This is a genomic window from Streptomyces sp. B93 (genome assembly GCF_018070565.1).
GTDB lineage: Bacteria > Actinomycetota > Actinomycetes > Streptomycetales > Streptomycetaceae > Streptomyces.
The window spans coordinates 56,149-112,930 of the sequence record NZ_JAGPXL010000003.1 but is presented as its reverse complement, the minus strand read 5'-3'; the positions used below and the strand labels follow the sequence as shown (position 1 = coordinate 112,930).

Annotated in this window: 51 protein-coding genes (2 of these 51 running past the window's edge); 34 read left to right on the top strand and 17 right to left on the bottom strand. The window is 73.5% G+C overall.

The window, feature by feature from the left end; genetic code table 11:
• The 6 genes from KBY47_RS04255 to KBY47_RS04230 all read left to right on the top strand — a co-directional run.
• Positions 1-106, top strand: partial view of a metal-sensitive transcriptional regulator gene (locus KBY47_RS04255; protein ID WP_210919521.1) — the 3' portion only. It extends 182 nt beyond the left edge of the window; only the last 106 of its 288 coding nucleotides appear in the window; its start codon lies off the left edge, out of view; it ends in the stop codon at positions 104-106.
• A gap of 112 nt (positions 107-218) precedes the next feature.
• Complete coding sequence (locus tag KBY47_RS04250; protein WP_210919520.1) at positions 219-1,307, top strand: S-(hydroxymethyl)mycothiol dehydrogenase; 1,089 nt, start codon at positions 219-221, stop codon at positions 1,305-1,307.
• Positions 1,307-1,936 (top strand): MBL fold metallo-hydrolase, encoded by a 630-nt coding sequence (locus KBY47_RS04245; protein ID WP_210919519.1) that lies wholly within the window; start codon positions 1,307-1,309, stop codon positions 1,934-1,936. The genes KBY47_RS04250 and KBY47_RS04245 overlap by 1 nt, the downstream gene beginning before the upstream one ends.
• Before the next feature lie 112 nt (positions 1,937-2,048).
• Positions 2,049-2,981, top strand: coding sequence for an SDR family oxidoreductase (locus tag KBY47_RS04240; protein ID WP_210919518.1), 933 nt, complete (start codon positions 2,049-2,051; stop codon positions 2,979-2,981).
• Between the two features lie 129 nt (positions 2,982-3,110).
• On the top strand, positions 3,111-3,806 hold the full coding sequence (locus tag KBY47_RS04235; protein ID WP_210919517.1) for a L,D-transpeptidase: 696 nt from the start codon (positions 3,111-3,113) through the stop codon (positions 3,804-3,806).
• Between the two features lie 68 nt (positions 3,807-3,874).
• Positions 3,875-4,060 carry a hypothetical protein gene (locus KBY47_RS04230; RefSeq protein WP_210919516.1) on the top strand — a complete coding sequence of 62 codons (186 nt, stop codon included), beginning with the start codon at positions 3,875-3,877 and terminating at the stop codon, positions 4,058-4,060.
• Positions 4,061-4,160: 100 nt separating this feature from the next.
• On the opposite strand, the gene KBY47_RS04225 is transcribed toward KBY47_RS04230, so the two are convergent.
• Both KBY47_RS04225 and KBY47_RS04220 read right to left on the bottom strand, forming a co-directional pair.
• Positions 4,161-5,537, bottom strand: coding sequence for a S1 family peptidase (locus tag KBY47_RS04225; protein ID WP_210919515.1), 1,377 nt, complete (start codon positions 5,535-5,537; stop codon positions 4,161-4,163).
• Between the two features lie 117 nt (positions 5,538-5,654).
• Positions 5,655-6,485 carry an SAM-dependent methyltransferase gene (locus KBY47_RS04220; protein WP_210919514.1) on the bottom strand — a complete coding sequence of 277 codons (831 nt, stop codon included), beginning with the start codon at positions 6,483-6,485 and terminating at the stop codon, positions 5,655-5,657.
• A gap of 108 nt (positions 6,486-6,593) precedes the next feature.
• Between KBY47_RS04220 and KBY47_RS04215 the strand changes: the two genes are divergently transcribed.
• Complete coding sequence (locus KBY47_RS04215; protein WP_210919513.1) at positions 6,594-6,983, top strand: PPOX class F420-dependent oxidoreductase; 390 nt, start codon at positions 6,594-6,596, stop codon at positions 6,981-6,983.
• Between the two features lie 7 nt (positions 6,984-6,990).
• Here KBY47_RS04215 and KBY47_RS04210 read toward each other — a convergent pair whose 3' ends face one another.
• Positions 6,991-7,386 (bottom strand): Zn-ribbon domain-containing OB-fold protein, encoded by a 396-nt coding sequence (locus tag KBY47_RS04210; RefSeq protein WP_210919512.1) that lies wholly within the window; start codon positions 7,384-7,386, stop codon positions 6,991-6,993.
• A gap of 311 nt (positions 7,387-7,697) precedes the next feature.
• Between KBY47_RS04210 and KBY47_RS04205 the strand changes: the two genes are divergently transcribed.
• The gene (locus KBY47_RS04205) at positions 7,698-8,525 is read left to right on the top strand and encodes a hypothetical protein (RefSeq protein WP_210919511.1); all 828 of its coding nucleotides are present in this window, start codon (positions 7,698-7,700) and stop codon (positions 8,523-8,525) included.
• A gap of 21 nt (positions 8,526-8,546) precedes the next feature.
• Here the strand turns inward: KBY47_RS04205 and KBY47_RS04200 are convergent, their stop codons facing one another.
• Positions 8,547-9,182: an ANTAR domain-containing protein gene (locus KBY47_RS04200; RefSeq protein ID WP_210919510.1), complete on the bottom strand. Its 636-nt coding sequence runs from the start codon at positions 9,180-9,182 to the stop codon at positions 8,547-8,549.
• 129 nt (positions 9,183-9,311) lie between these two features.
• Between KBY47_RS04200 and KBY47_RS04195 the strand changes: the two genes are divergently transcribed.
• Positions 9,312-9,662, top strand: a complete 351-nt coding sequence (locus KBY47_RS04195) for a MarR family transcriptional regulator (RefSeq protein ID WP_210919509.1) — start codon at positions 9,312-9,314, stop codon at positions 9,660-9,662.
• On the opposite strand, the gene KBY47_RS04190 is transcribed toward KBY47_RS04195, so the two are convergent.
• The 5 genes from KBY47_RS04190 to KBY47_RS04170 all read right to left on the bottom strand — a co-directional run bounded on the left by KBY47_RS04190 (position 9,637) and on the right by KBY47_RS04170 (position 15,867).
• Entirely contained in the window at positions 9,637-11,964 is a 2,328-nt protein-coding gene (locus KBY47_RS04190) for a SpoIIE family protein phosphatase (RefSeq protein WP_210919508.1), read from the bottom strand. The genes KBY47_RS04195 and KBY47_RS04190 overlap by 26 nt on opposite strands.
• Positions 11,965-12,033: 69 nt before the next feature.
• Entirely contained in the window at positions 12,034-12,597 is a 564-nt protein-coding gene (locus KBY47_RS04185) for an antibiotic biosynthesis monooxygenase (protein WP_210919507.1), read from the bottom strand.
• Between the two features lie 30 nt (positions 12,598-12,627).
• Entirely contained in the window at positions 12,628-13,002 is a 375-nt protein-coding gene (locus KBY47_RS04180; protein ID WP_210919506.1) for a hypothetical protein, read from the bottom strand.
• Between the two features lie 243 nt (positions 13,003-13,245).
• Positions 13,246-14,169 carry a MurR/RpiR family transcriptional regulator gene (locus tag KBY47_RS04175; protein ID WP_210919505.1) on the bottom strand — a complete coding sequence of 308 codons (924 nt, stop codon included), beginning with the start codon at positions 14,167-14,169 and terminating at the stop codon, positions 13,246-13,248.
• Between the two features lie 90 nt (positions 14,170-14,259).
• Positions 14,260-15,867, bottom strand: a complete 1,608-nt coding sequence (locus KBY47_RS04170; RefSeq protein WP_210919504.1) for a phospholipid carrier-dependent glycosyltransferase — start codon at positions 15,865-15,867, stop codon at positions 14,260-14,262.
• A 162-nt stretch (positions 15,868-16,029) separates the two neighbouring features.
• On the opposite strand from KBY47_RS04170, the gene pflB reads away from it, so the two are divergent.
• The 3 genes from pflB to KBY47_RS04155 all read left to right on the top strand — a co-directional run bounded on the left by pflB (position 16,030) and on the right by KBY47_RS04155 (position 19,838).
• Positions 16,030-18,282, top strand: coding sequence for a formate C-acetyltransferase (gene pflB, locus KBY47_RS04165; RefSeq protein ID WP_210919503.1), 2,253 nt, complete (start codon positions 16,030-16,032; stop codon positions 18,280-18,282).
• Between the two features lie 5 nt (positions 18,283-18,287).
• Positions 18,288-19,067, top strand: coding sequence for a pyruvate formate-lyase-activating protein (gene pflA, locus KBY47_RS04160; protein WP_210919502.1), 780 nt, complete (start codon positions 18,288-18,290; stop codon positions 19,065-19,067).
• Between the two features lie 96 nt (positions 19,068-19,163).
• Positions 19,164-19,838 (top strand): pyridoxamine 5'-phosphate oxidase family protein, encoded by a 675-nt coding sequence (locus tag KBY47_RS04155; protein WP_210919501.1) that lies wholly within the window; start codon positions 19,164-19,166, stop codon positions 19,836-19,838.
• Between the two features lie 89 nt (positions 19,839-19,927).
• Here the strand turns inward: KBY47_RS04155 and adhE are convergent, their stop codons facing one another.
• From adhE to KBY47_RS04140, 3 genes are all read right to left on the bottom strand, one after another.
• The gene (gene adhE, locus KBY47_RS04150) at positions 19,928-22,576 is read right to left on the bottom strand and encodes a bifunctional acetaldehyde-CoA/alcohol dehydrogenase (RefSeq protein ID WP_210919500.1); all 2,649 of its coding nucleotides are present in this window, start codon (positions 22,574-22,576) and stop codon (positions 19,928-19,930) included.
• Between the two features lie 812 nt (positions 22,577-23,388).
• Positions 23,389-23,769 carry a hypothetical protein gene (locus KBY47_RS04145; protein WP_210919499.1) on the bottom strand — a complete coding sequence of 127 codons (381 nt, stop codon included), beginning with the start codon at positions 23,767-23,769 and terminating at the stop codon, positions 23,389-23,391.
• Between the two features lie 43 nt (positions 23,770-23,812).
• Positions 23,813-24,667 carry a universal stress protein gene (locus KBY47_RS04140; RefSeq protein ID WP_210919498.1) on the bottom strand — a complete coding sequence of 285 codons (855 nt, stop codon included), beginning with the start codon at positions 24,665-24,667 and terminating at the stop codon, positions 23,813-23,815.
• A gap of 219 nt (positions 24,668-24,886) precedes the next feature.
• Here KBY47_RS04140 and KBY47_RS04135 point away from each other — a divergent pair, with 219 nt between their 5' ends.
• From KBY47_RS04135 to ppdK, 3 genes are all read left to right on the top strand, one after another.
• Positions 24,887-27,619, top strand: a complete 2,733-nt coding sequence (locus KBY47_RS04135; protein WP_210919497.1) for an HAD-IC family P-type ATPase — start codon at positions 24,887-24,889, stop codon at positions 27,617-27,619.
• A gap of 293 nt (positions 27,620-27,912) precedes the next feature.
• On the top strand, positions 27,913-28,815 hold the full coding sequence (locus KBY47_RS04130) for a universal stress protein (protein WP_210919496.1): 903 nt from the start codon (positions 27,913-27,915) through the stop codon (positions 28,813-28,815).
• A 14-nt stretch (positions 28,816-28,829) separates the two neighbouring features.
• Positions 28,830-31,514, top strand: coding sequence for a pyruvate, phosphate dikinase (gene ppdK / locus KBY47_RS04125; RefSeq protein WP_210919495.1), 2,685 nt, complete (start codon positions 28,830-28,832; stop codon positions 31,512-31,514).
• Here ppdK and KBY47_RS04120 read toward each other — a convergent pair.
• Positions 31,483-32,190 (bottom strand): nucleoside/nucleotide kinase family protein, encoded by a 708-nt coding sequence (locus tag KBY47_RS04120; RefSeq protein WP_308405034.1) that lies wholly within the window; start codon positions 32,188-32,190, stop codon positions 31,483-31,485. The genes ppdK and KBY47_RS04120 overlap by 32 nt on opposite strands.
• Positions 32,191-32,310: 120 nt before the next feature.
• Between KBY47_RS04120 and KBY47_RS04115 the strand changes: the two genes are divergently transcribed.
• From KBY47_RS04115 to KBY47_RS04100, 4 genes are all read left to right on the top strand, one after another.
• Positions 32,311-33,048 (top strand): beta-phosphoglucomutase family hydrolase, encoded by a 738-nt coding sequence (locus tag KBY47_RS04115; protein ID WP_210919493.1) that lies wholly within the window; start codon positions 32,311-32,313, stop codon positions 33,046-33,048.
• Complete coding sequence (locus KBY47_RS04110) at positions 33,045-35,387, top strand: glycoside hydrolase family 65 protein (RefSeq protein ID WP_210919492.1); 2,343 nt, start codon at positions 33,045-33,047, stop codon at positions 35,385-35,387. The genes KBY47_RS04115 and KBY47_RS04110 overlap by 4 nt, the downstream gene beginning before the upstream one ends.
• A gap of 142 nt (positions 35,388-35,529) precedes the next feature.
• Complete coding sequence (prcB, locus tag KBY47_RS04105) at positions 35,530-36,387, top strand: proteasome subunit beta (protein ID WP_210919491.1); 858 nt, start codon at positions 35,530-35,532, stop codon at positions 36,385-36,387.
• Positions 36,388-36,458: 71 nt separating this feature from the next.
• Positions 36,459-36,950 (top strand): DUF5709 domain-containing protein, encoded by a 492-nt coding sequence (locus tag KBY47_RS04100; RefSeq protein ID WP_210919490.1) that lies wholly within the window; start codon positions 36,459-36,461, stop codon positions 36,948-36,950.
• Between the two features lie 71 nt (positions 36,951-37,021).
• Here the strand turns inward: KBY47_RS04100 and KBY47_RS04095 are convergent, their stop codons facing one another.
• A complete protein-coding gene (locus KBY47_RS04095; RefSeq protein ID WP_210919489.1) occupies positions 37,022-37,228 on the bottom strand; it encodes a hypothetical protein in 207 nt (68 codons plus the stop codon).
• Between the two features lie 335 nt (positions 37,229-37,563).
• Between KBY47_RS04095 and KBY47_RS04090 the strand changes: the two genes are divergently transcribed.
• Complete coding sequence (locus KBY47_RS04090; protein WP_210919488.1) at positions 37,564-38,448, top strand: GNAT family N-acetyltransferase; 885 nt, start codon at positions 37,564-37,566, stop codon at positions 38,446-38,448.
• On the opposite strand, the gene KBY47_RS04085 is transcribed toward KBY47_RS04090, so the two are convergent.
• Complete coding sequence (locus KBY47_RS04085; protein WP_210919487.1) at positions 38,438-39,322, bottom strand: Gfo/Idh/MocA family protein; 885 nt, start codon at positions 39,320-39,322, stop codon at positions 38,438-38,440. The genes KBY47_RS04090 and KBY47_RS04085 overlap by 11 nt on opposite strands.
• 251 nt (positions 39,323-39,573) lie before the next feature.
• Here KBY47_RS04085 and KBY47_RS04080 point away from each other — a divergent pair, with 251 nt between their 5' ends.
• From KBY47_RS04080 to KBY47_RS04025, 12 genes are all read left to right on the top strand, one after another.
• Entirely contained in the window at positions 39,574-40,518 is a 945-nt protein-coding gene (locus KBY47_RS04080; protein ID WP_210919486.1) for a dienelactone hydrolase family protein, read from the top strand.
• A gap of 213 nt (positions 40,519-40,731) precedes the next feature.
• Positions 40,732-43,497 (top strand): LuxR family transcriptional regulator, encoded by a 2,766-nt coding sequence (locus KBY47_RS04075; RefSeq protein WP_210919485.1) that lies wholly within the window; start codon positions 40,732-40,734, stop codon positions 43,495-43,497.
• A gap of 143 nt (positions 43,498-43,640) precedes the next feature.
• Positions 43,641-44,915 carry a CdaR family transcriptional regulator gene (locus KBY47_RS04070; protein WP_210919484.1) on the top strand — a complete coding sequence of 425 codons (1,275 nt, stop codon included), beginning with the start codon at positions 43,641-43,643 and terminating at the stop codon, positions 44,913-44,915.
• Positions 44,916-45,192: 277 nt separating this feature from the next.
• Complete coding sequence (locus tag KBY47_RS04065; RefSeq protein ID WP_210919483.1) at positions 45,193-45,978, top strand: ABC transporter ATP-binding protein; 786 nt, start codon at positions 45,193-45,195, stop codon at positions 45,976-45,978.
• Positions 45,975-46,784 (top strand): ABC transporter ATP-binding protein, encoded by an 810-nt coding sequence (locus KBY47_RS04060; RefSeq protein ID WP_210919482.1) that lies wholly within the window; start codon positions 45,975-45,977, stop codon positions 46,782-46,784. The genes KBY47_RS04065 and KBY47_RS04060 overlap by 4 nt, the downstream gene beginning before the upstream one ends.
• Positions 46,781-47,680 (top strand): branched-chain amino acid ABC transporter permease, encoded by a 900-nt coding sequence (locus KBY47_RS04055; RefSeq protein WP_210919481.1) that lies wholly within the window; start codon positions 46,781-46,783, stop codon positions 47,678-47,680. The genes KBY47_RS04060 and KBY47_RS04055 overlap by 4 nt, the downstream gene beginning before the upstream one ends.
• A 40-nt stretch (positions 47,681-47,720) precedes the next feature.
• Positions 47,721-48,800: a branched-chain amino acid ABC transporter permease gene (locus KBY47_RS04050; protein WP_210919694.1), complete on the top strand. Its 1,080-nt coding sequence runs from the start codon at positions 47,721-47,723 to the stop codon at positions 48,798-48,800.
• Positions 48,797-50,080 (top strand): ABC transporter substrate-binding protein, encoded by a 1,284-nt coding sequence (locus KBY47_RS04045; protein WP_210919480.1) that lies wholly within the window; start codon positions 48,797-48,799, stop codon positions 50,078-50,080. Before KBY47_RS04050 ends, KBY47_RS04045 begins: the two co-directional genes overlap by 4 nt.
• 145 nt (positions 50,081-50,225) lie before the next feature.
• Positions 50,226-50,654, top strand: a complete 429-nt coding sequence (locus KBY47_RS04040) for a hypothetical protein (protein ID WP_210919479.1) — start codon at positions 50,226-50,228, stop codon at positions 50,652-50,654.
• 243 nt (positions 50,655-50,897) lie between these two features.
• Positions 50,898-52,295: a condensation domain-containing protein gene (locus KBY47_RS04035; RefSeq protein ID WP_210919693.1), complete on the top strand. Its 1,398-nt coding sequence runs from the start codon at positions 50,898-50,900 to the stop codon at positions 52,293-52,295.
• A gap of 137 nt (positions 52,296-52,432) precedes the next feature.
• Positions 52,433-53,290, top strand: coding sequence for an aldo/keto reductase (locus KBY47_RS04030; RefSeq protein WP_210919478.1), 858 nt, complete (start codon positions 52,433-52,435; stop codon positions 53,288-53,290).
• 106 nt (positions 53,291-53,396) lie between these two features.
• Positions 53,397-54,215 carry an SAM-dependent methyltransferase gene (locus KBY47_RS04025; protein WP_210919477.1) on the top strand — a complete coding sequence of 273 codons (819 nt, stop codon included), beginning with the start codon at positions 53,397-53,399 and terminating at the stop codon, positions 54,213-54,215.
• 27 nt (positions 54,216-54,242) lie between these two features.
• Here KBY47_RS04025 and KBY47_RS04020 read toward each other — a convergent pair whose 3' ends face one another.
• Positions 54,243-55,163 (bottom strand): helix-turn-helix transcriptional regulator, encoded by a 921-nt coding sequence (locus tag KBY47_RS04020; protein ID WP_210919476.1) that lies wholly within the window; start codon positions 55,161-55,163, stop codon positions 54,243-54,245.
• Between the two features lie 143 nt (positions 55,164-55,306).
• Positions 55,307-55,537 carry a DUF397 domain-containing protein gene (locus tag KBY47_RS04015; RefSeq protein ID WP_308405033.1) on the bottom strand — a complete coding sequence of 77 codons (231 nt, stop codon included), beginning with the start codon at positions 55,535-55,537 and terminating at the stop codon, positions 55,307-55,309.
• A gap of 288 nt (positions 55,538-55,825) precedes the next feature.
• Here KBY47_RS04015 and KBY47_RS04010 point away from each other — a divergent pair, with 288 nt between their 5' ends.
• Together KBY47_RS04010 and KBY47_RS04005 are read left to right on the top strand one after the other, a co-directional pair.
• Positions 55,826-56,368, top strand: a complete 543-nt coding sequence (locus KBY47_RS04010) for a hypothetical protein (protein ID WP_210919475.1) — start codon at positions 55,826-55,828, stop codon at positions 56,366-56,368.
• A gap of 138 nt (positions 56,369-56,506) precedes the next feature.
• On the top strand, positions 56,507-56,782 hold the start of the coding sequence (locus KBY47_RS04005) for an ABC transporter ATP-binding protein (protein WP_210919474.1). Its footprint extends 1,491 nt past the window's final position; the window shows 276 of its 1,767 coding nt (coding positions 1-276); the start codon lies at positions 56,507-56,509; its stop codon lies beyond the right edge, outside the window.

Genomic DNA, 56,782 nt, shown 5'->3' with positions numbered 1-56,782 from the left:
GGGGCTCCAGCAGTGCCTCACCGACACCGAGCGCGCGGCGCGTGACGGGGAGACGGCCGAGCAGATGAAGGCCCGCCTGGAGAAGCTGTTCCTCTCGCTGGCCTGACCCGGGACGTCCCTGGCCCGGCCCGCGGCGTGTCCGCGGGGCGGCTGACGTTACTGATCAGTCACGCGTACGGTCGGAGATGACGGATGCCGCCGAGGGAAGGGCCAGCGCCATGGCGCAGGAAGTACGTGGTGTGATCGCACCGGGGAAGGACGAGCCGGTCCGCGTCGAGACGATCGTCGTACCGGATCCGGGGCCCGGGGAGGCCGTCGTCCAGGTGCAGGCCTGCGGCGTCTGCCACACGGACCTGCACTACAAGCAGGGCGGGATCAACGACGAGTTCCCCTTCCTGCTCGGCCATGAGGCGGCCGGCGTGGTGGAGTCCGTAGGCGAGGGCGTCACCGACGTGGCGCCCGGCGACTTCGTGATCCTCAACTGGCGTGCGGTGTGCGGGCGTTGCCGGGCCTGTCTGCGCGGCCGCCCCTGGTACTGCTTCGACACCCACAACGCGAGCCAGAAGATGACCCTCGCCGCCACCGGCGAGGAACTGTCCCCGGCCCTCGGCATCGGCGCGTTCGCCGACAAGACGCTGGTCGCGGCGGGCCAGTGCACCAAGGTCGACCCCGGCGTCTCCCCGGCCGTCGCCGGACTGCTGGGCTGCGGTGTGATGGCCGGGATCGGCGCCGCGATCAACACCGGGAACGTCGGCCGAGGCGACACGGTCGCCGTGATCGGCTGTGGCGGCGTCGGGGACGCGGCGATCGCGGGCGCGAACCTCGCCGGAGCGGCGAGGATCATCGCCGTGGACATCGACGACCGCAAGCTGGAGCTGGCCCGCCGGATGGGTGCCACCCACACCGTCAACTCGGCACAGACCGACCCGGTCGAGGCGATCCGCGACCTCACCGGCGGCTTCGGCGCCGACGTCGTCATCGAGGCCGTCGGCCGCCCCGAGACGTACCAGCAGGCGTTCTACGCCCGCGACCTCGCGGGCACGGTCGTGCTGGTCGGCGTGCCCACCCCCGAGATGAAGCTCGAACTGCCGCTCCTGGACGTCTTCGGCCGCGGCGGCGCCCTCAAGTCCAGCTGGTACGGCGACTGTCTGCCCTCCCGCGACTTCCCCATGCTCATCGACCTGCACCAGCAGGGCCGCCTCGACCTCGGCGCGTTCGTCACCGAGACCATCCAGCTCGACGAGGTGGAGAAGGCGTTCGAGCGGATGCACGCCGGTGACGTGCTGCGCTCGGTGGTGGTGCTGTGATGGCCGCCCGCATCGAACGCCTCGTCACCCACGGGCAGTTCAGCCTCGACGGCGGCACCTGGGACGTCGACAACAACGTCTGGATCGTCGGCGACGACACCGAGTGCGTGGTCATCGACGCCGCCCATGACGTCGACGCCATCGCCGCCGCCGTGGGCGACCGGCGCCTCACCGCGATCGTGTGCACCCACGCCCACAACGACCACATCGACGCCGCGCCCGCGCTGGCCGACCGCACCGGCGCGACGATCTGGCTGCACCCGGACGACCTGCCGCTGTGGAAGCAGACCCATCCGGACCGCGACCCCGACGCCCACCTCCAGGACGGCCAGATCATCGAGGCGGCGGGCGCCGACCTGACGGTCCTGCACACCCCCGGCCACGCGCCCGGCGCGATCTGCCTGTACGACCCCGGCCTCGGCGCGGTCTTCACCGGCGACACCCTCTTCCAGGGCGGGCCCGGCGCGACCGGCCGGTCCTGGTCCCACTTCCCGACGATCATCGACTCCATCCGCGACCGGCTGCTCACCCTGCCGCCCGGCACCAAGGTCCTCACCGGCCACGGCGACGCCACCACCATCGGCGCCGAGGCCCCGCACCTTCAGGAGTGGATCGACCGGGGCCACTGACGCCAGGCACGCCCCTTCGGGCGACCGCCACGGAAAAGGCGACAGAAGATGTCCGGCTTCCCGGCCACCCTGGTCCACGCAGGGATCACCACGACACCGGGAGGCCGGACACATGGCAACCGCACGGACGGGCAGGGCCGAACTGACGGGCAAGGTCGCACTGGTCGCGGGAGCGACCCGGGGAGCGGGACGGGGCATCGCCGTGGAACTCGGCGAGGCGGGCGCCACCGTCTACGTCACCGGCCGCACCACCCGCGACCGCCGCTCCGAGTACGACCGCCCGGAGACCGTCGAGGACACCGCCGACCTGGTCACCGCGGCAGGGGGACGCGGCATCGCCGTACCCACCGACCACCTCGACCCGGCGGCCGTGCGCGCCCTGGTGGCGCGCATCGATGACGAGCAGGGCCGCCTCGACGTCCTCGTCAACGACATCTGGGGCGGCGAGAAGCTCTTCGAGTGGGACAGCCCCGTCTGGGAGCACGACCTCGACAACGGACTGCGGCTGCTGCGCCTCGCCGTGGAGACCCACGCCGTCACCAGCCACCACGCCCTGCCGCTGCTGCTGCGCCACCGGGGCGGACTCGTCGTCGAGATGACCGACGGCACCGCGGAGTACAACCGCGACAACTACCGCAACTCCTTCTTCTACGACCTCGCCAAGTCGGCCGTGCTGCGCATGGCCTTCGCGCTCGGCCATGAACTCGGCCCGCGCGGCGCCACCGCCGTCGCGCTGACCCCCGGCTGGATGCGCTCGGAGATGATGCTGGAGGCGTTCGGCGTCCGCGAGGACAACTGGCGCGACGCCCTGGCGAAGGTCCCGCACTTCGCCATCTCCGAGACCCCGCGCTATGTCGGCCGGGCCGTCGCCGCCCTCGCCGCCGACCCCGGCGTGGCCCGCTGGAACGGCGGCTCCCTGTCGAGCGGGCAGCTCGCCCGGGAGTACGGCTTCACCGACCTCGACGGCAGCCGCCCCGACGCCTGGCGCTACCTCGTCGAGGTCCAGGACCCGGGCCGCCCGGCGGACACCACCGGCTACCGCTGACGGTTGTCGCTGACGGGGTCGCACGCGCGTGTGATGAGTCCCACCAAAGTGGACGGACCGGCCGTACAACCTCATGCCCCCACAATCGGTCTAGCTCACCGACACCCGTATCGAGAGGCAAGGATCGCCATGGGGGACACACGCAGACGGGCAGCCGTCGTACTCGGCGTCACCGCACTGGTGGCGCCGGTCGCCGTCGTCGCGAACGCCGGCACCGCACAGGCCGCGAGCTGTACGACGCAGGCGGGGCCGTATCAGAAGCAGGTCGAGAAGTTCCTCGGACGGCCGGTCGACGGCAAGCAGTCGACGGCCGACTGCAAGGCGATCCAGGCCTTCCAGACCAAGCACGGCATCAAGCCGAACATCGGCTACGCCGGTCCGGTCACCTGGGGTGTGATGGACCTCATGCTCAAGCAGAAGGCGGTCGGGAGCAACCCCAACAAGGCGGGGAAGTGCCCGGTGAACAAGGGCCGGATCGCCTGTGTGAACCTCACCCTCCAGCTCAGCTGGATCCAGGACGGCAAGAAGCTCGTCTACGGCCCCGTGCCGGTGCGCACCGGCCGCGACGGGTACGAGACCCGCACCGGCCTGAAGAAGATCTACTGGCGCAACATCGACCACGTCTCCACCATCTACGACGTGCCCATGCCCTACAGCCAGTTCTTCGACGGCGGCCAGGCCTTCCACTCCGCGAACCTCAGCATGTGGAACCCGCCGGGCTCGCACGGCTGCGTCAACATGACGACCGCCACGGCCAAGAAGTACTGGTCGCTGCTGAAGAAGGGCGACGACGTGTACGTGTACGGCCGCAAGCCCGGCACGTGACCAGCAACACGGTCCGAAATGCCCGGTTCGCTGCTGAATACTCACAGCGCCTTCACGTCGGGACTCGTATGCTTCACGGCATGTCCACCACTGTTGAACCCCTCTCCGAGCGATCGGCCGCGGAGGTCAACGAGGAGATCCGGGCCCTGTGGCGCCGATCGGGCGGGACACTCAACACGGAGCAGCGCGCCGAGTACCAGCGCCTGGTGATGGAGTGGGCCGCCGCGGCCCCGCAGTCGGCGCGCGCCGCCTGACACTCCGTGCGGGCGGCCCCGCGCCGCCCCCCTGATGCCCCTCCGGTCACCCCGCGGGCGAGACCACCGTCACCCGGCGCCACCCATGGCGCCGGGGCAGTCATCCCCAGGTCGCCGAGTAGTGCCGCTGATAGGCCTTGCGGTCCTGCTCCGCCCGGATCCACCGGGTCGCCACCAACGCGATCAGACTGCCCCCGACGACCAGCAGACCGGGCCCGACGTTGCGCGGGTCCGACAGCCGCGACAGCAGCGCCGTCGCCTGTACGCCCCCGTCCACCGGGGCCGACGAGCCCGGCGACGCGGCACCGGGCGCCACCGCGTTCTGCGTGGGCGTGGCGGACGGCTCCGCCGACGACCCCTGGGCGCCCGCCTGTTGCGGTGCCGCCACGATCAGCTTCAGGTTGAGCGCGGACAGCGCCGTGGTGACCGGCTGGAAGAACGTCGTACCACCCGTCGTGCAGTCGCCGCTGCCGCCCGAGGTCACCCCGAGCGCGATCCCCTCCGCGAACAACGGGCCCCCGCTGTCGCCGGGTTCGGCGCACACGTCCGTCTCGATCAGGCCGCTGACCGTGCCCTCCGGGTAGTTGACCGTGGCGTCCAGCGCGGTCACCCGGCCGTCCCGCAGCCCCGTCGTGCTGCCGCTGCGGAACACCCGCTGCCCGACCGCCGGATCACCGAGGCCGGTGATCCGCACCCCGCGTCCGGCGCCCACGGCGACCACGTCGGCGCCGTCGCCCGCCCGGCCGTCGGCGTACCGGATCAGGGAGTAGTCGTCGCCGGGGAAGCTCTGCTCGACCGTACGGCCCACCTGCTCGCGGCCCCGGTTGTCGGCGAACCACACCGAACCGCCGGGCCCGCAGTGCCCGGCGGTCAGGATGAAGTCGCGGCTGCCGTCGGTGACGTTGAACCCGGCCGAGCAGCGCCCGGCCGTCGACAGGATCTGCTGCGCCCCGTTCAGCCGGGTGGTGAAGGTGCCCTCGGTGCGTTCCATGCGCACGGAGCCGCCCAGGGACTCGGCGAGGTCGGTGAGCCGCGACCAGTCGGTGGCGGAGACGGTGCTGTCCCCGCGTACCACCACCTCGTTGGAGCGGTAGTCCACCGCCCACGCCGTGCCCGCCACCCGGGGGGCCGAGCGCAGCGCGGCCGTGGCCGACTCCAGGTCGCTCATGCTGTTCCGGACGACCTTCGCCGCCGCGCCCGCCGAGCGGACCTCGGTGGCCGCCTCCCGGTCGGTGACGGCGACGACCGGCCGTCCGTCGTCGCCGATCCAGCTGCCCGCCGTACGGGAGGTCCCGAGCCGGTCCAGGAGGTCCGCGCCGGGCGCGGCCTCGGTACCGGCCGCAGCGCGCGGCAGGGCGGACACGGGAGGGGTCTCGTCGGCGACGGCCCGGGTGACCATCACGGTGCCCAGGAGAAGTCCCCCGACGGCCGTGAGCCGTGTCACCCGCCGGACGATCCGTCGTCGTGCGTGCCTCATGCATGGCTCCCGAACCCCGGACACACGGCGTGAGCGCCGCGGGGCGCTCCGGTCGTCGAGCGCCCCCTGTCCATACGTGCCGGGGCCCGGGGGTGTTCACCGCGCCGGGCGGTCGGCTCAGTTCTTCCGCGCCACCCCGCCGAACATGGCGACCTCCTCCGGCTCCGGACCGTCCGCGGGCTCGGGGCGCCAGCGCGAGCAGGACACCACCCCGGGTTCCAGGAGTTCGAGGCCGTCGAAGAACCGGGTCACCGCTTCGGGGGTGCGCTGGGTCAGCTTCGGGGTGCCGTGCTCGTTCCAGAACCGCACGGCCTCGTCCACGTCCGGCATGGCCGGGCTGGTGATGGTGTGTGACAGCACCAGGTGGCTGCCCGCGGGCAGCGCGTCCATCAGCCGCCGCACCAGGCCGTACGGGTCCTCGTCGTCGCCGATGAAGATGACCACGCCGAGCAGCACCAGCGCCACGGGCCTGCTGAGGTCCAGGGTCTTCGCGGCGTGCTCGAGGATCGTGTCGACGTTGCGCAGATCCTCGTCGAGGTAGTCGGTACGGCCCTCGGGCGTGCTGGTCAGCAGGGCGCGGGCGTGCGCCAGCACCAGCGGGTCGTTGTCGACGTAGACGATCCGTGACTCCGGGGCGAGGCGCTGGGCGACCTCGTGGGTGTTGTCGGCGGTCGGCAGCCCGGTGCCGATGTCCAGGAACTGGCGGATTCCGGTCTCGCCGACCAGATGGCGCACGGCCCGGCCCAGGAACAGCCGGTCCGCGCGGGCGTACTCACCGATGCCGGGGTGCAGTGCGCGGATCTGGTCGCCCGCCGCCCGGTCGACGTCGTAGTTGTCCTTGCCGCCGAGCCAGTAGTTCCAGATCCGCGCCGTGTGCGGCTGGTTGGTGTTGATGCGCTCGCGCAGCGTCTCGGCGACGCCGTCCGTCGCGGCCGGGTTCTCGGTCACGGGTCAGCTCCTGGAGTGCCTGGTGCCGTGTGCAGGGGTCAAGGAGCAATCTAGACGCCGGGGTTCACCTGGGACTGCCGGATCGGACTCCCGGATTAGACTCCCGGGATGGACGAGACGCTGCTGAAGCAGCTCGGCGACGGCAAGTACCTCCTGCTGATCAGCCACCGCAAGGACGGCACGGGCGTGCCCACCCCGGTGTGGGTGGTCCGCGACGGGGACGAGGCGCTGGGCGTGTGGACGGTCGCCGACTCCTGGAAGGTCAAGCGGATCCGGCGCCGCGCCGACGTCCGGGTCGCCGCCTGCGACCTGCGGGGCAACCCCCTCGGCCCGGAGTACCCGGCCACCGCCGAGATCTGCGACGCGGCCACCGCGGCCCGCTACCGCAAGCTCATCGCCCGCAAGTACGGCATCGTCGGCCGCCTCACCCTGCTCGGCAGCAGACTGCGCCGGGGCGCGTCCGGGACCGTCGGGGTCCGGGTGACCCCGGAGTCCTGAGACCGGGTCAGGTCCAGGGCCGGTAGGGCTCGTCGACCAGCTGGAACACCGGCTCGCCGCGGACCGGGTCCTTGGCGGTGGACAGCCGTACCCGGTCGCCGCTGTGGATGCCGACGGGCGGGCCCATGACCCGGCCGCGCACCACGAAGCCCTCGGCCATCTCGATCAGGGAGACGTTGCGCGCGGCGGGCGTGTTGCGGTGCAGCACGGTGGAGTGGCGGACCGTGCCGATGCCCTCGCTGCGCTCCGTCCGCAGATCGCTGCCCTGGCAGACCGGGCACAGCAGCCGGTGGTACATGGCGGTGCCGCACCAGGCGCAGCGCTGGTAGACCAGGGTCTCCGCGTCGGGTGCGGCGTGGTCGAGGACGCCTGCGGCGGTCTTGTGTCCTGTGTGGTGGTACACGCTGGTCAACTCCCTGCGCTCGGCCGGAAATCCCACGTGCGCGGCTCACCCGTGCACGGACGTGCCCGGTCGCCGTGCCACCGTGCACGCCCACAATGTATGGCACTGAGTGTCAGTCGTAAAGGGACTCGGTACCACTCATTCGGGCCTCAGTCGCAAACGGTGGGTCGTCGACGCGCCACCCCTTGGGACGGCCCTGTCCAGCCGAGATGAAGGTCGTGGCACTGAGTGCCGTACGGCGAGGGTGGTGAGGGTCGTCATCCGGCACGGCCTAGCCTTTCGGGACCGTTCCGCGCCCCTGGGAGAGCCGTATGCCGTCCGCCCGCCCCCGCCTGCTCTATGTGACCGACCTGGCGTATCCGGCGCGCGGGCGCCGCTACTGCGACGAGGACATCCACCTCACCGCCCGGCTCCGCGAGGACTTCGACCTCGCGCTGTGCCATCCCCGGGACGCCCGGGCCCTGATGGACGCCTTCGACGCCGTGGTCGTCCGCAACAGTGGGCCGGTGCTCGGGTACCAGGAGGCCTACGAAGCGTTCCGCGCCCACGCTCTCCGCACCGGGGCCCGGGTCTACAACCCCCTCACCGGCCGCGCCGACATGGCCGGCAAGCAGTACCTGCTCGACCTGACCGTCGCGGGCTTCCCCGTCATCCCCACCGTGGACAGCGCGGCGGACCTGCACCGGCTGCCGCCCGCCGAGCGGTACGTGGCCAAGCCGCGGCTCGGCGCCGACTCCATCGGCCTGCGCGTCGTGTCCGCCGGGGAGCTGCCCGCGCTGACCGACGGCACCGTACTCGTCCAGCCCCGCGTGGACTTCGCCTACGAGGTCTCCTTCTACTTCGTCGACCACGACTTCCAGTACGCGCTGTACGCCCCCGACCGCGACCGGCGCTGGCGGCTCCAGCCGTACGAACCCACCCCCGGCGACCTGGAGTTCGCCCGGCGGTTCATCGCCTGGAACGGTATCGGGCACGGGATCCAGCGAGTCGACGCCTGCCGCGCGCCGGGCGGTGAACTCCTGCTGGTCGAGCTGGAGGACCTCAATCCGTACCTGTCCCTCGATGCCCTCCCGGACGCGGGGCGGGACGCCTTCGTCGAGGCGTTCAGGGCGTCGCTGCGGCGCTTCCTCGCCGTCTGAGCCGGGCCCACGGCGCCCGGCTCAGACGGCCTCCGGGTCCGGCTCCCTGACCCGGGCCACCGCCGCGGCGACCTGGCGCTGCACGGCGTCCGGCAGCGGATCGCCCTGGACGGCGGTCACCAGGTCGTCGGCGAGGCGGTGCAGCTTGGTGTTGGTGTTCTGGGACGCCGTCACGAGCACGTCCCACGCCTGGTCCGGGCTCAGTCCGAAGGACGCCATGAGCACACCCCTGGCCAGATCGATGACCGGCCGGGTCTGCATGGCCCGGCGCAGCTGGACCACCTCGACCCCGAGGCTCCGGCCGCTCTCGCCGCCCGGCGGCGCCGGGGTGAACAGGCCGAGCGTGCCGGTCAGCGCCAGCAGCCGTCCGGCGGCGGGACCGGCGGCCCGGACCGCGACGGTCTTCCCGTCGGCCATGGCCTCCTCGCGCACCGTGAGGAAGGTGTTGAGGGTCGAGCAGTCGCAGAACTCGACGGCCGTGAGGTCGAGGTCCACGCCCTCCTCCGCGTCGGCCACCGCCACGCGCAGCGCCTTGGCCAGCTCCTCGTCCACCGAAAGGCCCAGTTCCCCGCGGACCGTGACGAGCGCGCGCGTGCCCTCGTCACGGATGTCGACCAGCTCTGACGGGGGCGACGCGCAACGCGCAGACTCCGGCATGGCTGCCTCTCCCTCGTGATGTCCGCCGTACGGCTCCAGGCTCACCCGAGAGGGAAGAACACGTCAAGAGATACAGGAAATCGAATTCAGGTTTTTGTATGCGGGAATGTCAGGTCGTATGCTGGCCACATGGGTGGAGCGCCTGAGTCGCATACTGGATGGACCTTTCTCACCAATCACGCGCGCGTGCTGGCCGCCATCGCCGACGATCAGAACGTCCGCATCCGTGACATCGCGGCACACTGCCGCCTCACCGAGCGGGCCGTGCAGAAGATCATCGGCGACCTGGAGCGGGACGGCTACCTCTCCCACACCAGGGAGGGCCGCGGGAACATCTACCGCATCGATCCGGCGAAAGTGCTGCGCCATCCGGCCGAGTCGGGGCTGACCGTGGCCGCCCTGCTCTCGCTGCTGGCCCAGGACGAGGCCCACCGCTTCCAGGAGGGCGGCGCGGCTAGCACGGACCGTCCGGCACCCTGATGTCGAGCACGCACACGTCGTCACGCCGCTCCGCCTCGCCCTCCAGCATCGTCGCCAGCAACGGGCTCAGCGAGCCGGGTACCTCCCGCTGAGGGGCCCCGGCGGCCTCCGCGAGCCGCCGCAGACCGACGTCGATCAGTTCGCCGGGCCGCTCCACGAGACCGTCGGTGTACAGCAGCAGCCGGTCGCCCGGTTCCAGTCGGCACTCCGCCTCCTCGAACCACGGCGTGGCCGCCGCCCCGAGCAGCATGCCCGCCGGGCGGTCCAGATAGCGCACCTCGCCGCCCCGCTTCAGCAGCGGCGGCGGATGCCCCGCCTGCGCCCACACCAGCCGCCGCTCGTCGGGGTGGTAGCGGGCCAGCACCATCGTCGCCGTGCCGTGGGCGTCGTGGGCGTGCAGCAGCAGGGTGTTGAGACGGGTGAGCGCACCGGTCGGTGACGAGCCCGTGCTCACCATGCCCTTGGTGGTGAACCGCAGCTGGGCCATGGTGGCGACCGCGTCGACGCCGTGCCCGGCGACGTCGCCGACCACGAACAGGGCGGTGCCGTCGGGCAGTTCGACGGCGCTGAACCAGTCACCGCCGACGTGCAGCCCCGACTGGGCGGGCAGATAGGCCACTTCGACCCGGAGCCCGGCCAGGTGCAGCGGCTGCCTGCGCGGCAGCGGCAGCAGCGCGTGCTGGAGCCGCCCCGCCAGCGCCCGTTCGGCCTGGAGGACGCCGTGCTGCACCAGGATGGCCCGCTCGCTCTCCACCAGGGCCAGCTCCGCGCTGCGCTGCGCCGTCAGGTCCTGCACGAAGCCGTGCACCTCGACGGGTGTCCCGTCGGCGTCCGTCACTGCCTCGGCGACGGCCCGCAGATGCCGTACCGCTCCCGCCGAGCGGACCCGGAACGGCACGTCCAGCGGTCGCCCCTCGCTCAGCAGGGCCGAGACGGCGCGGCTGAACAGCGGCCGGTCCTCGGGCACGGCCAGGTCCGGCAGGGCGACGAGCGGCAGCGGCCCGTCGGCGGGATCGAGACCGAGGACGGCGTGGACCTGGTCCGACCAGAGCGCCTCCTGGGTGACCAGGTTCCAGTTCGCCCAGCCGAGGTTGCCCAGCCGCTGCACGTCCGCCAGCCGCTGCTCCTGCCGTTCCGGCGCGTCGACCCGGGTCCAGCTGACGACCAGTCCGTCGCCCAGCCGCTCGGCGCGCACCACGTACCCGGCCGCGCCCTCCTGCCCGGCGAACGGCCCGCCCGTGTACGGCTCCGCGGTGTCGAGGGTGTGCCGCAGACCCGGCCACAGCGCGTCGGGCGGCACCGGCGGACGGCACTCCCTCAGCCGAAGCCCGGTCTGCGGGTTCCCGGTCGCGCCCAGGAGGTCGGCCGCCTCCGGGGTGACGGCGACGACGCGGTAGTCCTCGATCCGGCCGGTCGCGGTGCGCAGCGGGCGCAGCAGCGTCACGGCGCCCGGCAGCGCCTCGAACACCGCCGCCACCGCGTCCAGCGCCGCCCCGGCCCCGTCCACCGGTCCGGCGCCGAGGGTACGCAGCCGTCCGGCGCACAACTGGGCCGCCGCCCGCAGCAGTTCCCGGGCGTCCGGGCCGAACGGCCCGCCGCTCTCCCGCAGCACCCCGACGGAGGCCTCCGCGGCCTCTCCGGACGGCACCGGCAGCCAGGCGCTGGACCGCCAGTTCCCGGGCGGGTCCCCGATGAGCAGCCGTCGCTCCTCGTCCCCGGCGAGGTCCTCCAGCCAGCGCGGTTCACCGGTGCGCAGGGTGTCCAGCGGGGCGAGGCCACCGAGCGGCGGTGTCTGCCGCCAGCGCGCGGTCACCGCGTCGTCGAGCCCGGCGTGCCCGGCGAGTTCGACGCCCCCGGCGGGCAGCCGCGCCCAGACGATGACGGCGTCGGCGCCCAGCCGGCTCCGGAGGTGCTCGAGGAGGCACCCGGCCAGCTCCCGCCGGGTGCGGACCCGCAGGAGGTCCTCGCCGAGGCGGGCCAGCACGCCGGACGGGTCACGGGTGACGGGCGGATCGGGACGGTGGGCGCCGCCCCCGGGGCCGGCCGCGGGGTCGCCGAGCGCGCGGGGCGTACGCGGGACCAGGCCGCCGAGGGTGATCCAGCACTGTTCGATCAGGGTGCGGTGCCCGGCCTTCGCGCGCTGCGACAGCTCCTCGACGGCGGCGTCCGCGGAACAGCCGGTGAGCGCCATGATCGCGCCCTTGGCACGCTCCAGGACGGCCGACGTCGCGGCGGTCTCCACCGCGCCGCCGTGCTCCGGGGGGAGAACCGGCTCGCTGCTCACGGATCGAGCATGGCACATGGAGCGGGCACCGGTCGCGGCCTTGTCCGCACCCGCTCGGGACCGGCCCGGGCAGCGCGTTCCGGCCGGTCAGCGTTCCGGTGACCGGTACAGCCACTGCCGCAGCGCCCGGCTGAGCCCCGGCATGACCAGATAGGTGAGCAGGGGCAGCAGCAGGATGGGGAAGACGGCGGCGCGCAGGGGCAGCGGCCAGTCCTGGGTGTGCGGTGTGATCAGCCACTGGATCAGGAACGTGAAGGGGTAGGCGCCCAGGAACGTGGTGAGCACCATCTTCCAGCGGGGCGGCGGCCGGACCGTCGTACCGGGCAGGCCGAACCAGGTCTCCAGGCCGGTCGTCGACTGCCGTTCGCTGCTGATCTCCGTGGCGATGCCCTCGATCCTGGCGTGCCACTCGGCCCGCTGCTCGGAGTCCAGCCAGGTGGTGAGGCGGTGGGTGTCGCTGAAGCGCAGGACCACGTGGTACCGGTGGCCGTTCTCCGGCCGCAGCCAGGCGACGCCCTCGTTGCCCGGGAACTCCTGGGCGCACTCGGTGATCCCGTGCGCCCACTCCTCGAACGCCCGCTCCCGGCCCGGGCGCACCCGCCAGGTGAGGACCGTGGTCACGGGCTCGTGGTGCGGCTGGGTGGCGCTCATGCCCCCCAACGGTGCCACAGCGGGCCCCGGTCAGCGCCCCGAGTTGTGGTCCGCCAGGGCCTGGGTGACGGCGCGGATGCTGCGGGCGATGTGCTGGAGCTGGAGCACCTCGGCGGCGTAGAGCTTGATGGTGTGCTCGATGGCCTGTTCGTGCAGGCCCAGCCGGGGGAGGTCGGCGCGGGCGGTCTGGAGGGCGGTGCGGGCGATCCGGATCTCCTGCTGGACCTGGATCTGGGCATGCCGGGCGAGCAGCACGGGGTGGCGGAGGAACGCCGGGTAGCCGGCGTAGCGCGCGGGCACCAGTTCGCGCAGCCACTTGGCCGCCGAGCGTTCCCAGTCGTAGCTGCCGGGGGTCTTGACCTGGCAGGGCCAGTCCGGGCTGGTGCGCGTGGACGTCAGGGGCATGGATCACTTCCGGTGTGGGTCTGGGGGCGACCCCGGCCTAGGGGATGACCGGGGTCGCGCCACGGGCGCTTGAGCACCCTGGTGCCGACGTGGGTAGGGGACGCCGACATCCGCGAGCAGTATTTATATATGCCATCGTCTTGGCAAGACGCATGAAAACATTCATGCGAGAAATGTGCGGAACGGTCCCCGTGTGTCCCCGTATCACCCCGGGGGGGTGCTCACTCCGTGGTCAGTCCCCGCTCACTCCCGCAGGAAGAACTGGTTCTGCTCCGCGATGTGCTCGTACGCCTCCAGCCGCGCCTGCGTGCGCTCCGGATCGGCGTCGGTCATGGCCTGGAGCAGCGCGGCGGCCATCACTCCCGGCGCCGCGTAGGAGTCGAAGACCAGCCGTGACCCGGTCCCGGTGGCGAAGGTGACATCGGCCTCGTCGACCACCGGACCCAGCGCCAGGTCGGTGATCAGCACCACCCGCAGCCCCGCCTCCCGCGCCACCCGCACCGCGGTCAGCGTCTCCTGGGCGTGCCGGGGCAGCGAGAACGCCAGCACCCAGGAGCCGCCCGCCTCCCGGGACTGGAGCAGCGCGTCGTAGGCGACGGTTCCGCCGCGCGTGACCAGCCGGACGTCGGGGTGGATACGGCGGGCCGCGTACGCGAAGTACTCGGCGAGCGACGCGGAGATCCGCAGCCCCAGCACGGTCAGCGGCGTCGACGCCGACAGCTCCCGGCCGATGCCGATCACCCGGTCCGGGTCGGCGAGGTCCCGGCGCAGGTTCTCCAGGTTCTCGATCTCGGCGTCCACCGCCGCCTGGAGTTCGTTGCCGCCGTAGTCCTCGGCCGCCGCCGGGCCCTGCGCGAGGGTGCCCAGCGCGATCGACTGGAGCTTCTCCCGCAGCGCCGGGTAGCCGCTGAAGCCGACCGCCGCCGCGAACCGGGTCACCGACGGCTGGCTGACCCCCGCCCGGTCCGCGAGATCCGTGATCGACAGGAACGCCGCCTCGGTGAGGTTCTCGATCAGGTACTGGGCGATGCGCCGCTGCCCGGGCGAGAGCCGGGGCCGGTCGAAGAGCGCCCGGAGCCGGGAGGCCGGGGCGGCCTCCGCCTCCGGAACGGACTTCCCCGAGGTGATCGCGGATGCCTGTGCGCGTGCCTGTTGCGGCGATGGCACCGGTGCCTCCCTTTGTCTCCAAGGAGTTTTCAACATAGCTCACCGGCCACGCTGACCAGGCTCGTATCCGAGGCGGAGGGCGGCCCGGACTCAACGGCGGTACAGCGTGATCGAGTAGCCCACCCGGTCCACCTCACGGCTGTCCGCCAGCAGTTCGGCCAGCCGCCCGCGCGCCTTGGCGGCCGCCGAGTCCGACACCACCAGCAGCCCGCGCACCGCGGCCACCGGCACCCGGCGCGGGTCCTCGGCGTCGATGCCGTACGCCGACGGCACCCCGCTGCCCTTGTAGACCAGCCAGACCCGCTCGCCCGGGTACCGCTCCCGCAGGCGGTCGGCGAGGCGGCCCAGGTCCTGGCCCCAGTCCACGTTGGAGTCGTGCAGATGGCGCCGGGTCGCCGCCGGACCCCCGAACGCCTCGTTGGAGTACGGCAGATAGAAGGGGTACGCCCGCAGCGAACCCACCGCCACCCACACCACCAGCGCCCCCGTCACCACCGGCGTCCACCGCCACCGCACGGCCGCCGTGCAGCCCGCCGCCACCGCCAGGAACATCGGCAGGAACACCGCGTACCGGGTGCCGAAGTCCCGCGACCCCGCCATCGCCGCCGCCAGCAGCACGCCGGCGGGCACCAGCAGGTACGGCGCCGCGGGCCGCAGCCGCCGTACCGCCACCACCGTCACCGCACCGGCCGCCCACAGCGCGAGCATCCCCAGCGGGGTCTTCACCAGCAGCGCGGCGGGCAGGTAGTACCACAGCGAGCCGTCGTAGACCCGGCCGAACAGGAACCCCTGCCAGGGGTGGTTCTCCAGCGCGAACTGGATGCGCATGCCGTCCCGGTACGCCTCCGGGAACGGCAGCAGCGCCACCAGAAGACCGCGCCGCCCGGCCACCACAGGCACCCGCTGCCGCGGCTCCCAGCCCAGCCGGGGATCGGCCAGCAGGTACGCCGCCCACACCACGGCGACCGCGGCCACCGCCACCACCACCGCGCCCAGCACCGCCCGGCGCCACCGCCGCGGCCCCACCGACAGCACCGCGAGACCCAGCACCACCGGTACCGCCGCGAGCGCGCTCATCTTGGTGGCCACCGCCGCCCCCAGCGCCAGCCCGGCGAGCGGCAGCCACCGCCGGGGCCGCTCCCGGGCCCGCCACACCAGCCACACCGACGTCAGCAGGAACCCGGCCGCGGGCACGTCCAGGGTGGCCAGCGAACCGTGCGCGATCACGTCGGGGGAGAAGGCGTACAGGGCCAGCGCCGTCAGACCGCCCAGGGTGCCCGCGAGTTCCCGGGCGAAGGCGAGGACCACCAGACCGAACAGCAGCGTCAGCACGATCACCGGCAGCCGCGCCGCCAGCATCAGCCGCCCGGGATCGTTCCCCGACTCGTACAGCAGATGCCGCCCCCACGCCCCCTGCCCGCCGGTGAAGTCCGCCCCGTCCACCCGCGCGCCCGAGAACGCCACCCCCGCCGCGACGACCAGCTTGCCCAGCGGCGGGTGTTCGGCGTTGTGCCGCAGCCCCTGGCCGTGCACGTAGTCCGCGGCGGCGCCCACGTACACCGGCTCGTCGATGGTCGGCGTCTGCCGCACCGCGGCCGTCACCATCGCCACCGTCATCTGGGCCAGCAGCAGGGCCACCACGAGGGGCACCAGCCACCTGCGGGCGCGCCCCGAGCGGAGTAGTTCCGGACGCCACATGGACCCCACCCTCCCATCCCGCCCCCGGCGGGCCGAACGTCCCGGCGGAGAGGACCGATGGCGGGCCGTCCTGCCCCGGTCGGCCCTCCTCGCCCGGGCGCCCCGGGAAGGAGCATCGACGGTGTGGGGAGACACCCACGTCAGGAGAGAGGAAGACCTGCGATGACGGCGGCAGCGAAGGACCCGGCGGCAGGGGCATGGCGCGGCTTCTCCGGAGCGCGGTGGCGTGACCAGATCGACGTACGCGACTTCATCCACGCCAACTACACGCCCTACGAGGGCGACGCGGCGTTCCTGGCCGGGCCCACCGAGCGCACCCGCACGGTGTGGGAGAAGGTGAGTTCGCTCTTCCCCGAGGAGCGGCTGCGCGGCGTCTACGACGTCGACACGGCGACCCCGTCCACGATCACCTCGCACGCGCCCGGCTACATCGACCAGGACCGTGAGCTGGTCGTCGGACTCCAGACGGACGCCCCGCTCAAGCGCGCGATCATGCCCAACGGCGGACTGCGCATGGTGGAGAACGGACTGCGGGCCTACAGCTACGAGCCCGACCCCTTCGTCCAGAAGGTCTTCGGCACCTACCGCAAGACCCACAACGACGGCGTCTTCGACGCCTACACCCCCGACATGCGGGCCGCCCGCAAGGCCGGGATCATCACCGGGCTGCCCGACGCGTACGGCCGCGGCCGGATCATCGGCGACTACCGGCGCGTCGCCCTCTACGGCACCGACCGGCTGATCGCCGCCAAGCGCGCCGAGCGCGCCCTGCTGGACGCCCGCCCGTCCACCGAGCACGTCATCCGCGACCGCGAGGAACTCGCCGAGCAGATCCGCGCCCTGGACGAGCTGCGGCGGATGGCCGCCACCTACGGCCACGACGTCACCCGTCCCGCCGCGACCGCGCACGAGGCCGTGCAGTGGCTCTACCTCGGCTATCTGGCCGCCGTGAAGGAACAGAACGGCGCCGCGATGTCGCTGGGCCGCACCTCCACGTTCCTCGACGTCTACCTCCAGCGGGACCTCGACGCCGGCACCATCGACGAGGAGCGCGCCCAGGAGCTGATCGACGACTTCGTGATCAAGCTGCGGATCGTGCGCTTCCTGCGCACCCCCGAGTACGACGCCCTGTTCTCCGGTGACCCCACCTGGGTCACCGAGTCCATCGGGGGCATCGGCGCCGACGGCCGCCCGCTGGTCACCCGCACGTCCTTCCGCTTCCTCCAGACCCTCTACAACCTCGGCCCGGCCCCCGAGCCCAACCTGACCGTGCTGTGGTCGCCGCGGCTGCCGGACGGCTTCAAGGAGTTCTGCGCCCAGGTGTCCATCGACACCAGCGCCGTCCAGTACGAGTCCGACGAACTGCTGCGCCCGCACACCGGCGACGACACCGCGATCGCCTGCTGTGTCTCGGCGATGGCGGTCGGCAAGCAGATGCAGTTCTTCGGCGCCCGCGTCAACCTCGCCAAGGCCCTGCTCTACGCCGTCAACGGCGGCCGCGACGAGATGTCCGGTGAGCAGGTCGCCCCCGAAACGCCCGCGCTGACCGGGGAGTACCTCGACTACGACGAGCTGTCGGCGGCGTACGACAAGGTGCTGGACTGGCTCGCCGAGACCTACGTCGACGCGCTCAACGTCATCCACTACATGCACGACAAGTACGCCTACGAGCGCCTCGAGATGGCCCTGCACGACCACCCCGTGCACCGCTTCATGGCCTGCGGCATCGCCGGGCTCTCGGTCGCCGTGGACAGCCTCTCCGCGGTCAGGCACGCGCGCGTGAAGGTCGTCCGCGACGACACCGGTCTCGCCGTCGACTACGTCACCGAGGGCGAGTACCCGGCCTACGGCAACAACGACGACCGTGCCGACGCGCTCGCCGTCGACCTGGTGGAGACCTTCATGGCCAAGGTGCGCAAGCACCCGACCTACCGGGACGCCGAGCACACCCAGTCCGTGCTCACCATCACCTCCAACGTCGTCTACGGCAAGCACACCGGCAACACCCCCGACGGCCGCCGTGCCGGAGCACCCTTCGCCCCCGGCGCCAACCCGATGAACGGCCGCGACAAGCACGGCGTCGCCGCCTCCGCGCTGTCGGTGGCGAAGCTGCCGTTCGAGCAGGCCAAGGACGGCATCTCGCTGACCACGACCATCACCCCGCAGGGGCTCGGCAACCACCCCGGCGACCGCGCCCACCACCTCACCGGCATCCTCGACGCCTACATGTCCGCGGGCGGGTTCCACATGAACGTCAACGTCCTGGACCGGGCCACCCTGGAGGACGCCATGGAGCACCCGGAGAAGTACCCCGAGCTGACGATCCGGGTCTCCGGATACGCCGTCAACTTCGTCCGGCTCACCCGTGAGCAGCAGCTCGACGTGATCAGCCGCACCTTCCACGGATCGCTGTGAACGCCATGGACACCGGTACCGATGTGAACGTCCCGCCCGGGTCGGTCCCCGGGCGGGCCGTGCACGGCCGGATCCACTCCTGGGACCTGTCCACCGGCGTGGACGGTCCCGGGACCCGGTTCGTGCTCTTCGTCAGCGGCTGCCCGCTGCGCTGCCTGTACTGCGCCAACCCCGACACCTGGCACATGCGCGACGGCAAGGACACATCCGTCGACGAGGTGATGGCCGAGATCGACAAGTACCGCGCCTTCCTCACCACCGCCGGCGGCGGGGTCACCGTCACCGGCGGCGAGGCCCTGCTCCAGCCCGCCTTCACCGGCGCCCTGCTGCGCCGCTGCAAGGAGGCCGGACTGCACACCGCCCTGGACACCTCCGGCTTCCTCGGCGCCCGCGCCTCCGACGCGCTGCTCGCCGACACCGACCTGGTCCTGCTCGACATCAAGTCGTTCGACGTCGACACCTACCGCAAGCTCACCGGCGGCGAACTCGCCCCCACCCTGTCCTTCGCCACCCGCCTGGACCGCCTGGGCAAGCGGATGTGGATCCGCTACGTCCTGGTCCCCGGCTGGACCGACGACCCGGAGGCCATCGACGGCCTCGCGCGGTTCGTCGCCGGGCTCGGCTCGGTGGAGCGCGTGGACGTCCTGCCCTTCCACAAGCTGGGCGCGGGCAAGTACGAGGCGCTCGGCTTGCCCTTCCCGCTGCGGGACACCCGGTCCCCGGACCCCGCGCTGGTCGAGCGCGTCCGCGAGCAGTTCCGGGCGCACGGTCTGACCGCCTGCTGAACCGACCGGATGAAAAACTGAAGAAACGGGCATTTTCGCACCGGCGTCCCCGAGGACGGCCGGTGCGCACCCATTGTCGAACGGAGGTGACGGGCCATGACCGCACAGGCACCGACGCAGGGGGCGCAGTCCCACCCGCTGGGGGATCTCGGACGCCGCCTCGCCCAGCGGCGCGCGGAGGTCGGGCTGACCCGGACGCAGGCCGCCCTGCGGGCCGGGATGGCGCCGAGCTACCTGCGGTACCTGGAGGAGCGGCCCGGGGCCGCCCCGGACGCGGGTGTGCTGCTCAGGCTGGCGGGCGCGCTGGACACCACCCTGAGCGAGCTGACCGGCGGCGCGAGCGACCTGCCGCCCGGCATCGGCCAGGCCTCACCCCACGCCGAGTTCACCGAGCTGACCGAGCGGGAGTGCCGGGAGCTGCTGTCCACCCACGGAGTGGGCAGGATCGCCGTGAACACCTGGGAGGGCCCGGCCGTCGTGCCGGTCAACTACGCGGTCTTCGACGGCGCGATCGTCTACCGGACCGCGCCGGGCAGCACGCCCGCGCTGGCCGTCGGCCGCCGGGTCGCCTTCCAGACCGACCACATCGACGAGGCGTTCAGCCGGGGCTGGAGCGTCCTGGTGCGCGGTGACGCGGCGGCCGTCGCCGACCCGGCCGTTGCGCGACTGCTCGACGAGCGGGCGTACAGCCTGCCCTGGGCGGGCCGCGGGCGGGACCTGTGGGTGCGCGTGGAGCCCCGGCTCGTCACCGGCCGCCGCATCATGACCTGACCCGCCGGCCGTACGAGCCGACCGTACGACGGGGAACGCCCCGGTGGCGAGGCCACCGGGGCGTTCCCGTTGCGGGACGCGGCGGGGTGTCAGTACGCCGCCCGCATGATCTCCTGCATGTCGTCCAGCATCGGCATCCGCGGGTTGGCGGGCGCGCACTGGTCCTCGTAGGCGTTCAGGGCCTGCTGCGGCAGGGCCGCCATGAACGCCTTCTTGTCGACGCCCATGGCGCCGAACGACGGCTCGATGCCCACCGCGTCCCGCAGCCGCTCCACCGCCGCCGCCAGCGACTCCACGGCCTCCTGCGGGGTGGCCGCGGGCAGGCCCAGCGCGACGGCGATCTCCTGGAAGCGCTCCGGTGCCCGGTAGTTCTCGTACTTGGGCCAGCCCGTCAGCTTCGTCGGGACGGTGCCGTTGTAGCGGATGACGTGCGGCAGCAGCACCGCGTTGGTGCGGCCGTGCGCCACGTGGAAAGTCGCGCCCAGGGTGTGCGACATGGCGTGCACGATGCCGAGGAAGGCGTTGCCGAAGGCCATGCCCGCGATCGTCCCCGCGTTGTGCATCTTCTCCCGGGCCTCCGCGCTGCCCGCCCGGTCGTTCACCGCCGCCTCGATGTTGCCGAAGATCAGCCGGATCGCGTGCAGCGCCAGGCCGTCGGTGAAGTCGTTGGCGTACACCGAGACATAGGCCTCGATGGCGTGGGTCAGCGCGTCGAAACCGCTGTCGGCGGCGAGCGCCGCAGGCAGTTCCGTGGTCAGCAGCGGGTCCACTATGGCCACGCTGGGCGTGAGCGCGTAGTCCGCCAGCGGGTACTTCTTGCCCGTCGCCGGGTCGGAGATGACCGCGAACGGCGTCACCTCGGCGCCGGTGCCGGAGGTGGTCGGCACGCACACCAGCCGGGCCAGCTTGCCCAGCTCGGGGAAGCGGAAGGCACGCTTGCGGATGTCGGAGAACTTCTGCCGCATGTCGGCGAAGTCGACGTCGTTGCCCGCCGCCTGCTGCTCGTACAGCAGCCACATCACCTTCGCCGCGTCCATCGGCGAACCGCCGCCGAGCGCGATGATCGTGTCCGGCCGGAAGTCGCCCATCAGCCGGGCGCCGCGGCGCACCGAGTCGATGCTCGGCTCCGGCTCGACATTGTCGATGACCTGCACGGTGACCGGCTCACGGCGGCGCTGGAGCACCCGGTTGACCCGGTCGACGTAGCCGAGGCGGGTCATGGTCGCGTCGGTGACCACCGTGACCCGGTGCACGTCCGGCATGGAGGTCAGATAGCGGATCGCCTGCGGCTCGAAGTAGATCTTCGGCGGCACCTTGAACCACTGGAGGTTGTTCCGGCGCGTCGACACCCGCTTGACGTTCAGCAGCTGCGCGGCCGAGACGTTGTTGGACACCGAGGTTCCTCCCCAGGAGCCGCAGCCCAGCGTCAGCGAGGGCAGCAGGCCGTTGTAGATCCCGCCGATGGCACCCTGCGAGGAGGGGGCGTTGACGATGACGCGGACGGTCTTCATCCGGCCGCCGTACGCCTCGGCGAGGGCGCGGTCCTCGGTGTGGATCACCGCGGTGTGGCCCTGGCCGTGGAAGGCGATCATGTCGGCGGCCAGGTCGAAGCCGTGCTTGTCGTCCTCGGCGCGCAGCACCGCCAGCACCGGGCAGAGCTTCTCGCGGGTCAGCGGCTCGTCCGGGCCGACGCGAGCGGCCTCGACGAGGATGATCGAGGTGTCCTTCGGCACGCTGAACCCGGCCCGCTCGGCGATCCACGCCGGGCTCTGCCCCACGGCCGCCGCGTTGACCTTGGGTTCGCAGCCGCCGCCCTTCTTCTTGTCGACCGGGAACAGGAAGGCCTCCAGCTTCGCCTTCTCCTCCGGGGTCGCCAGGTGGGCGTGCAGGCGCCGGAACTCGTCGAGCGCGGCGTCGTAGATCTCGGTGTCGAGGATCGCCGCCTGCTCGGAGGCGCAGATCATGCCGTTGTCGAACGACTTCGACAGCACCAGGTCGTTGACGGCCCGGCGCAGCTTGGCGCCGCGGTGCACATAGGCGGGCACATTGCCCGCACCGACCCCGAGGGCGGGCTTGCCGGCCGAGTAGGCGGCCTGGACCATGGCGTTGCCGCCGGTGGCGAGGATCAGGGAGACGCCCGGGTGGTGCATCAGGGCGTTCGTCGCCTCCAGCGACGGCGTCTCGATCCACTGCACACAGGCCTCGGGAGCGCCCGCCGCGACGGCCGCGTCCCGTACGACGCGGGCGGCCTCGGCGCTGCTGCGCTGCGCGGAGGGGTGGAAGGCGAACACGATGGGGTTGCGGGTCTTCAGCGCCATCAGCGCCTTGAAGATCGTGGTGGAGGTCGGGTTGGTGACGGGCGTGATCGCGCAGACCACTCCCACCGGCTCCGCGATCTCGACCATGTCGTCGATGTCGTCGCGGGCGATGACGCCGACCGTCTTCATCGGGCCCATGCTGTGGGTGACGTGTTCGCAGGCGAACATGTTCTTGGCGGCCTTGTCCTCGAAGACGCCGCGGCCGGTCTCCTCGACCGCGAGCAGGGCCAGCGCCGTGTGCCGGTCCAGGGCGGCCACCGAGGCCTTCTTGACGATCCGGTCGATCTGCTCCTGGTCGAACGCGTCGTAGTCGGCCAGGGCCTTGAGCCCCGCGTCGACCAGCCGGTCGACGGCGACCGCGATGTCGGTCGGCGCGTCGGCCGTGGCCTCGTCAGGGATGCCGACGTCGTGCCGGGTCATGGATGCCTCCGCTGCTGCACTGTCAGTGCCGCCGGAACCGCCGACGGCGTACGGGTGGGAGGACATCGCGGGGGATCGACGCCCTCCCGACTCCTACTCTTCCGCTCCCGGGCCCGCCGCCGGAGGTGCCGATGGTCCCCTCCACGGCTCTGACCGTCCCGTCCTGCGGGGGCCTGTCGGACCCGCCGGGCCGGGCCCTTCCGGGCCATCACGCGGGGCTGGGCAGCGCGGAGGGCCGGGCGGGCGGGCGGCACCGGGTGAGCGCGCGGGGCTGGGCGAGTGTCCAGGGCCTGGCCGTCACGGAGCGTCGGGCGGATGCGGAGGGCTGGGCGGACGCGGGAGGCCGGGCCGAGACGCAGGGGCGGGCTGACGTGCGAGCCCGGGCCGCCGCCGCGCAGGTGGGACGGGGCTGGGTCGATGCGCGGGGCCGGGGCAGCGCGGAGGGCCGGGCGGGCGGCACCGGGTGAGCGCGCGGGGCTGGGCGAGTGTCCAGGGCCGGGCTGCCACGGAGCGCCGGGCGGACGTGGCGGGCTGGGCGGACGCGGGAGGCCGGGCCGAGACGCAGGGGCGGGCTGACGTGCGAGTCCGGGCCGCCGCCGCGCGGGGGAGGGCGGGCACGCGAGCGCGGGTGGGCACGGGGCCGGGCCGACGCGTGAGGCCGGGGCAGTGCGGAGGGCCGGGCCCCAGTGGGCCCCGCCCTCCCCGCCGTGGTGCGGGCCCCTAAGCGGCGGGCCCCCCCCCCCACCGCGGCGGGCGCCGGGGGCTGGGCCGGGCCTAGGTGGGCCCGGCCCACCGCGCAGTGGTGCGGGCCGCTACGCGGCGGGCCCGCCCCGCCACGGCGGCCGGGTCGCCGTGCGGCGGGCCGCCTCGCCGCGGTGGGTCAGCCGGTCGACCCGGGTGCGCAGCAGGTCGTGCAGACGGTCCGCGAGTTCCCGGGCGGACGGCTCCTCGTCATGTACGACGATCAGGTCGCCGCCGATCCGGATCTCACCGCCCGCGGACCACGGTGCCGTGGTGTGCGACGCCGTCGCCCTGGCGATCCGCACCTCACCGGTCACGGCGGGCAGCCCCGGCCGGTCGAGCGCGGAGCCGACCTTGTCGCGGAGGTAGGCGAGGTCCTCCTCGGGCACCTCGCCACGGGTCCGCACCCGCACTCCCGCGGTGCCCTGCGCCGCGCCGTTCCTGCTGGTCATGTGGGTCTCCTGGTGATCGTTCGATGGATGGTGCGCCCATGGGTCAGTCGTGCGGGACGACGGCCACCGGGCACGGTGCGTGGTGCAGGGCCGCGTGGGTGACCGGGCCCAGCCGCCACGGCTGGTGCGGACGCCGGCGGCGTCCGACGACGACGAGACGTCCGTGCGCCGACGCCGACAGCAGCACCGGGGCCGCCGAGCCCACGGCGGTCTGCTCGACCACGGGGACGTCCGGGTACTTCTCCCGCCACGGCTCCAGCGCGGCGCACAGCCGTTCGGTCTCCGCCGTGCCCTCCCCGACGCCGGGGCGCCAGGACGGTGGCATGGCGCGGACCGCGCGGATCCGGCCGCCCTGCGACTGGGCCTCCGCGAAGGCCAGCTCCAGCAGCGGTTCGGAGTCGGGCCCGGGGTGCTGCACGCCGACCACGATGTCGTCGTGGCCGTCGGCCGCCGGGTGCCCCCAGCCGCTCTCCACGGTCGGGTCGTCGGCCCGCACGGTGACGGCCGGGCAGCGCGCCAGGCTCAGCACGTGCAGGCTGATCGAGCCGAGCAGGAAGCTCGCCACGGACCCGTACCCCCGGCTGCCGAGGACCAGCAGGTCGCAGTCCCCGCTGCGGTCCAGCAGGGCCTCGGCCGCGGTCTCCGCGACCAGCTCGGAGGTGACGGTCAGCCCGGCGTGGCGGTGCAGCAGCTCCGCCTCCGTGCGGTGCAGCACGGCACGTCCGTAACGCTGTTTGCTGCGCGCTTCCTGCGCGACGGGCACGTCCAGCGGCTGGGTCGTCCAGGAGTGCAGCAGCACCAGCGGGCGGTGCCGGTCCAGGGCCGCGTGGGCGGCCCACCATGCGGCGGTCACGCTCGCGGGGGAGCCGTCGAGTCCGACGACTACGGGTGCGGTCATGGCCCACCTCCAGGTCCGTGCGACGGGAGACGCGGTGGCGAGAGCCGTGGCGCCCGCCGTCGCCCTTCTCCTCCAGCGTGGTCGTCGCGCCGCCGCCGGGGCAGGGCCGTTCGGTGTGTCCCTGGGGACCGTCCGGCCCCTGCGGGCCGCACCGGGGCCGACCGAGGGTGGAGGAAGTGACGGGCCGCTCGCGCCCGGCCCGCGGAGGGGAGAACAGCGATGACTGGCCCGGTTGTGGTGGGCGCACGGACGCCGACCGCCGATCAGACCGACCCGGCGGCCCGGGATGCCTACCGGCTGCCGCCCGAGACGGTGGCGGACGGCCTGGGTGTGGACCCGGCGGCCGGGCTCGGCACCGAGGAGGCCGCCGAACGCGCCGCCACGCACGGGCCGAACCGGCTGGCCGAGCCCGCCCGGCGGCCGGAGTGGCTGCGCTTCCTCGACCAGTTCCGCAACTGGCTGATCGGCATCCTGCTGCTGGCCGCCGTCGTCGCGGGCGCCATCGGGGACCTCAGGGACGCCGCGGTCATCACCGTCGTCGTGCAGATCAACGCCGTACTCGGCTACCTCCAGGAGCGACGCGCCGAACGCAGCCTGGAGGCGCTGCGCCGGATGCTCGTGCCGACCGCGCGGGTCCGCCGCGACGGGGCGGAACAGGAGGTCGCGGCGGACGCTCTCGTTCCCGGTGACGTGGTGCTGCTGGAGGCCGGGGACCGGGTACCGGCCGACGGGCGGCTCACCGTCGCCGAGTCGGTGGAGGTGGCCGAGGCCGCCCTGACCGGCGAGTCCCAGCCCGTCGCCAAGAGCACCGCCGCCGTCCAGCCGGCCGGCGACGGTCCCGCGCCGCTCGCCGAGCGCACCGGCATGCTCTTCATGAACACCGCGCTGACCCGGGGCCGCGCCGAGATGGTCGTCACCGCCACCGGCATGCGCACCGAACTCGGCACCATCGCCGAGGCGCTGCGCACCGGCGCGGAGCCCCCGAGCCCGCTCCAGGTCCAGCTCGACAGCCTCGGCCGGCGGCTCGCCCTGCTCAGCGGCGTCGCCGTCGTCCTCTACGCCCTCAGCGCCCTGGTGCGCGGCGAGTCGCTGGCGGACATCGCGCTGCGGGCCGTCGCCCTCGCCGTCGCCGCCATCCCCGAGGGCCTGCCCGCCGTCCTGGCGCTCACCCTGGCGCTCGGCGTCTACCGGATGGCCCGCCGCGGAGCCGTCGTCAAACGGCTCGCCTCCGTGGAGTCGCTCGGTTCGGCGACCGTCGTGTGCAGCGACAAGACCGGCACCCTCACCCTCAACGAGATGACCGTCCGCGCCCTGTGGGCCGCCGGACGGCGCTACGACGTCACGGGCGAGGGATACAGCACCGAGGGCGCCGTCCGCGCCGGGGACGGCGGCCCGGGCGGGCGCGAGGTGGCCGAGGCGGTGCTGCCGTTCGCGCTGTGCAACGACGCCCGGCTCACCGACGACGGCTTCCTCGGCGATCCCACCGAGGCCGCGCTGGTCGTGCTGGCCGCGAAGGCCGGGCTGGACGCGGACGGGCTGCGCGCCCGCTCGCCGCGCACCGCCGAGCTGCCCTTCGACGCGGCGACGAAGTACATGGCCACCTTCCACGCCGGGGCCGACGGGCGGACCCTGGTGCGGGTCAAGGGCGCGGTGGACGTCCTGCTCGACCTGTGCGGCAGCGTCCGCACGGCCGACGGGACCCGCCCGCTCGACGAGCGCCGCCGCGCGGAGATCCGCGCCGTCACCGCCGAACTGGGCGGCGCGGGACTGCGCGTCCTCGGCGCGGCCACCGCCGAACTGGAGGGGGAGGCGGCCGGCCCGCCGGAGCTGCCGTCCCTGACCCTGACCGCGGTCGCCGGGATCGCCGACCCGCCCCGACCGGCGGTGAAGGAGGCGATGGCGCTGTGCCGGTCGGCGGGCGTCTCGGTGAAGATGATCACCGGCGACCACGCGGACACCGCCGCGGCCATCGCCCGGGAACTGGACATCCCCGGCGAGGTGGTCACCGGCGCCGACCTGGACCGGATGACCGAGGACGACCTCACGGCACGCGTCGACGGCATCGGTGTCTTCGCCCGGGTCGCGCCCGAGCACAAGGCCGCCATCGTGCGGGCCCTGTCGGAGCGCGGGCACATCGTGGCGATGACCGGGGACGGCGTGAACGACGCCGCCGCGCTGCGCGCCGCGCACATCGGGGTGGCGATGGGCGTCACCGGGACCGACGTGGCCAAGGAGGCCGCGGACATGGTCCTCACCGACGACGACTTCGCCACCATCGTGCGGGCGGTGCGCGAGGGGCGGGCCATCTACGCCAACATCGTGAAGTTCGTCCGCTTCCAGCTGGCGACCAACATCGGCGCCATCCTGACCCTGCTGGTCGCCTCGCTGGCCGGGCTGCCCGCGCCGCTCACCGCCGCCCAGCTGCTGTGGATCAACATCATCATGGACGGGCCGCCCGCGATGGCGCTGGCCGTCGACCCGGCCCGCGACGACGTGATGCGCCACCCGCCGCGCGACCCGCGCGAGCGCATCCTCGACCTCCGGCGCATGCTCGCCATCGGCCGGGCCGGTGCGGTGATGGCCCTCGGCACCGTGGCCCTGCTCGCCTTCGCCCGTGAGCAGACCGGCACCGAGACCGCCCTGACCATGGCCTTCACCACCTTCGTCCTCTTCCAGCTGTTCAACGCCCTCAACGCCCGCGCGGACGACGGGCCCGTCCTGGGCCGTCACCAGCTGCGCAACCGCACGCTGTGGCTGTGCCTCGCGGGCGTCCTCGCCATCCAGGTCGCCGCGGTGCACGTGCCGTGGGCCCGCACCATCTTCGGCACCGTGCCGCTGACCGGCGCGGAATGGCTCCTGTGCTTCGCCGTCGCCGCGACGGTCGTGCTGGCGGAGCTGGTGTGGCGGGCGGCGGGGCGGGTGTGGCGGAGGGTGCGGGGGAGCGCTGCCTGAGGTTTCGCCGGGTTCGTGGGGGGCGCGGTCCGTGGTTCGCGGGCCGCGGGCCGTGCGTGGCCGGTCGCGCAGTTCCCCGCGCCCCAGGCTGGGAAGAGCGTCCCCCGTTTGAAAGGCGCCGTTGTCTCATCGTCTGCCGGGTCCCCCCAAGGGGCCCGGCTGACCGCTGTGTTCGGCCGGGACCAACGGGGCCGAACGGTCCCTGCGCGCACCCCGGCCGACCCATCGTCGGCGGAGGGCGCGGGCGGGACGCTGAGGGGGACAGAGCGGACCGAGCACAGGAGGTGTGCCGCATGCTTCCGCCCGTAGTCGCCGGAGTCGACGGATCCCCAGAGAGCCTGGCCGCGGCCGAGTGGGCCGCCCGGGAGGCCGAGCGCCGTGGGTGCGGCCTGCGGCTGCTGCACGCCCGGGAGGGCGCGCCGCGCCGGTACCCGGAGGCGTCGACCGAGGCGGCGCTGCGCCACCTCGCGCGGCGCGCCCTGCGTCGCGCGGAGGACCGCGTGGACGGGGCCTGCCCCGGACTGCGCCACGACGACGAACAGGTGCCGGGACCGGCCACCGCCGCCCTGCTGAGCGCGGCGGACCGCGCCGAGCTGCTGGTGCTGGGCTCCCGCGGCCTGAGCGGCTTCACCGGGTTCCTGGTCGGCTCGATCGCGCTCGGCGTCATCGCCCGCGCGAGCACCCCCGTCGTCCTGGTCCGCGCCGACGAGGAGGCCGGGGACGCGCACCTCCCGGCCCCCGACGGCAGCGCCAGCACCACCACCCCGTACCGGGACGTGGTCCTCGGCCTGGACGTCACCGAGGCCTGCGACGAGGTGATCGAGTTCGCCTTCGAGGCCGCCCGGCTGCGCGGCGCCCGGCTGCGCGTGCTGCACGCCTGGCAGCAGCCGTCCGCGTTCGGCCTGGGACCGGGCGACGTCGCCCTGGTCGACGACCCGTACCGCGCCGAGGAGTGGCAGGGCTTCCTTTCCGCCGTACTGCGCGTGTGGCGGGACAAGTATCCCGAGGTACCCGTGCTGGAGACGGTGGTGCGGGAGAAGCCCGCGACCGCCCTGGTGCGCGCCGCCTCCGAGGCGAGCCTGCTGGTCGTCGGCCACCGGCTCACCGAACGCCCCGTCGGGCCGCGCACCGGCCCGGTCACCCACGCCGTCGTCCACCACGTCGGCTGCCCCGTCGCCGTCGTCCCCCACAAGTGAGAGGCCCATCGGAGATGAACGCACCGATCAAGTACGTGTACGCATTCGGCGAGGGCGGCCGGGAGATGGCCGGCCTGCTGGGCGGCAAGGGCGCCGGACTCGCCGAGATGACCCGGATCGGCCTGCCCGTGCCCCCCGGGTTCACCGTCACCACCGAGGCCTGCCGCACCTTCCTGGCCAGTGGCGCGGAACCCCCGGAACTGGCCGGACAGGTCTCCGGGGCCCTGGCCGGTCTGGAACGGGCGATGGGCCGTCGGCTCGGCGCCCCCGACGACCCGCTGCTGGTGTCCGTGCGCTCGGGCGCCCGCTTCTCGATGCCCGGGATGATGGAGACCATCCTCGACATCGGCCTCAACGACGACTCCGTCACCGGCCTGGCCAAGGCCTCCGGCCGGGAGCGGTTCGCCTGGGACTCCTACCGCAGGCTCGTGCAGATGTTCGGGCACACCGTGATGGGCGTGGACGGCGACCTCTTCCAGGAGGCCATCGCCGCGCACCGCGAGAAGCTGTCCGTCGCCGCCGACCAGGACCTCGACGTCGGTGAACTCGTCGCCCTCACCGACGAGTTCAAGGAGATCATCCGCCGTGCGACCGGTGAGGAGTTCCCGCAGGACCCGGCCGAGCAGCTGCGCCGCGCGATCCGCGCCGTCTTCGACTCCTGGAACGGCGAACGCGCCCGCGTCTACCGCCACCGCGAACACATCTCCGAGGACCTCGGCACCGCCGTCAACGTCCAGGCCATGGTCTTCGGCAACCTCGGCGCCGACTCCGGCACCGGCGTCGCCTTCACCCGCGACCCCGCCACCGGCGAACGCGGAGTCTACGGCGACTACCTGCCCGACGCCCAGGGCGAGGACGTCGTCTCCGGCGTCCGTGACGCCGTCCCGCTCGCCGAGCTGAAGCGGCTCGACCCGGCGTCGTACCTCGAACTCGGGGACCACCTGCGCACCCTGGAGAACCACTACCGCGACCTGTGCGACGTCGAGTTCACCGTCGAGCGCGGCAAGCTGTGGATCCTCCAGACCCGGGTCGGCAAGCGCACCGCCCAGGCCGCCTTCCGCATCGCCCGCGACCTGCGCGAGGAGGGCCAGATCACCGCCGACGAGGCGCTGGTGCGGGTCGACGGCGACGCCCTGACCCGGCTGATGTTCCCCCGCTTCGACGTCCGCCCCGACGACGTGCCCCTCGCCAAGGGCGTGCCCGCCTCACCCGGCGCCGCCGTCGGCGCCGTCGTCTTCGACTCCGCCACGGCCCACCGCCGGGCCGCCGCCGGGGAACAGGTCGTCCTGGTGCGCCGCGAGACCACCCCCGACGACCTGCCCGGGATGATCGCCGCGCAGGCCGTGCTCACCAGCCGCGGCGGCAAGACCAGCCACGCCGCCGTCGTCGCCCGCGGCATGGGCAAGGTCTGCGTGTGCGGCGCCGAGTCGCTCACCGTCGACCCCGTCGCCCGGCGGCTCACCACCGCCACCGGCGTCGTGGTGAGTGAGGGCGACACCGTCTCCGTCGACGGCACCGCGGGCACCGTCCACCTGGGCGCGCTGCCGCTGACCGCCTCCGACGTGGGGCAGGCGCTGGAGACCCGGGAGGCCACCGGCGAGGTCACCGCCGCCGTCCTGGACGCCCTCGCCCACGCCGACGAGGTCCGCCGCCTGGAGGTGCGGGCCAACGCCGACACCCCCGAGGACGCCGTCCGCGCCCGCGCCCTGGGCGCCGAGGGCATCGGCCTGTGCCGTACCGAGCACATGTTCCTCGGCGAGCGCAGGGCGCTGGTCGAGGCGATGATCCTGGCCCGCGACGACGAAGCCCGCGCGGACGCGCTCAGCGCCCTGCTGCCGCTCCAGCGGAACGACTTCGTCGGCATCCTGGCCGCCATGGACGGGCTGCCGGTGACGATCCGGCTGCTCGACCCGCCGCTGCACGAGTTCCTGCCCGACCGCACCGAACTCGCCGTCCGGCTCGCCACCGCCGTACACCCGGACCCGCACGACCGTGCCCTGCTGGCCGCCGTCGAGCGGATGCAGGAGCAGAACCCGATGCTGGGGCTGCGCGGGGTCCGTCTGGCGCTGGCCGTGCCGGGTCTGGTCGCCATGCAGGTCAGGGCCATCGCCGAGGCCGTCGCCCAGCGGCGGCTCGACGGCGGCGACCCGCGCGCCGAGATCATGATCCCGCTGGTCGGCACGGTCGAGGAGCTGCGCCTGGTGCGCGCCGAGACCGAACGGGTGCTCGGCGAGGTCGCGGCGGAGACCGGGGCACGGCTCGACCTCCCGATCGGCACGATGATCGAACTGCCGCGCGCCGCGCTCACCGCCGGACGCATCGCCGAGGTCGCCGACTTCTTCTCCTTCGGCACCAACGACCTGACCCAGACCACCTGGGGCCTGTCCCGCGACGACGCCGAGGCCTCCTTCGTCCCGCTCTACCTCGACGAGGGCGTCTTCGACACCTCACCGTTCGAGACGATCGACCAGGAGGGCGTGGGCCGGCTGGTGGAGATCGGCGTCGAGGCCGGACGCGCCGCCAACCCCCGGCTGGAGACCGGGGTGTGCGGCGAGCACGGCGGCGACCCCAAGTCCATCCACTTCTTCCACCGGGCGGGACTCGACTACGTCTCCTGCTCGCCCTTCCGGATCCCCGCGGCCCGGCTGGAGGCGGGCCGCGCCGCCCTCACCGGGACGCTGACGAGCGACACCCGGTGACCCGGTCCGGTGCGGGCACCGCCCGCACCGGCACCACCAGGTCCGCCCGCTCCCGCGTCGGCGCGATCAGGTCGGCGTTGCGCTGATCCGTGCCCGTCGCCCACGCCACCGCCGCCTCGTGCGCCTTGCCGAACTCCTCGTGCCGGGCGACGAGGCGGCGGATGCGTTCGCCCTCCGGCAGCTCGCAGAACCACACCTCGTCCAGCCGCTCCCGCACCCGCGGCCAGGCCCCGCCGTCCAGCAGCAGGTAGTTGCCCTCCGTCACCACCAGCCGCACCGACGGCACCACCGGGACGGCCCCGGCGATCGGCTGTTCGAGGACCCGCTCGAACCCCGGCGCGTACACCGTGTCGCCGGTCTCCTCCCGCAACCGCCCCAGCAGCGCCGCGTACCCCGCCGCGTCGAAGGTGTCCGGGGCGCCCTTGCGGTCCCGGCGGCCGAGCCGGTCCAGCTCCACGTCGGCCAGATGGAAACCGTCCATCGGCACCCGCGCCGCCCACGGTTCACCGTCGCCGTTCAGCTCCCGCACCAGCCGCTCGGCCAGCGTCGACTTGCCCGCACCCGGACCGCCCGCGATGCCGAGCAGGGCCCGGCGCCGCCCGCCACCGGTCAGCGCGCGGGCCCGCGCCAGCAGATCGTCGAAGGTCAGGGGCTCGCCCCGCTCGTCGCCATGCACACCGCCGAGTGTGTCAGAGCCGCCCCGTTCCCCTCGTACACCCGCGCGCATTCCCACAAGTCCGCATCATGTGGTCCTCATTACCCACTCAACGCGCGCTCGTGGGGAACGGTGTCCCTTATGAAGGATCTCGGTCTGCCCGAAGGCATCCTGGCCTGTCTCTTCGACCTGGACGGCGTCGTCACCAAGACGGCCGCCGTCCACGCCGCCGCCTGGAAGGAGACGTTCGACGCGTTCCTGCGGGACCGCGACGGCGAGCACTTCCGGCCGTTCGACGCCCACGACTACGACGAGTACGTCGACGGACTCCCGCGCGCCGACGGCGTACGCACCTTCCTCGCCTCCCGCGGCATCCACCTGCCCGAAGGCACCCCCGAAGACCCACCCGACGCGGCGACCGTGCACGGCCTCGGCAACCGCAAGAACGAACTGCTCCTGACGAGGATCCGCACCCAGGGCGTCGAACCCTACGACGGCACCCTGCGCTACATCGACGCCGTCCGCGCCCACGGGCTGCGCACCGCCGTCGTCTCCTCCAGCGCCAACACCCTCGACGTGCTGCGCTCCATCGACGCCGAGCACCTCTTCGACGTACGCGTCGACGGCGTCACCGCGCGCGAGCGCGGCCTGCCGGGCAAGCCGCGCCCCGACACCTTCCTCGCCGCCGCCCGCGACCTCGGCGTCACCGCGCGGCAGTCGGCCGTCTTCGAGGACGCCCTCGCGGGCATGGACGCGGGCCGCGCGGGCGGCTTCGGGTACGTCGTCGGCGTGGACCGCGTCGGACAGTCCGACGCGCTGTACGCGCACGGCGCCGACATCGTCGTCGGCGACCTCGCCGAACTGGGAGGCAAGGCGTGATAGCGCAGCGGTCGTACGCCGTCGAGCCCTGGACGGTGCGGGAGACCTCCCTAAACCTCGACGTCCTCTCCCAGAGCGAGTCCGTGTTCGCCCTCTCCAACGGGCACGTCGGCTGGCGCGGCAACCTCGACGAGGGCGAACCGCACGGACTGCCCGGCAGCTACCTCAACGGCGTCCACGAGGTGCACCCGCTGCCCTACGCCGAGGCCGGGTACGGCTACCCGGAGTCCGGCCAGACCGTCATCAACGTCACCAACGGCAAGGTGCTGCGCCTCCTCGTCGACGACGAGCCCTTCGACCTGCGCTACGGACGCCTCGTCAGCCATGAACGCACCCTCGACCTGCGCCGGGGCGTCCTGACACGCGTCTGCGAATGGACGTCACCGGCGGGCACCACCGTCCGCGTCCGCTCCACCCGGCTGGTCTCGCTCACCCAGCGGGCCGTCGCCGCCGTCGCCTACGAGGTGGAACCCGTGGGCCGCCCCGCCCGCGTGGTCATCCAGTCGGAACTGGTCGCCAACGAGTCGCTGCCCGACCCGGACGGCGATCCCCGGCAGGCCCGGGTCCTGAAGTCACCGCTGGAGCCCGAGGAACACTTCGCGGCGGGCCCCCGGCTGCGCCTGGTGCACCGCACCCGGCACAGCGGACTGCGGGTCGCCGTCGCCGCCGACCACGTCGTCACCGGCCCCGAACGGACCACGACCGGCAGCGAGAGCAACGTCGACGTCGCCCGGCTCACCGTCACCTCGGTGCTGGAGCCCGGCCAGCGGCTGCGGGTGGAGAAACTGGTCGCGCACGGCTGGTCAGCCAACCGCTCCCGCCCCGCGATGAGCGACCAGGCCGAGGCGGCGCTCGCCGCGGCCGCGCACAGCGGCTGGCCCGGACTGCTGGCCGAACAGCGGGCCTACCTGGACGACTTCTGGGCGCGCGCCGACGTCGAGGTCGACGGCGACGAGGAGATCCAGCAGGCCGTCCGCTTCGCCCTCTTCCACGTCCTCCAGGCGGGCGCCCGCGCCGAGGGCCGCGCCATCCCCGCCAAGGGACTCACCGGCTCCGGCTACGACGGGCACGCCTTCTGGGACACCGAGACCTTCGTGCTGCCCCTGCTCACCTACATCTCCCCGGACGCGGTCGCCGAGGCGCTGCGCTGGCGGCAGTCCACACTGCCCGCCGCCCGGGAACGCGCCGCCCAACTGGGGCTGCGCGGAGCCGCGTTCCCCTGGCGGACCATCGAGGGCTCGGAGGGGTCGGCGTACTGGCCCGCGGGCACCGCCGCCTTCCACGTCAACGCGGACATCGCCGACGCGGTGACGCGGTACGTCACCGCGACCGGCGACACCGACTTCGAACGCGACACCGGCCTGGAGCTGCTGGTGGAGACCGCCCGGCTGTGGCGCTCCCTCGGCCACCACGACCACCACGGCGTCTTCCACATCAACGGCGTCACCGGACCCGACGAGTACAGCGCGATCGCCGACGACAACACCTACACCAACCTGATGGCGCGGGAGAACCTGCTCGCCGCCGCCGACGCCGTCGAACGGTACCCCGAGCAGGCGGCCCGGCTCGGCGCCGACGACGAGGAGAGCGCCGCCTGGCGGGACGCGGCCAGGGCCGTGCACCTGCCCTACAACGCCGAACTCGGCGTCCATGAACAGCACGCGGGCTTCACCCGCTACCAGCGCTGGGACTTCGAGGGCACCCGGCCCGAGCAGTACCCGCTGATGCTGCACTTCCCCTACTTCGACCTCTACCGCAAACAGGTCGTCAAACAGGCCGACCTGGTCCTCGCCATGTACACCTGCCACACCCACTTCGACGAGGAGCACATCGCCCGCAACTTCGCCTACTACGAGCCCCTGACCGTCCGCGACTCCTCCCTCTCCGCCTGTGTCCAGGCCGTCGTCGCCGCCCAGGCCGGACACCTGCGGCTCGCCCACGACTACACGGCCGAGGCCGCCCTGATGGATCTGGAGGACCTGGAGCACAACACCCGCGACGGACTCCACATCGCCTCCCTCGCCGGGACCTGGCTGGCCCTGGTCGCCGGGTTCGGCGGGATGCGCCGGGAGGGCGGCACGCTGCGCTTCGCGCCCCGGCTGCCGGAGAAGATCAGCCGCCTCGCCTTCACCCTCCAGCTCCTCGGCCGGCGGCTGCACGTGGAGATCGCCCCCGACAAGGCCACCTACACCCTGCTGAGCGGCGGACCCCTGACCATCCACCACCACGGCTCCCCCGTGACCGTACGCCCCGACGACCCCGCCGTCCGCGACGTCCCGTCCCCGTCCTACCGCCCGGCGCCCGAACAGCCCCCGCACCGGGAGCCCACGGTCCGCTGACCCCAGCCTCCGGTTGCTCCCCGCTGTCTCCGCCTCCGTGGCCGCCCCCGGCCGCGGAGGCGCCGATGACGTCCGGCGTGTTTCCCGTCCCGCCGGGTCAGGTAGGAGTCGGATGTCGGACCGGAGCAGAGGGGGGAACGCGATGGCGGGCAACGAGTGGGAGGGCGGCCGGCTGGGGGAGGAGTTCTTCACCCCCGGCACCTCGTCGTTCACCGAGTTCCTCGCGGCGCACCGCCCCGGGCTGCTGCCCACCCGCAGCCCCTTGCCCGACGGCGTGCGCGCCGAGCCCGGCCGGTTCCCGCACGGCACCACCGTCCTCGCCCTCGCCTACGCCGACGGCGTACTGATCGCCGGGGACCGCAGGGCCACCATGGGGAACCTCATCGCCCAGCGCGACCTGGAGAAGGTGCACCCCGCCGACGACCACACGGCGGTCGCCTTCGCCGGAAGCGTCGGACTCGCCCTCGACATGGTCAAGCTCTACCAGGTCGAACTCGCCCACTTCGAGAAGATCGAGGGCACCCCGATGACCTTCGGCGCCAAGGCGGCCCGGCTCGCCGGCCTGCTCCGGCAGAACCTCGCCCAGGCCATGCAGGGCCTCGCCGTCGTCCCCCTCCTCGCGGGCTACGACCCCAAGGCCCCCGGAGGCCGCCGCGGCCGCATCTTCGCCTACGACGTGGCGGGCGGCGCCTACGAGAAGTCAGCCTTCCACGCCGAGGGCTCCGGCTCCCCGTACGCCCGGGGAGCGCTGAAGAAGCTGTACCGCACGGGCATGGACCGGCGTGAGGCGGCCCTGGCCGCGCTGCACGCCCTCTACGACGCCGCCGACGACGACTCCGCGACCGGCGGCCCCGACGTCTCCCGGCGGATCTTCCCCCTCGTCTCGGTGATCACCGAGGACGGCTTCGAGCGCCTCGCCGAGCCGGAGACGGCGCGGCTCAGCGAGGAGATGATCACCCAGCGCCGGGCCCGCCCGAACGGCCCGAACGCCGCTCCCTGAGCCTCCCGGGAGGTTGGCGGCCCCGGAACGGGAAACGCGGAAGGGGACCACCAGCACCACAGGGAGGCAGCATGGGCACGGAACGGACGAACCCCGAACCGATGGGGGACGACGTCTACCAGCCCACCGGGACCAACGAGGAGCAGGAGGACGCCGCACCGCTGGACCTGGAGAACGCCGTCGACGAACGGACCTACGACGACACCCTGGACGAGGGCTACTCACCGCCGGAGAAGCCGCTCGGCGTCACCAAGCACGGCACCACCGCCGCCGAACAGCACGAGGGCGAGAGCCTCGACGAGCGGCTCGCCCAGGAGGTCCCCGAGGCGGGCGCGCCCGTCGGGGACGGTGTCGGCGACCTGCCGGAGGGGGAGGGCGAACCGGTCGACCCGGAGGCGGGCGGCGAGCGCGCCGGACGCCTGGTCGCCCCGGACGAGGGCCTGCGCCCCGACACCACCAAGGAGGAGGTCGCCGAGGACGTCGGCATCGACGCGGGCGCGGCGGGCGCCGAGGAGGCCGCCGTCCACATCGTCGACGACGACATGACGCCCCCGCCCGACTGATCCCCCCGTCCCGTCACCACGGCAGGGGCACCGCCCGGTGCGGTGCCCCTGCCCTTTGCCTGCGTACGCCGCTAAGGAAGCAGCTTGTCCAGCGCGGCGGGGCCTTCCGCCGCCAGTTTCCGCTCGGCCCACTCCAGGTTGCGCGGGGTCAGGTCCTTGCCGGACGCGAGCACCACGTCCTCGGCCGACACATCGGTGCCGGGGCGGATGTGGAGCAGGGCGTCGGGGGTGGCGCGGTCCTGGGAGGGCTGGGACGCGCCGGACTGTGACGTAGACATGATCTGTGCTCCTCGGTCCGGGTCACTGCTTCGGCCCCGCTGCTGTCATCGGGTCCGATAACTCACGATTCACCCCGGGAGCCCGCCATGCAATCCCGAGACGCGGCAAACCGCCCCTGGATGTCGGTTTCGGCGCAGGCCGGGGCACCGATCCGGGTTCCGCGAAAAACCGCTGGACGATCACGCGGGGCCTCTCGTACCGTCAGACGCCACGCCCCGAGACGACGGAAGGAGGCAGTGCCGTGCGATTCCCCCTGTTTCAGCGCTCCCTTCCCGTTGCCCCGGCGTGCCGTGCCTGACCTGCCCGGGAGCGCTCCCCGCAACCCGGAGGACCCATGACCGACCTGGTCATCCGCTCGCTCGACGACAGCGAAGCGGCCCTTTTCGACGCGCTCCCCGACCCCCTCGGCCACCACGAGACCCACCGCAGGACCCGGCACCGCCCCGACTGGCGGCGCGTCGCCCTGCGCGACGGCCGGGTTGTCGCCCGCGGCGCCTGGTGGGGCGGCCCCGACGACCCGGAACCGGTCAACATCAACTGGTTCGACGTCGCCGAGGGCGAGACGGAGGCCGGCGCGGAGCTGCTGCGCACCGCCCCCTGGCGGGTCGAGCTGGAGCTGACCCTGCCCAGCGGCTGGCGCGAGCACGCACCGGCCCGCGCCGCCGCCGAGACCCGCTTCGCCGCCGCCCGGACCGCCGGATACGACCTCCTCGTGGAGCGCTTCCTCTACCGCTGGACCCCGGACCTGGGCCTGCCGCCCCGCCCCACCCGCCTGGTGTACGACCCCGAACCGGACGACGCGGTGTTCCTCGACGCCCTGCGCCGCATCCACTCCGCCACCCTCGACCAGCACGCCCTGCTCGCCATCGACAAGGGCGGCGTGGACCTCGCCGCGCGGGAGGAACTCGACTTCTTCCACTGGTGCCCGTCCCCCCGCGAGTGGTGGCGCGTCGCCCGCACCCCCGGGGGCGACGCGGTCGGCATCCACATCCCCGCCCACAACCCCTCGGGCCCCTGCATCGGCTTCATCGGCGTCCTGCCGGAACAACGCGGCCACGGCTACGCCTACGACCTGCTCGCCGAGTGCACCCACTTCCTCGCCGAACGCGGCGCGGATTTCATCGCCGCGGCGACCGACCGCGGCAACACCCCGATGGCCGCCCACTTCGAACGCGCCGGGTTCCCCGTCGTACGCGAGCGGATCTGCTTCAGTCCCTGACGCCCAGCAGTCCCTCCGCCTCCGCGAGTATCTCGGTGACGCGGAGGGCGAAGGCCGCGTCGCAGGGGTGGGGGACGCCGGTGGCCGCGGCGGTGCGCAGGGCGTCCGCCGCCCGGGTCAGGGCGTCCACCGCGGTCTCGGTGCCGGTGGGCAGCTCGGTCACCCCGGCGGTGCCGCGCAGCTCGACCCCGGCGCCCGCCGCGGCCACCGGCGCGGTCAGGCTCAGGGTGAGGGTGCTGGACGCGCCGCCGTCGTGGTCGAGGACCAGCTGGACGGTGTCCCGCGGCCCGCGCGCCGCGGCGGCCACCCGGCGGGCGTCACCGAGCACCGGCAGCAGCACGCTCAGCGCGTGCGGGCCCACGTCCCACAGCGCGCCCCGCTCCCGCCGCCACGGGGACGCGGCGAAGGGGCTGTCGGTGGTGAACACCGCGCCCAGCCACTGCGCCCGCGCCGTGAACCAGCCCCCGGCCGCCGCCTGCGCGTCGATCCACGCCTCCGGCTCCCGCTGGAACCGTGTGGTGAAGAAGACCACCGAGGCGACCCCCGCCTCCCGCACGGCCTCCACCACGGCCCGCCCCTGCGCCACCGTCGGTGCCAGCGGCTTGTCCAGCAGCAGATGGCGGCCCGCCCGCGCCGCCCGCGCCGCGAGGCCCGCCTGCACGTCCGGCGGCAGCGCCACCGCGACCGCGTCCACATCGGCGATCAGCGCGTCCACGTCGTCGTAGGCCCGGACCCCGTACTCGTCGGCCAGTTCCTTCGCGGCCTCGGGGCGGCGTCCCCACACCCCGGCGAACTCCAGCTCGCCGTGCCCGCTCAGGGCCGGTGCGTGTGCCATCCGCGCCCACGGCCCGGTGCCCAGCAGTCCGATACGCATGCCGTCGCCTCTCTGTCGCCCACGAGGTTCCACGAACCGGTGCCGAGCGTCGCACACCCGCTCGCCGCGCCCTCGACCGCCCTCCCCGCACGACACCGGTGATTTCGCCGGTCCCCCCGCCGCGGGTCCGCCCCGACAGTGGCGGGGCCAGCCAGTTCGGCGGCGCCCGTCGGACGCGGTCCACGCATCCTCCACGCCAGTGGGACCGCGTACGGCCGGGCCTCCCCACATGACCGAGAGGACCCCCAGTCGTGCAGGAGCACCCGCACAGCAGCACCGCCACCAGCGTCACCAGCACGCCCCCCACCGGCCGCGCCCGCCGCGGGACGCGCCGCCTCGCCGGCGCCGCCGCCGCGATCGCCGCCGTGGTCGGGCTCTCCACCCTCACCAGCCCCGGGGCGCACGCCGCGGACAACCCCTACGAGCGCGGCCCGGCGCCGACCAACAGCAGCATCGAGGCGCTGCGCGGCCCGTACTCCGTCTCCCAGACCAGCGTGTCCTCGCTGCTCGTCTCCGGCTTCGGCGGCGGCACGATCTACTACCCGACCAGCACCGCCGACGGCACCTTCGGCGCGGTCGTCATCTCGCCCGGGTTCACCGCCTACGAGTCGTCCATCGCCTGGCTCGGACCGCGCCTCGCCTCCCAGGGCTTCGTGGTGTTCACCATCGACACCAACACCACGCTGGACCAGCCCGACTCGCGGGGCCGTCAGCTGCTCGCCGCGCTGGACTACCTCACCGAGCGCAGCTCGGTGCGCGGCCGTGTCGACAGCAGCCGCCTGGGCGTGATGGGCCACTCGATGGGCGGCGGCGGCAGCCTGGAGGCGGCCAAGTCCCGGCCCTCCCTCCAGGCCGCGATCCCGCTCACGCCCTGGAACACCGACAAGACCTGGCCGGAGCTGCGCACCCCGACCATGATCATCGGCGCCGACGGCGACACCATCGCCCCGGTCGCCACCCACTCCGAGCCCTTCTACAACAGCCTGCCGTCGTCCCTGGACAAGGCCTACCTGGAGCTGAACAACGCCACGCACTTCACCCCGAACACGAACGACACGACGATCGCCAAGTACAGCATTTCGTGGCTGAAGCGATTCATCGACAACGACACCCGCTACGAGCAGTTCCTGTGCCCGCTGCCGCGGCCCAGCCTCACCATCGAGGAGTACCGGGGCAACTGCCCGCACACCTCCTGACACCCACCGGGGTGCCCCGGCGGCGGTCGCGCCCGGCGCGCGGCCGCCGCCGGCGTTGTGCCGGGGCCCGGCCGGTCCGTCTCCGGCCTGGGCACCGGCACAGACCTGCGCCGCCGACACCGTACGAAACGGCAGGTCGCGGCGCGGATGAGCGGGGCGGGGCCGCGGACGCCCGGCTTCCGGGCCCGGTTACCTGTACGTAACCTCCCGGGAATGACCGTATCGACGACCGTGCGAGCGCCTGGACGGCTGTACGGGCGCGACACCCAACGGCGGGCCGTGGCCGCCCTGCTGGACCGGCTGCGGACGGACAGCGCCGTTCTCGTGGTGACCGGCGAGCCGGGACTCGGCCGCACCGCCCTGCTCGGCCACGCGGCCCGCGCCTTCGACGCCGGACGCGTCCTCACCGTCCCCGCCGAACCGTCCGGCACCCGCGCGTCCTACGCCGCCGTGCACACCCTGTGCCGTACGGCGGCGGCCCTGGCGGCGGAGACCGGGGCCGCGGTCGGCGCGGCCGGGACGGGAGCCCCGCCGGTGCGGGCGCTGCTGGACACGCTGGCCTCCGCCGCCACCGACGCCCCGCTGCTGCTCTGCGTCGACGACGTCCACCTGTGGGACAGCGCCTCCCGCGCCGCCCTGGGCCAGGCCGCCCGGCGGCTGCACGTGGCGGGCCGGGTCGGACTCCTCGTCTCCACCGCCGGGCACCGCGCCGCCGAACGGGACCTCGCCGGACTGCCGGTGACCGGACTGCACCCGCTCGCCCCGCCCGACGCCGGAGCGCTGCTGGACGACGTCACGGGCGGCGGCGTCGACCCCACGGTCCGTGAGGAACTGCTGGAGGAGGCCGAGGGCAACCCCGCCCTGCTGCTGGCCCTGGTGCGCCGGCTGGCACCCGCCGAGCTGGCCGGGCAGCGGCCCCTGCCCCGGCCGCTCGCCGACGCCGGGGTGCTCACCGGCGTGGCCGGGGAAGCGCTGCGCGGCCTCCCGCCCGCCGCGGCCGACCTGCTGGTCACCGCGGCCGCCGCGCTGCACGAGTCCGACGACCTCGCCGTGGACGCCGACCTGGTCCTCAGATCCGTACGGCGGCTGCGGCCCGCCGCCTCCGCCCCCCGCCACCCGCTGCCCGACGCCGTGGACCTCGCCGACGGCCGGTTCCGGTTCGCCGGGAGCCTGCTGCGGCGCGCCGCCTACGCCGGGGCCCCGCCGGAGCGGCGGCGGGCCGCACACCGGGCGCTCGCCCAGGTCCTGGCGGCCGACGGGCAGCGGCTCCCGGCGCTGCTGCACCGCGCCTGGGCCACCACCTCACCCGCACCCGTGATCGCCGCCGAGCTGTCGGCCACCGCGGCCGACGCGGGCGTCGCGGCCTCCGAGCGGCTGCGCGCCCTGGCGCACAGCCGTGCCGCCCAGCTCGCGGCGGACCCCACGCGGCGCGCCGCCAGCCGTACGGCCGCCGCCGAGCAGGCACTGCACGCGGGCCGCCCCCGCTGGGCCCTCGGGCTGCTCGGCGACGCCGTCCACAGCACGCTGCCGGAGGCCGTGCGCGGCCGGGCCGAGCTGGTGCGGGGTCTGGCCGAGCGCTACGACGGCCCGGTCGCCGACGCCCGCGAGTCCCTGCTGTCCGCCGCCGGCCTGCTGTCCGCCGAGGAGCCGGACCTCGCCATGGCCGCCGCGCTCGCCGCCGCCGACGCGGCCTGGGCGGCGGGCGACGCGGAGGCCTGCCTGGACGCCCTCGACGCCGGGCGGCCCGCCCCGGCCCCGGCGACCGGGCCGCATCCCGCCTCCGACTACCGCCTCGGCCTGCGCGCCGTACTGGAGGCACGCTTCGACGACGCGGCGGCCCCGCTGCGCCGCGTGGTGGCGCTCGCCCCCGTCGACGGCGAACCCGACGCCCTGCTGCGCCCGGCGGTCGCCGCACTCCTCCTCGGTGACATGTCCGCGGCGGCCCGGTCGGGGGCGCGGGCCCTGGCGGCGGCCCGCGCCCGCGGCTCCGGCGCCCTGGTGCCCCGCGCCCTGGAGTACCTCGCCTACGCCGAACTGCGCGCCGGACGCCACGCCCTGGCCCGCACCCACGCCGAGGAGGGACTGCGCGCCGCCCAGCGCGCCGGGCAGCGCAACACCGCCGCCCACCACCACGCCGTACTCGCCCTGGCCGCGTCGATCGAGGGCGAGACCTCCGTCGTCACCCACCATGTGGCCGCCGCCCTCACCACCGCCCGACGGCACGGCCTGGCCCAGGCCGCCACCCTCGCGCACTGGGCCGCCGCCCGTGCCGACCTGGGCCGGGGCCGTCCACTGGAGGCGGCGGACCGGCTCGGCCCACTGGTCAGGACCGGACCCCGGCGCGGTCACTTCGCGGTGTGGATGCTCGCGGTGCCCTGCTTCGTGGAGGCCGCCGTGCTCGCCGGACGCCCGGGGGACGCCCGCGACGTCGTCGCCGACCTCGCGCTGTGGGCCGCCCTCGGCGCCGACGCCCAGGCACCCGCCCAGCTGGCCCGCTGTCACGCCCTGCTCGCGCCGCCCGAGCACGCCGACGCGCTCTACCTGCGCGCCCTGCACCTGCACGAGAGGACACCCGGCGACTTCGAACGGGCCCGCACCCAGCTGCTGTACGGCAAGTGGCTGCGGCGACGGCGCCGGCTGCGCGAGGCCCGCGACCGGCTCGGCGCAGCGCTGGCGGCCTTCGACCACTGCGGCGCCGGGGTCTGGGCCGAGCAGGCACGCCAGGAGCTGCGCGCCAACGGGGCGGCGACCGGCGCGACCGGCGGCGGGGCGCTGTCCCGGCTCACCCCCCAGCAGTGGCGTATCGCACAGTGCGTGGCCGAGGGCGCCACCAACCGAGAGGTCGCCCGGAGCCTCTCCGTCAGCACCCGCACCGTGGACTACCACCTCCGCAATGTCTTCGCCGCCCTGGGCGTACGGTCCCGGGTCGAGCTGGCCCGACTGGTGGAGCAGTCGGAAAAGACCGGTGCACAACCCTAGGGACCGACCGGACGGTATGCCATCCTTCGGGGCAGCAAGAGTCAGATGCCGGCCACCGCAACGGGCACCCCGGCCGACCGGGAACCGGTCGGAGGCCCGCGGCGACCGCACCGCCGGGCAACCGACCCTGGGGGAGGACCGCGATGCAGCAAGCACTACGGCCACGAACGGCGACCCGCCTTCGACCCACCGCCGTCCCACCACCACGCGCCGGACGTCCCGTCCGGTCGCTGATCGACGCCGACGCCATCCACGTCCTGCACCGCGCCGCCCGCGTGTTGCAGAACGACCTGCCCGACCTCACCGACCGGCTGGTGGCCGTGCTCCAGGAGGAGGAGCCGTCCTACCGGTCCGCCATGGAGACCGAACCCGTCGCCACCTGGCAGGAGGTGCACCGCTCGCTGCGGCACAGCGTCGCCTCCCTCCTCGACCCGCGCGGCGCCCGCGACGGCGCCCGCCGCTGCACCTGGAAGATCGGCGCCCGCCGCGCCGAACAGGGCATCCCCCTCGACGCGCTGCTGCACGCCTTCCGGCTGGGCGGCTCACTGGTCTGGCAGGGCCTGGTCGAGGAGACCTCACGGACCGCGCCGGAGGACATCCGCCTCCTGGTGCACGTCGCCTCCGACGTGTGGAACTTCGTCGACGAGCACTGCACCCTCGTCGCCGACGCCTACCGGCAGGTGGAACGGCAGCTGGCCTGGCGCCGCGAGAACCGGGTACGGGTGCTGGCCGCCGCCCTCCTCGACGGCACCAGCCGCATCGCCGACCTGCCCGAGGCCGCCGAGGTCCTCGACCTGCCCGAGAGCGGCCGGTACGTCGTCGTCGCCATCGCGGGCGGCCACCCCGCCCAGTGCGCCGACGCCCGCGCCCTCGCCGTACCGCCCGGCCTGCCCGCCCACTGGCACTCCGGCGCCGAAGCGGACTACGGCATCGTCCTCGTCGGCGACGGCGACCTGCCCGAGCCGGTCCTCGAGCCCACCGGGCCGACCGCGGGTGTCCGCATCGGCATCGGCGGCGTCGTCGAGGGCCTGGCCGCGGTGGGGGAGGCCCGCGGGCTCGCCGACACCGCGCTCACCATCTGCCCACCGGAGGGCGGCGCGGTCCGGCTCGCCGACCATCTGCCCGCCGCCCTCATCGTCACCTCACCCGAACTCGGCGCCGCCCTCAGCGACCGGGTCCTCGGCCCGCTCGCCCGGATGGACCCCGCCGACCGCGAGGTCCTCCTGGACACCCTCGCCGCCTGGCTCGCCTGCGACGGCTCCGCCCAGCGCGCCGCCCGCCGCCTCTACTGCCACCGCAACACGGTCCTCAACCGCCTCCGCCGCTTCGAACAACTCACCACCCGCTCCCTGGCCCGCCCGTCCGACCTCGCCGAGATCACCCTGGCCCTGACGGCGAGGCGCCTGCTGCGGCCGTGAGCCGGGACCCGCCACCGCGGGCCGGTACGCACACCTGAGGAACTCGCGCCGGCCCTCGGCAAGGGACCGGCAGGAGATCCACGGGCCATAACGGGAAGGTCACGCAGGCCACCGGCATGATCAGGGCCCCTGGGCACCCGCACAACCCGGCCGCAGCCGGGTTGGGAAGGCGCAGCGTCCGGGCGCCGGGGCCTGTTGCCGTGTCCGGCACGCGTGCTGTCGTGTGCATCCCCTTCCCACGATGCGCCGTGCCCCGGCACGGACCCGAGGAGCCGTGATGCCCGAAGCACCACCGGACAGCGAGGCCGCGCTGCACGTCGAGAGCCTCGACGTGGCGTACGGCCGCGCGCTGTCCGCACTCCGTTCCGTGTCCCTGACCGTGCCACCCGGCGGTGTCGTCGCCCTGCTCGGCGCCAACGGGGCCGGGAAGACGACCCTGCTGCGCGCGGTCTCGGGCACACTGCGCCTGCATCGTGGAGCCGTCACGGCCGGCCGGGTCCGCTACGGCGACACCGTCCTCGACGGCCAGGACCCCGTCGCCGCCGTCCGCGCCGGAGTGGTCCAGGTCCCCGAGGGCAGACGGGTGTTCGCCGGGCTCAGCGTCGAGGAGAACCTGCGCGCGGGCGGCCTCGGCCTCGGCCGCCGCGCCCCCGCCCAGGTCAAGGAGGCCCGCGACCGGGTCTTCACGCTCTTCCCCCGGCTCGCCGAACGCACCCGCCAGGCCGCCGGTCTGCTCTCCGGCGGCGAACAGCAGATGCTCGCCATCGGCCGCGCCCTGATGGCCGCGCCCCGGCTGCTGCTGCTCGACGAGCCCTCCCTCGGCCTCGCCCCGCGCATGGTCGACCGGATCGCCGAGGTCATCCGCGAGATCAACGCCCAGGGCACCGCCGTACTGCTCGTCGAACAGAACGCCGGAATGGCGCTGTCGCTCGCCGACCACGCCTACGTCCTGGAGGTCGGCGAGGTCGGACTGTCCGGACCCGCCGACGAACTCGCCCGCACCGACGCGGTGCGCCGCCTCTACCTGGGCGAGACCGCCACCGAAGGTCAGGGGGCCGCGTGACCACCCGCACCACCGCACCACCGCCGCCGCTCCACGTCCGCGACGTCACCGTCCGGTTCGCCGGTCTGACCGCCCTCGACGACGTCTCCTTCACCGTCGCCCCCGGCTCCGTGCACGCCGTGATCGGACCCAACGGGGCGGGCAAGTCCACCTGCTTCAACGTCCTGTCGGGGCTGTACCGGCCCGCCGCCGGCACCGTCCACCTCGGCGACACCGAACTGACCCGGCTCGCCCCGCACAGGATCGCCGGCCTCGGTGTCGCCCGCACCTTCCAGAACATCGTCACCACCCAGGGCACCGTCGCCGACAACCTCATGCTCGGCCGCCACGCCCTGTCCCACGCGGGCTTCACCGCCAGCGCCCTGCGCCTGCCCGCCGCCCGGCGCGAACAGCGCGAGCACCTCGCCCGCGCCCGTGAACTCGCCGAACTCACCGGCCTGGCCGAACACTTCGACGCCCCCGTCGCCGCGCTCTCCTACGGCGACCGCAAACGCGTCGAGTTCGCCCGCGCCCTCTGCCTGGAACCACGTGTGCTGCTCCTCGACGAACCGGTCGCCGGCATGAACGCCGCCGAACGCGTCCGCACCGCCGAGGTCATCCGCACCGTACGAGAGGAACTCGGTCTCTCCGTGCTGCTCGTCGAACACGACATGGGCCTGGTCATGCGCCTCGCCGACGAGGTCACCGTCCTGGACTTCGGCAAGGCCATCGCCCACGGCACCCCCGAAGAGGTCCAGCGCGACCCCGAGGTGCTGCGCGCCTACCTCGGCACCGAGGCGGACGCCACCGGGGAGGACGCGGCATGACCACCTTCGTCGACAACATCCTCAACGGCCTCGCCCTCGGCTCGGTCTATGCCCTGGTCGCCCTCGGCTTCGTCATCATCTTCAAGGCGTCGGGCGTGCTCAACTTCGCCCACGGCTCACTCCTGCTGCTCGGCGGCTACCTCACCGCCGTACTCCACGACGACCTCGGTTTCGCCGGGGCGCTCGCCCTGGCGATCCTGGCCACCGCGACCGTCGCCGGACTCCTCGACCGGTTCGTGCTCCAGCGCACCGGCGGACAGGACGCGCACGCCGCGCACGTCCAGACCATCGTCACCATCGGCATCGACATCGTCCTCGTCACCGACCTGGCCCGGCGCATCGGCGGCGACCTGCTGAGCACCGGCGACCCCTGGGGCGACTCCGTCACCAGCGTCGGGTCGTTCACGGTGGCCGACAGCCGGATCGCCGCGATCGTCGTCTCGGCCGTCGTCATCGCCGGTGTCTTCGCCCTCTTCCGGTACAGCAGCTGGGGCCTGTCGCTGCGCGCGGCGGCCGAGGACGTGGAGGCGGCCGCGCTGATGGGCGTACGGCTGACCCGGGTGCGCACCCTCGCCTGGTGCCTCGCGGGCGGCCTCGCCGCGCTCGCCGCCGTGTTCCTGGTGGCCTTCCCGGCGCCCGGCCTGGAACGCACCACCGGCCAGATCGCCCTCAAGGCGTTCCCCGCCGCGATCCTCGGCGGACTCGCCTCCCCGCCCGGCGCCCTCGCGGGCAGCCTGCTGATCGGTCTGACCGAGGCGCTCGTCGCCGGGTACCAGTCCGAACTGCACGTCCTCGGCGAGGGGTTCGGCGACGTCGCCCCGTACGCCGTGATGGTGCTGGTCCTCCTCGTCCGGCCCACCGGGCTGTTCGGCGCGAAGGGAGCGGCACGTGTCTGACCTCGCCAAGTGGGCCCGCTGGGGCCTGCCCGTGGTGCTGATGTGCGCCCTGCCGTTCTACCTGGACGCCTTCTGGCTGCGGATCGGCCTGTTCGCCATGGCCGCCGCCATCGGCGCCGTCGGCCTCAGCCTGCTCTCCGGCACCGCGGGCCAGCTCTCCCTCGGCCACGCCTTCTTCCTCGCCGTCGGCGCCTACGGGTACGCCTGGCTGGCGGGGGAGCCGGGCCCCGGACTGCCGCCGCTGCTCGCCCTGGTGCTGGCGGTGCTGCTCGCCGGGGTCGCGGGCGGTCTCTTCAGCCCCGTCGCGGGCCGCGTCCGCGGCATCTACCTCGGCGTCGCCACCCTCGCGCTGGTCTTCCTCGGCCACCACGTCCTGCTCACCGCGGACTCCGTCACCGGCGGCTTCAACGGCCGCTCCGTCGCCCCGCTCACCGTCGGCGGGTTCAGCTTCGGCGACGACACCGACCTGACCGTGCTGGGCGTGCCGTTCGGCACCGAGGAACGCCTGTGGTACCTCGGGCTGCTCCTCTTCGCCGTCACCTGCCTCACCGCCCGCGGCATGCTCCGCGGACGGCCCGGCCGCGCCCTGGTCGCCCTGCGCGACAGCGAGACCGCGGCGGCCGTGATGGGCGTCAACGTGGCCCGCTACCGCTCGGCGGCGTTCGTCGTCTCCTCCATGTACGCGGGCCTCGCCGGAGCCCTGCTGGCGCTCGGCTTCCGCCGTATCGTCCCCGACTACTTCGGGCTGGCCCTCTCCGTCGACTACCTCGCCATGATCGTCATCGGCGGGCTCGGCTCCGTCGCCGGAGCCGTGGCGGGAGCGGCCTTCGTCACCGCCCTGCCGCTGCTGATGACCCGCTACGCCGAGCACCTGCCGCTGGTCACCGCCCCCGGCACCGCCGAGGGCGGCGTCGGCCCCACCGAGGCTGCCCGCTACCTCTACGGCGCCGCCATCGTCGTGGTCCTGCTCTACGCCCCCGACGGCCTGCACGGCCTCACCCGGCGCGTCCGCGCCCGCCTCAAGCGCGGGCGCCCCCGTACCCCCGATCCGGACACCACCAGCACCACAGCCACGCTTCCACCCGCCTCAGCCGCACGACCCAAGGAGCACACGCCGTGAACGTCAAGTACCGCAGGCACCGCACCACCTCCAGAGTCCTCCTCGCCTCGGCCCTGTCGGCGCTGCTGTTCGCGGGCACCGCGTGCAGCTCCAAGGCGGACAGCGACGACGCCGCCAGCGGCTCGGACGGCGTGAAGGCCGGACCCGGCGTCACCGACACCACCATCAAGCTGGGCGCCCTCACCGACCTGACCGGCCCCTACGCCACCCTCGGCAAGTCCATCGTGCAGGCCCAGCAGATGTGGGCCGACGAGGTCAACGCCAAGGGCGGCATCTGCGACCGCAAGGTCGAGATCGTCGTCGAGGACCACGGCTACGACGTCCAGAAGGCGGTCACCGCCTACGCCGACATCTCCTCCGACGTCGTGGCGCTGCCGCAGGTCATCGGCTCCCCGGTGGTCGCCGCGCTCATCGACGACATCGAGCGCGACAGCATGCTCACCTTCCCGCAGGCGTGGGCCGCCTCCCTCCTCGGCAAGCAGTCCGTGCAGGTCCTCGGCACCACCTACGACGTCGACATGATCGCCGCCGTGGACTTCCTCACCCGGACCAAGGGCCTGAAGAAGGGCGACTCCGTCGGCCACGTCTACTTCGAGGGCGACTACGGCAGCAACGCCCTGGAAGGCTCCACCTGGGCGGCCGAGAAGGCGGGCCTGAAGATCGTCGACCAGAAGATCAAGGCCACCGACACCGACCTGTCGGCCCAGGTCTCCGCGCTCCGCAAGGCGGGCGTCAAGGCCATCCTCATCAGCGCCGGCCCCGCCCAGACCGCGTCCCTCGCGGGTGTGGCCGCCTCCCGCGGCCTCCAGGTGCCGATCGTCTCCAGCGCCCCCGGCTACGCCCCGCAGCTGATGCAGACGCCCGCCGCGAAGGCCGTGGAGGCCATGGTCTCCATCGTCAGCGCCGCCCCTGCCGTCAGCTCCAACCTGCCCGGCGTCAAGGCGATGGTCGCCGCCTACGAGAAGAAGTACCCCAAGTCCCCGGTCGACTCCGGCGTGCTGTCCGGGTACAACGCGGCCAAGCTGATCGGCTCGGACCTGGAGAACGCCTGCGAGAGCGGCAGCCTCGCCCGTGAGGACGTGGTCAAGGCCCACCGCGCCCAGACCAAGGCCGACACCGGCCTCGGCACCCCGCAGAACTTCTCCGACGTCAACAGCCCGGCCAGCTCCTCCACCTACGTCCTCAAGCCCGACGCCAAGGCCGTGGGCGGCGTCGTCAACCTCGAGGACGCCCACGAGGCCCCCGGCGTCCAGGAGTACCTGAGCGGCAAGGGCGCCTGACACCACCGGGGACCCCCGGCCCGCGCCGCCGACCGCGGGCCGGACCCCCTCCCGAACCGGCTGCCGCCCGGAATCGTTTCCCGGCCGGGCGGCAGTCCTGGCGCGGGGCGCGTTTGCCGTCGGCGCGAGCGGCAACGCGAAGTCCATGAGCCAATCGAACAGCGGCACGAACCAGAACTCCGCATCCAAGCGCAACGCGTCGGACAAGGCCCGGCAGGCCACGGCGAAGGCGACCGCACCCGCGTCGCGGGCGGCGGACAAGGCGGCCGAGAAGTCGGATGACGCGAAGTCAGCGGCCACCAACGCGGCCGAGCGTACGGCCGCCACGGGCACCGCGGTCGTGCACGGCGCGGCCGAACGTGTCCAAGCCGGCCGCCAGGCCGTCATCGCCACCTCGGAACAGGCCGTGGCCCTCGCCAAGACGACATGGACGGCGATCGCCCACCGGAAGGTCCTCGCCGCCGGTGTGGGGGCGGGCCTGTCGGCGCTGGGCGCCACGTCCTATCTCGCGGGCCGCCGTGCGGGGCGCCGCACGCACGGCCCGCTCACCCGTCTCACCGGTGGGCGGATCTGAGGTGAGAGACGGCCCCGCCGCCCCATCGGCGGCCGACGTCCGGCCGGCCCCCCGTTCGACGCGAACGGGGGGCCGGCTTGGTGTTCGGGCGCCGCGGCCGTAGCCCCTGACCGGGGCCGTACGGCGGCACCCGTCGCCTCGGGCGTTTCCTCCCGATCATCCGGATCGTTGGCCTGGTTGTGCCCTAGCCGACCCCTCCCCGTCCCGGCACGCGAGGGCGGGCGAACGGAGTGCCCCGTGCGAATGACCGACCTCCAGCGTTGCGAGATCCGGCCCGGACGTCTTGTGGAGTGGACGCTGCATCCGACCACCGTCGCGGCGGCGACGGCCCTGGGGGAGGACGTGCGCCCTCCCGCGTACGTACAGGAGTCCCATCTTCGAACAGCGCGCGCGGTGCGTGCGGGCGGTCTCTTCGTGCCCACCTGGATCGGTGCGGCGTTCGACGTCCCGGGACCGGTCGACCTCGGGCTGCTCCAGGAGGCGCTGCGGGCCTGGACGCTGCGGCACGAGACACTGCGCAGCGGCTTCAGGTGGGCCGGGGAGGAGATGCGGCGGTTCACGCTGGAGCCGGAGGCGGTCCGGCTGCACCGCGAGGACCGGGGCGAGTTCTCCGACGCGGCGACGCTGGCCCGCTACCTCCAGGACCGCTTCGACGTCGCGGCGGACGCGCTGGGCTGGCCGAACTTCATCTTCGCCGCGGTCGTCCGGGAGGGCGGCGCGAGCGTGTACATGGTCTTCGACCACAGCAACGTCGACGCCTACTCCCTGCACCGCATCCCCGCCGAGATCCTCGAACTGTACGCGGCCGGACGGGAGGGGCGGGCGGTGGCGGGGGCGCCCGCCGCGAGTTACATCGACTTCTGCGCCAGCGAGCGCACGGACGCCGACCGGATCGACGCGACCCACGCCGTCGTGGGGCGCTGGCGGGAGTTCGTCGGCCGGTGCGGGGGGAAACTGCCCAACTTCCCCGTCGACCTCGGCCTCGACGCCGACGGGCCGCTGCCGCCGCAGAAGCTGCTGCGCGAGATGCTGGTGGACGAGGCGGACGCCGCCGCCTTCGAGGCGTACTGCCGGCCGTACGGCGGCAGTCTGGTCGGCGTGCTCGCGGCCACCGCGCTCATCGTGCACGAGCTGACCGGGCAGCCGGTGTACCGCACCGTCGTACCGTTCCACACCAGGATGAAGTCCCGGTGGTCGGACTCGGTGGGCTGGTACGTCGGCGGCGCCCCGATCGAGATCCCGGTGGCCGACGCACCCGACTTCGACAGCGCGCTGAAGCTGGTGCGGGCCGCGCTGCGGGCGAGCCGCCCGCTGGCCCAGATGCCCATCGCACGGGTGCTGCGCCTGCTGGGCTCCGACTTCCGGCCCACCTCTCCCGACCTGTACTCGATCGTCTCCTACGTCGACGCCCGGGGCACCGCGGGGTCCGAGCGGTGGCAGGAGCTGAAGGCGTACGGCCTGATCCGGGTGTCGTACGGCGACCAGGTGTGCGTGTGGACGACCCGGGTCCACGAGGGGTTGCAGTTCGCGAGCCGCTACCCGAGCACCGAGGTCGCCTACCGCAGCATGCGGCTGTACCTCGAACGGCTGCGCGAACACATCCTCTCGGTGGCGCGTGCGGGTATTCAGCTGCGCCGTTGATGAATCCGTTCACCAGCTTCTATTGGACCTCCGGGGCGGCGGCCGTCAGGCTGGATCACGTCCGGTGCCGCCGCCGCACGACGGCGGACCGCCGGACGCCATCGTTCCGCGCGACAGCCCAAAGAGGTCACGAGCCCATGCACACTCGCCGTATCGGTGCCGTCGAGGTCAGCGCGATCGGTCTGGGCGGGATGCCCATGTCCATCGAGGGACGCCCTGACGAGGCCCGCTCCCTCGCCACCATCCACGCCGCCCTGGACGCCGGGGTGACCCTGATCGACACCGCCGACGCCTACCACCGCGACGCCGACGAGGTCGGCCACAACGAGACGCTCATCGCCAGGGCCCTCGCCTCCCACGAGCGCGGCGCGGACGTCCTCGTCGCCACCAAGGGCGGCCATCTGCGGCCCGGCGACGGCAGCTGGACCCTCGACGGCAGCCCCCGCCACCTCAGGCAGGCCTGCGAGGAGTCGCTGCGGCGGCTCGGCGTGGAGGCCATCGGCCTCTACCAGTTCCACCGCCCCGACCCCCGGGTGCCCTACGCGGAGTCCGTCGGCGCCGTGCGCGACCTGCTGGACGAGGGGAAGATCCGGATGGCCGGGATCTCCAACGCGAACCCGGAGCAGATCAAGCTCGCCAACGACATCCTGGACGGGCGTCTGGTCTCCGTGCAGAACCAGTTCTCGCCCGCGTTCCGCAGCAGCGAGCCCGAACTGCGCCTCTGCGACGACCTCGGCATCGCCTTCCTGCCGTGGAGCCCGCTCGGCGGCATCTCCCACGCCGGGGAACTCGGCTCCGCCTACGCGCCCTTCGCCCGCATCGCCGAGGCGCACGGCGTGAGCCCGCAGCGCGTCTGCCTGGCCTGGATGCTCGCCAAGTCGCCGGTGGTCGTGCCCATCCCGGGAGCGAGCAGGCCGGAGACGATCCGGGACTCCGCGGCGGCCCCGGACCTCGTCCTCACCCCCGAGGAGATCGCCGAGCTGGACCAGGCCTGAAAACGGGTCGCCCGTCCGCGGACTGGCATCGGCGAACATCGTCTCTCTAGGATGTATTCCCTGTCACGTCAGTCGAGTTGGCGCTCGGCACAACGCTGGGGGAACGATGCAGACCGACAAGCCGCTGTCCACGGAGATCGACGCCAGCATCCCGACGGCCGCGCGCATGTACGACCACTACCTCGGCGGCAAGGACAACTACGCCGCCGACCGGGCCGCCTGCGAGGAACTCGACAAGGTGGTGCCCAGCACCCGCCGCCTCGCCCTGAACAACCGGCGCTTCCTGCAGCGGGTCGTCAGAACCCTCGCCGAGGAGCACGGCATCCGGCAGTTCCTCGACCACGGCTCCGGCCTGCCCACCCAGGACAACGTCCACCAGGTCGCCCAGCGCATCGACCCCGACTCGCGCGTGGTCTACGTCGACAACGACCCGATGGTGCTCGTCCACGGCCGGGCCCTGCTGGAGCAGGACGAGCGCACGGCCGTGATCCACGCCGACATGCGGGAGACCGAGGGCATCCTCGCGCACCCCGACACCCAGCGCCTGATCGACTTCTCGCAGCCGGTCGCCGTGCTGTTCAACTCGGTTTTCCACTGCATCCCGGACAGTGACACCGACGGTCCGCTCGCGGTCGCGACCCGGGTGCGGGAGCGTCTGGTGCCGGGCAGCGCCATGGTGATGTGCCAGCTGGTCAGCGAGGACCCCGAGGTCCGCGACTTCGTCACCGACTTCATGGACAAGGCCACCCAGGGGCACTGGGGCCGGGTCCGCCAGGAGAAGGACGTGGCCACGCTGTTCGAGGGGCTGGAGATCCTGGAACCGGGACTGGTGGAGGTCTCCACCTGGCGGCCGGACACCGAGGTGGCACCCCGTCAGCTCACCCATGAGTGGATCGAGTTCGGCGGCGTGGGCATCGTCCGCTGACCCGGGCGGCCCGCGGCGGGCCCGGTCCTACGGGGCCGGGTACCGCGCCTGAAGCGTCTCCCGCATCCGGGTCAGCGAGTCACGGGGCGTCAGCGCCTCGTCCGCCAGCCGGTCCAGGACGACCCGGTACTCTTCGGTCTCGTCCTGGTCCTCCAGGAAGTTCGCGCTGCGGATGTGCTCCAGGTACACCACGTCGGGCAGGTCGAGCCCGCCGAAGCGCAGATAGGTGACCGGGATGGCGGGCGCCGACGCGTTCGTCACGTCCAGCGGCACCACCTGCACCGTGACATGGGGGCGGTGGGCCATCTCCACCAGGTGCTCCAACTGCTCCCGCATCACCGCCGTACCGCCGAGGACGCGCAGCAGCACCGACTCGTCGATGATCGCCCACAGTTGCGGCGGGTCCGCCCGGTCCAGCAGCTGGGTGCGCTTGGTGCGCAGCTCCACCCGGCGCCGTACCTCGTGCGCGGGCGCGGTGGGCAGGCCGCGCTCCACCACGGCCTCGGCGTAGCGAGGGGTCTGGAGCAGGCCGGGCACGTACTGGATCTCGAAGGTACGGATCGCCTCGGCGGCCTCCTGCAAGCCGACCAGCCGGTCGAACCACTCCGGCATCAGCCGCTTGTCGTACCGCTGCCACCAGCCGGGTTCGCCGGCCCGCCGCAGCAGCTTCAGCAGCACCGAGACCTCGTACTCGTCGGTGCCGTACAGCTCCAGCAGGGCGCGGACGTCGCTCTCGGAGGGCGGCCTGCGGCCCTTGCCCGCCTCGATGCGGGACAGCTTCGCCGCGCTGAAGCCCAGGGCCCGGGCCGCCTGGTCCTGCGCCAGGCCAGCGTCCTCGCGGAAACCGGCCAACTGCACGCCGACCAGCATCTTGAGCAAAGTCGGCGCCGGTTCCGTACGCGCCAGATAGGGTTCGAGGCGAGAGATGCGCTGCGACTCGGCGGACATCCTGGCTCCCAGCAAACCGGCAGAAGTGACCACCAGATTACCGCAGTCCGCCCCCGTGCACCGCATCTCCCCGACGGGGAAAGCCTCTTGAGACCGCGCACGGCATGAGCCCCGGTGCGCGGTGAGCCCTCGCGCGAGCCGTCTCACACGAGGTGATCGAACTCCCCGTCCTTGGCCCCGGCCAGGAACGCCGCCATCTCCGCGGCCGTGTAGATGAGCGCGGGCCCGTGGGGATCACGGGAGTTGCGCATCGCGACCGCGCCGTCGGTCATCGGGGCGACCTCGACGCAGTTGCCCTCGGCGTTGCTGTGCCGGCTCTTGATCCAGGCCGCGTCCAGCGAACTGGCCCGCACTCCGTTGGGTGTTGGTGACACTGCCGTCTCCTTGCTGTTCTCGCGCTGGCCGGGAGCCGTGCGCCCACCGGGACCCCGGGCGGCTCACGGTGCACGGGCGTCTCCCTCTTCCTACCCCGATCTCGCGCAATTTCTCGTGCAATTGCACGCGGAGGCCTTCGGCATGGATAATGACACAGGCGTCAACCCCCACCTCTACGCCCCCGCCTGACTTGGCATCAGCACCAGGACCCGCGCCCCGCCCCGCGATGACGGACGGCACCGCCGCCCTCATCCCTCGAACCGACCGCCGCGGAAAGGCCCCACGCCATGCGCACCGCTTCGACGCACCAGCCGAGCACCGAGCGCGACCAGCACCGCCAGCCCGCCGACCGTGGGACACCCCCGGAGCCCCTGCGCGGCCTGCGGGACGTGCCCTGGCAGGACATCCGGGACTCCACCGGCCCGGCGACGGCGGTCCCCCTGCTGCTCAACCGGATCGCCTGGGGCAACCCCCAGACGGCCGCCGCCGCAGTCGGCGAACTCCGCGACCGGATCTGCCAGTACGGCTTCGTGGTGGAGCAGGCCACCGCGGCGACGGTCCCCTTCCTCTGGGAACTCGTCCAGCTGCCCCAGGTCACCTGCCGCCCGCAGCTGCTGCGGCTGCTGGCGGGCATCGCCGGTGCCTGCCAGTGGGAACGCACCGCCAGCGCCTACCCCAAGCTCCTCAACCACCCGGAGAACCCGGTCGCCTGGGAGCGCGCCGCCCGCCGGGCCGTGCGCGAGCGGGCCGGGCTCCTGCGCCGACTGCCCCTCGACGACACCGAGCTGGGCCGCGCCACCGCCGAGCTGTCCCGCCAGCTGGAGCGGTAGCGCGCTCCGGTCCGGTCTCACGCCCTGGACGTCCCGGGCGTCCTCCCGCCACCTGGTGTACTCCTCGCCCGCAAGGGAAGGGAAGCGCTTGCTGCCCGCGAGGACGCTTCCGTCAGGGCACTGGGAGGAACACCGCCGATGGCGTCGACGCAGGAGAGACCCCTCGACCACCGCTACCGCGGCGAGCACCCGATACGCACGCTCGCCTATCTGTTCCGCGCCGACCGCCGACGGCTCGCCGCCGCCGTGGTGGTCTTCACCGTCAAGCACAGCCCCGTCTGGCTGCTGCCGCTGATCACCGCGGCCATCATCGACGCCGTCGTCCAGCACCAGCCGGTCAGCAGGCTCTGGACGAGCACCGGCGTCATCATGTTCATCCTGCTCGTCAACTACCCCCTGCACGTGCTCTACGTC

Excerpts from the sequence above, each read along its gene's own strand:
- KBY47_RS04155 (WP_210919501.1), top strand. The coding sequence starts at position 19,164 with ATGACCGCACAGGCACCGACGCAGGGGGCGCAGTCCCACCCGCTGGGG.
- KBY47_RS04055 (WP_210919481.1), top strand. The coding sequence starts at position 46,781 with ATGACCACCTTCGTCGACAACATCCTCAACGGCCTCGCCCTCGGCTCG.
- KBY47_RS04190 (WP_210919508.1), bottom strand. The coding sequence starts at position 11,964 with ATGTGCCATGCTCGATCCGTGAGCAGCGAGCCGGTTCTCCCCCCGGAG.
- KBY47_RS04170 (WP_210919504.1), bottom strand. The coding sequence starts at position 15,867 with ATGTGGCGTCCGGAACTACTCCGCTCGGGGCGCGCCCGCAGGTGGCTG.
- adhE (WP_210919500.1), bottom strand. The coding sequence starts at position 22,576 with ATGACCCGGCACGACGTCGGCATCCCTGACGAGGCCACGGCCGACGCG.
- KBY47_RS04030 (WP_210919478.1), top strand. The coding sequence starts at position 52,433 with ATGCACACTCGCCGTATCGGTGCCGTCGAGGTCAGCGCGATCGGTCTG.
- KBY47_RS04050 (WP_210919694.1), top strand. The coding sequence starts at position 47,721 with ATGTGCGCCCTGCCGTTCTACCTGGACGCCTTCTGGCTGCGGATCGGC.
- KBY47_RS04135 (WP_210919497.1), top strand. The coding sequence starts at position 24,887 with ATGACTGGCCCGGTTGTGGTGGGCGCACGGACGCCGACCGCCGATCAG.
- KBY47_RS04070 (WP_210919484.1), top strand. The coding sequence starts at position 43,641 with ATGCAGCAAGCACTACGGCCACGAACGGCGACCCGCCTTCGACCCACC.
- KBY47_RS04025 (WP_210919477.1), top strand. The coding sequence starts at position 53,397 with ATGCAGACCGACAAGCCGCTGTCCACGGAGATCGACGCCAGCATCCCG.
- KBY47_RS04095 (WP_210919489.1), bottom strand. The coding sequence starts at position 37,228 with ATGTCTACGTCACAGTCCGGCGCGTCCCAGCCCTCCCAGGACCGCGCC.
- KBY47_RS04145 (WP_210919499.1), bottom strand. The coding sequence starts at position 23,769 with ATGACCAGCAGGAACGGCGCGGCGCAGGGCACCGCGGGAGTGCGGGTG.
- KBY47_RS04180 (WP_210919506.1), bottom strand. The coding sequence starts at position 13,002 with ATGCCCCTGACGTCCACGCGCACCAGCCCGGACTGGCCCTGCCAGGTC.
- pflA (WP_210919502.1), top strand. The coding sequence starts at position 18,288 with ATGGACACCGGTACCGATGTGAACGTCCCGCCCGGGTCGGTCCCCGGG.
- KBY47_RS04065 (WP_210919483.1), top strand. The coding sequence starts at position 45,193 with ATGCCCGAAGCACCACCGGACAGCGAGGCCGCGCTGCACGTCGAGAGC.
- KBY47_RS04205 (WP_210919511.1), top strand. The coding sequence starts at position 7,698 with ATGCCGTCCGCCCGCCCCCGCCTGCTCTATGTGACCGACCTGGCGTAT.
- KBY47_RS04075 (WP_210919485.1), top strand. The coding sequence starts at position 40,732 with ATGACCGTATCGACGACCGTGCGAGCGCCTGGACGGCTGTACGGGCGC.
- KBY47_RS04225 (WP_210919515.1), bottom strand. The coding sequence starts at position 5,537 with ATGAGGCACGCACGACGACGGATCGTCCGGCGGGTGACACGGCTCACG.
- KBY47_RS04035 (WP_210919693.1), top strand. The coding sequence starts at position 50,898 with ATGACCGACCTCCAGCGTTGCGAGATCCGGCCCGGACGTCTTGTGGAG.
- ppdK (WP_210919495.1), top strand. The coding sequence starts at position 28,830 with ATGAACGCACCGATCAAGTACGTGTACGCATTCGGCGAGGGCGGCCGG.
- KBY47_RS04040 (WP_210919479.1), top strand. The coding sequence starts at position 50,226 with ATGAGCCAATCGAACAGCGGCACGAACCAGAACTCCGCATCCAAGCGC.
- KBY47_RS04235 (WP_210919517.1), top strand. The coding sequence starts at position 3,111 with ATGGGGGACACACGCAGACGGGCAGCCGTCGTACTCGGCGTCACCGCA.
- KBY47_RS04230 (WP_210919516.1), top strand. The coding sequence starts at position 3,875 with ATGCTTCACGGCATGTCCACCACTGTTGAACCCCTCTCCGAGCGATCG.
- KBY47_RS04085 (WP_210919487.1), bottom strand. The coding sequence starts at position 39,322 with ATGCGTATCGGACTGCTGGGCACCGGGCCGTGGGCGCGGATGGCACAC.
- KBY47_RS04020 (WP_210919476.1), bottom strand. The coding sequence starts at position 55,163 with ATGTCCGCCGAGTCGCAGCGCATCTCTCGCCTCGAACCCTATCTGGCG.
- KBY47_RS04245 (WP_210919519.1), top strand. The coding sequence starts at position 1,307 with ATGGCCGCCCGCATCGAACGCCTCGTCACCCACGGGCAGTTCAGCCTC.
- KBY47_RS04215 (WP_210919513.1), top strand. The coding sequence starts at position 6,594 with ATGGACGAGACGCTGCTGAAGCAGCTCGGCGACGGCAAGTACCTCCTG.
- KBY47_RS04140 (WP_210919498.1), bottom strand. The coding sequence starts at position 24,667 with ATGACCGCACCCGTAGTCGTCGGACTCGACGGCTCCCCCGCGAGCGTG.
- KBY47_RS04185 (WP_210919507.1), bottom strand. The coding sequence starts at position 12,597 with ATGAGCGCCACCCAGCCGCACCACGAGCCCGTGACCACGGTCCTCACC.
- pflB (WP_210919503.1), top strand. The coding sequence starts at position 16,030 with ATGACGGCGGCAGCGAAGGACCCGGCGGCAGGGGCATGGCGCGGCTTC.
- KBY47_RS04130 (WP_210919496.1), top strand. The coding sequence starts at position 27,913 with ATGCTTCCGCCCGTAGTCGCCGGAGTCGACGGATCCCCAGAGAGCCTG.
- KBY47_RS04010 (WP_210919475.1), top strand. The coding sequence starts at position 55,826 with ATGCGCACCGCTTCGACGCACCAGCCGAGCACCGAGCGCGACCAGCAC.
- KBY47_RS04250 (WP_210919520.1), top strand. The coding sequence starts at position 219 with ATGGCGCAGGAAGTACGTGGTGTGATCGCACCGGGGAAGGACGAGCCG.
- KBY47_RS04090 (WP_210919488.1), top strand. The coding sequence starts at position 37,564 with ATGACCGACCTGGTCATCCGCTCGCTCGACGACAGCGAAGCGGCCCTT.
- KBY47_RS04115 (WP_210919493.1), top strand. The coding sequence starts at position 32,311 with ATGAAGGATCTCGGTCTGCCCGAAGGCATCCTGGCCTGTCTCTTCGAC.
- prcB (WP_210919491.1), top strand. The coding sequence starts at position 35,530 with ATGGCGGGCAACGAGTGGGAGGGCGGCCGGCTGGGGGAGGAGTTCTTC.
- KBY47_RS04100 (WP_210919490.1), top strand. The coding sequence starts at position 36,459 with ATGGGCACGGAACGGACGAACCCCGAACCGATGGGGGACGACGTCTAC.
- KBY47_RS04195 (WP_210919509.1), top strand. The coding sequence starts at position 9,312 with ATGGGTGGAGCGCCTGAGTCGCATACTGGATGGACCTTTCTCACCAAT.
- KBY47_RS04240 (WP_210919518.1), top strand. The coding sequence starts at position 2,049 with ATGGCAACCGCACGGACGGGCAGGGCCGAACTGACGGGCAAGGTCGCA.
- KBY47_RS04200 (WP_210919510.1), bottom strand. The coding sequence starts at position 9,182 with ATGCCGGAGTCTGCGCGTTGCGCGTCGCCCCCGTCAGAGCTGGTCGAC.